Raw genomic sequence first — 57,671 nt, forward strand, 5'->3', positions numbered from 1 at the left:
TTAGCAAGATAAAGCCATTTTATGGCATAAAGCATAGCGTTTATGAGGTGGCGGATCTGAGCGTCATAGAAATTTTAACAAGACCATCTAAAGCGCTTAGCGCAAAAGATATCAGCGGTATGATAAAGCGCGGAGAACTAGTGGAGACAAGCGGCGAGGAGGCGGCGCTATCTCGCATCGAGGTAGAGAAGCCGACTATCATTCTTTACGTCACGTTTGGTATCGCTTTTATCGTTGCGATCATTTTTGGGGTGACAAAGGCTAGGGGCGCAAAGAGGGATTACGGATAAATTTAACGTAAATTTTTTAAAGCGCCTTTTTTGGGTGCTTTACTCTTTAAATTTGACCCAAAATTTAAGGAGTAAATTTGACCTATTTACTCTTTTTTGTTATTTTGAAATGAAGCTGAAATTTACAAAAAAGGAGAAAAATGATCAAATTTCAAAGGTCAAAATTTAACAATTCGGTATTTATCCCATCGCTTGTCGTCATATTTTTAATAACAGCATTTGCAGCGATATTTCCAAATTTCTCAAATGGGTTTTTTAAAGGTATGCAAAACTACATTGCGGCCAAATTTGGCTGGTTTTACACCCTGGCCGTCGCCGTCATACTTCTAAGTATCATTATCCTTGGCTTTAGCAAGCTTGGCGAGATTAAGCTCGGAGCCGATCACGTAAAGCCGGAGCACAAAAATATCTCGTGGTTTTCTATGCTTTTTGCCGCCGGCATGGGCATCGGACTTGTATTTTTTGGCGTGGCCGAGCCGCTCATGCACTATCTAAACCCGCCGCTCGGCGACGCGCAAACTATCGCAGCTCAAAAGCTTGCGATGAATATCACCTTCTTTCACTGGGGCATGGGCGCCTGGTCGGTTTATGCCATCGTGGCGCTAATTCTAGCCTTTTTCTCATACAGACACGGCTTGCCGCTCACTCTTAGATCGGCGTTTTATCCGATCATCGGCGATAAAATTTACGGCAAGATAGGCAACGCTATCGACACATTTGCCGTCGTGGCGACGCTCTTTGGCGTGGCGACCTCGCTGGGATACGGCGTACTTCAGGTAAATGCCGGCCTTACGCACGTTTTTGGCCTGCCGACCATGCATATCACGCTTCTTATCGTGCTTTGTCTGGCTGCAACCGTCTCGGCGGCAAGCGGCGTGGATAAGGGCATCAAAATCTTATCAAACGCAAACATCGCGCTAGCTATATGTTTTATGTTTTTGATACTATTTTTGGGCGATACGACGCAGCTTTTAAAGTCGTTTGTGCAAAACAGCGGCGACTACGTCTCGACGCTCATTTCAAACACCTTTAATCTCTACGCCTACGAGAGGCAAAACGAGAGCTGGCTTGGCGGTTGGACGCTGCTATACTGGGCTTGGTGGCTATCTTGGTCGCCGTTTGTGGGGCTATTTATCGCTAAAATTTCAAAGGGCAGGACGATAAGAGAATTCGTCATAGGCGTGCTTTTCGTGCCAACCGGCTTTACATTTGCTTGGATGAGCTTTTTTGGTAACTCGGCGATCGCGCTTGTTCAAGGCGGATTTAGCGAGCTTGCTACGACCGTAAATTCCGATTCGGCTTCAGCGCTCTTTATGTTTTTAGAAAAATTTAGCTTTTCAGGCGTGCTAAGCACGATCGCAGTCTTTATGATCGTCATATTTTTCGTCACTTCAGCAGACTCAGCGGCGATCGTGATGAATATGCTTTGCTCAAACGGCAAGGATGATACGCCGGTTTGGCAAAAGGTCTTTTGGGGTGCTACAGTGGGCGTCGTGGCGGCATTTTTGATGCTAGCCGGCGGTCTTGGCTCGCTTCAAGCTCTCACGATAACTACGGCATTGCCGTTTGCTATCGTGTTACTTGGCGCCATTTACGGGCTATTTAAGGCTCTGCGCGTGGATATAACCAAAAAAGAGACAAATAACTTTAACAACATGCCTCTTAGCGATCTTTCAAAGCCTTGGCAAGAGCGACTAAGCGCGATCATCACGCTACCTAGCAAAAAAGACGGCAGTAAATTTCTAAACGAAGTCGTGCTAAAAGCTTTTAACGAGCTAAAAGAGGAATTTGCCAAAAACGGCCTTGAGGCAAATGTCGCAAAGGCTGAAAATTTCGTAAATTTAAACGTCGAACTTGGCGACGAGATGGACTTTAGATACGGCGTATATCTCACCAAAAGCCAGAGCCCGGACTACACGAGAGAGCTTGAGGGCGACGATCTTTACTACAGAGCCGAGGTATATCTAAAAGAGGGCGGTCAGGACTACGACGTGCTTGGCTGGAGCGAGGCCACGCTGATAAACGACGTAATCGAGCAGTACCGCAAACATATGCAGTTCTTGCATGTAGTTAGAAAATAATAATTTGGCGTAAATTTGCATAAATTTACGCCTTTAAATTTATGCCAAGTAGCCTTTTTCTAAATAATATTTACAAATTTTAATCCGGATTTGTTTTAAATTTCAAAGATGGTTCTAAAAACTTTAAATAAAATTTTTATATAATCCCTATTTTTCACAAAGGTATACAGATGGATAGAAAATCGTGGAGTTCAAAGCTCACATATATTTTAGCCGTTGCAGGAGCTACGGTCGGTTTTGGCGCGACGTGGCGCTTCCCGTATCTGGTCGGGCAAAACGGCGGCGGCGCCTACGTACTCGTGTTTTGTATCGCGATGATCGTGATCGGCATACCGATGATTTTAGCTGAAAATGCGATCGGCAGACGCCTAAAATGCAACGCCGTGGACGCATTCGGCGGTAAAAATATAAATCCAGCGTGGAAAATCGTGGGCTGGATGGGTTTGCTTGGCGCATTTGGCATCATGGCCTACTACATGGTTATCGGCGGCTGGGTGCTAAACTACATCGCGCAGATCGCATTTGGCATGCTCGATCTCTCGCAGGTACTTAGCTTTGAGGCTACGAGCGCGTTTTATGAGCAAAATATCGTGAGCGATCCGCTGGCTATCAGCTTTGCGACGCTCGTGTTCGTACTCGTAAACTACGCGATCTTGGTGCAGGGCGCGGTCGGCGGTATAGAACGCTCGGCGAAGTACCTCATGCCGCTGCTTTTCGTGCTCATGGTCGTGATGATCGTAAAAAACTTAACCTTAGATGGCGTGGCGCAGGGGGTTAAATTTTACCTCACGCCCGATTTTTCAAAGATAAATTTAAAGCTTTTTGTCGAGGTTTTGGGGCAGGTATTTTTCGCGCTTTCGCTTGGTTTTGGCGTGATGATTACTCTTTCTAGCTTTGTTAAAAAGGACGAAGGGCTGGTTAAAATCTCGATCATCACGGGCATCCTAAACACTCTCATCGCCGTGCTTGCGGGCTTTATGATATTTCCGTCGCTTTTTAGCTACGGCGTCTCGCCCGATAGCGGCCCAAGCCTCGTGTTTAAGAGCTTGCCGATCGTTTTTTCGCATATGCCTTTTGGCGGATTTTTCGCGGTGGCTTTTTTTGCACTGCTGATGATCGCCGCGCTCACGACCTCGCTACCGATCTACGAGGTCATCATCACGACGCTTCAGGAAAAATTTAAGATAAAACGCAAAAGCGCGATCTTGCTGGTGCTTGGCACGATATTTATATTTGGAAATTTGCCGTCCTTGATGGCTACGAACCTGCTTGCGGACGTTAAAATTTTCGGTAAAAATATCTTTGACGCATACGACGCCATCAGCGCAACGATATTTTTCGTGCTGACTTCGCTGGGATGCGCGATATTTGTCGGCTGGGTGCTAAAAGACGAAGCCAAACGCGAGATAACGCAAGGCAGCGAAAAATACGCAAAACTCGTAAATATCTGGTTTTGGTATATCAAATTCGTCGTGCCGTTTATCATATTGGTGCTTTTTATCAGCTCGTTTTACGATAATTTTTTAAAGTAAATTTGATGGCAAATCTCGTAAATTTAGCTAACGGCGACCGCCTAAATTTGCGCGTAGAGGGTCAAATTTTACTCAGCGAGAGCGTCAAAAACGGCAAAACTAGGCAGACGCAAAAGGAGCTTGAAAGCATAGACGAGGCGCAAAAAGCCTGCGTGAAAAAGGAGTGGGAGAGCCTGAAAAAAGGCTACGTCCTGCAAAACATCGGCGCCAAAGCGGGAGAGGCGAACTTGCACGTCTATATCGGCGGCGGATACACAGGCGCGCTAGCATTTGCTGGCGCGGGCGGTGAGCTTTTTGTCTATAAATGCGGCGGCTACAAAGAGGGCGGCGTGCTGGACGATTTTCTCATCAGGCTGGACGCAAGCGGCGCCGTAAAGCAGCAGATCGTCCTGCCAAAGCCGCTTGCGTGGCAGGCGGAGCGCGCGGGCGAAATTTTGCTTTTGGATCTGGATCATTTTATCTTTAAATTTGATCCTGCGAGCGGCGAATTTAACGATCTCTCTCAAGGGTTAAGCTTTAAAAACAGCAAAGAATTTACTAGCTTCGTTTGCGCTGCGAAAGATACGGCGGCGTTTGCTATGTTTGGTCAAATTTTTACTTTGCGCGGCGGCGAGATTTCGCCTCTTGCCGAATACAAATCCGAAATGAAAAGCTACACGCCGATCCTTTGCGCCGCGCTCGACGCCGACGGCACGCGGCTAGCGCTTCATTGTAAGCAAAACGAGATCAAAATTTTAAGCACGCTAAATGGAGAAATTTTAAACGAGATAAGAGGCGACTTCGGCATTTTTGATAAAGTTTGCTTTTTGGCGAATAGCTCGGTGCTGGGCAAGGAGCGCTACGCAGGCAAGCTAGTTTGCCTTAATGCCGCAAGCGGCGAGCGACTTAATCCTGCGTGGCTACATGGCGAATGCGCCGAGGCGGACGAGCTTTGCGTTAGCGCGGACGGTTTGCGGCTGGCGCTAATTAGCTACGACAAGGCCCGCATCATCGATCTAAAAAACGGAAGCTTGCGGCTTAGCTTTGAGCTCTCGCACGTCGTGAAGCGCTGCGAGGCGAAATTTGAGCGTATAAACGGCGAGGAATTTTTGGCCGTGCGCACCGACTACGGCTGCTTTAGTCTTTATAAAATTTAAGGAAAAATATGTTTTATTTTTTACTCGGTATTTACTTTTTTTACGTTGCCGCAAAGGCGATTTTGGCGATATTACAGATAAATTTTATCCGCGCGGAAGCTAAAAAGCCAGCCGTCGTTCTAGAGCAGAATGAATACGAAACCGCCGCCGCTACAGCGATAACTAATCAAAAATTTGAGATAGCAAGCCTTTTTTATCACGCCGCGATATTTATGATGTGGGCGTGCTGGGGGCTTGGCGAGATGTATGAAAGCACCTATAAAACGGGAGAACTGAGAGATCATATCATCTTTGTGATGAGCTTTTTGATCATCTCTTCGCTGCTGGAGCTACCGCTAAATATCTACGAAACCTTCGTCAAAGATAAAAAGCTCGGCTTTTCAAACGTCACGCCTAAAATTTTCGCGCTTGACCTGCTTAAAACGCTCGCGCTAACGCTGGTGTTTGGCACGCTATTTGTATGGCTGGTGCTACTTTGCATTAGATTTTTGGGCGATTTTTGGTGGTTTTGGGCGTTTTTGCTTAGCTTTAGCGTCGCGCTTGTGATAAATCTCATTTATCCGACGCTCATCGCGCCTATCTTTAACAAAATGCAGCCGCTAGAAGAGGGCGAGCTAAAAAGCCGTATAGAAGGGCTTTTGGCGCAGTGCGGCTTTAAAAGTAGCGGCGTTTTTACGATAGATGCCAGCAAGCGCGACAACCGCTTAAATGCATATTTCGGCGGCCTTGGCGCGACTAAGCGCGTGGTGCTTTTCGACACGCTCGTTAAAAAACTAAGTCTTGCCGAGATAATCGCCGTTTTAGGGCATGAGCTGGGGCACTTTAAGCACAAAGATATCCTAAAAATGATCGCTCTAAGCGCGGTTATGCTTTTTGCGATGTTTTTTATATTCGGCAACATCCCTGACGCGGCGTACGACGCGCTGGGGCTCAGTCCGGCAGGCGGCGGAGTGATCGTGTTTTTGCTGCTTTTTTCGCCGATTTTCGGGTTTTTATTTTCGCCGGTGAGCTCGTATTTTAGCCGCGCGAACGAATTTGGCGCCGATAAATTCTCAGGCGACGTCTCAAACAAAGCCGACATGATAAGCGCGCTAAAAAAGCTAGGCTCCGAAAACAAGGCCTTTCCGAAGGCTCATCCGCTCTATGCGTTCGTCTATCACTCGCACCCAAGCCTTTTTGAGCGTATAAACGAGCTAGAAAATGACGGTAAATGACGCGCTAAAAGCCGCTGCTTCGCTTATCGCGCCCGCGTGCGAGATAAGCGGCGCAAATCCAGCGCGCGTAGCCAAGGCTCTTTTGATGAGCTACCTCGGCGTAAAAATCGAGTGGATATTTTTAAATTTAAACCGCGAGTTAGAGGATGCGGACGGCTATTTCGCGCTTGTAACGCGCTTTGCAAATCACGAGCCGCTTGAATATATCACCGGCGAGGCGGGCTTTTACGGGCTTACTTTTAACGTAAAAAAGGGCGTCTTGATCCCGCGCCCGGAGACTGAAATTTTAGTCGAAAGATCGCTTGAGGTTTTATCAAATTTACCCGCGCAAAATGGGCCGCCCCTAGTCGCCGAGATCGGAGTCGGAAGCGGGATAATCAGCATCTGCCTCGCGCTAAACTCAAACGCTAAAATCATAGCCTCCGATATCAGCGACGATGCGTTAAATTTAGCTCGCGAGAATGCCGAGAAATTTGGCGTAGAGGACAGGATAGAGTTCGTAAAATGCGCGTATCTGGATCAAATTTACGGACGCTTTGACCTGCTCGTTTCAAACCCGCCTTATATCGCGCAGGATTACGGGCTTGATAAATTCGTACTAAACGAGCCGCACGAGTCGCTGTTTGGTGGCGCGGTTGGCGACGAGGTCTTAAAAAACATAATCCTCGTCGCTAAAAATCGCGGCGTAAAATACCTAGCCTGCGAGATGGGCTACGATCAGCGAGAAAGCATGCAAAGCGCGCTTAAATTTAACAGGTTCGAGGCGGAGTTTTATCAGGATTTGGCCGGATTTGACCGCGGATTCGTCGCGCGAAATATATTTGCGAATTTTTAAATTCGTGTGCGGTTTGTGCTTTGGCGATAAACCAAATTTGACCGAGCTTGCGTCAAATTTATAGCTTACAAATTTCCGTCCTTCTAGCTCAAATTTAGCGGATTTTAAATGCTATAACCCTAAAATGTGTGCAGTAAAATCAAAAAAAGGAAAATCATGAAAAGCGTTTATTTTTTACTTTTGGGCGCGCTCATCGGCACGGAGCTGGCTCTGGGCGCCCTAGTCGCACCCACGATTTTTTATCCGCAGAGCATACTTGGCGGGGGAGTACTCACGCAGTTTCAAAGCGGCAAACTCATGGCTACGATATTTGTCAAATTTAACTACGCCTTGCTAGCCGTTAGCGTCATAGCCGTGCTTTACGAGCTTGCATCGTTTAGATCTAGCGTCAAATTTGCCGTCAAATTTAGCGCGAATATGCTCTGCGCGATAAATTTAGCCCTCGCGCTCTCGTTCGTATTCTACTTTACGCCTTTCATCATGGACGCGCAGGCTGCGGGCGAGGTGGCAACGCAGACGGCCGAGTTTGCGCAGATGCACGCGGCTAGCGAATGGACGATGAAACTGATGCTGTTTGCGCAGCTTGCTTTGTTTTTTATCAAATTTAAAACCGCCGAAAAATGAGCGCAAAGCCCGACATCCAAATTTTAACCGATTTTCTCTCTGACTACACGACGGCGATGGTGAGCGCCGGTACCTACACCGCGCGCGTCGAAAAGTGCGTCGACCGCGTGGCTAGGCGCTACGGATACGACGTTAGCGTGACGATTTTCGTGAAGTATTTTACCATTAGCGTCATGGACTCGGCCGACAACTCCCTGCGCCGAACTTACGTTAAAAAGATCCCGCTAGGGCAGGTGAGCTTTAACCGTATTTCCGAGCTTTCGTCGCTTAGCTGGCAGATCTTGGATGAAAATTTGAGCTTAGACGAGGCCAAAGAGCAGTTTGAGGGCGTCATGCGAATAGGGGCGAATAAATTTGCAAGCTCGCTTATTTTGATCAGCCTTGCAAATGCGGCGTTTTGCAAGCTTTTCGGCGGCGATATGGGCTCGGTAGCTTGCGTGTTTTTTGCGACTCTGGTCGGCTATAGCCTTAGATTTGCGCTTGCTAAAATGGGCGTAAATTTAAAAATCCAATACGTTTTGGTCTCGTTTGTCGTCTCTTTTATCGCTTATCTTGGCGTATTTTACGGCTTTACGCATACTAGCGACGTGGCGATCGGCTCGTCGATACTCTTTTTGATGCCGGGCGTTTTTCTCATAAACTCGGTCTTTGATATCATAAACGACAACACGCTTGTAGGCATCAGCAGGGCCGTGAGCACAGGCATCCTGATACTTTGCATCGCGGTGGGCGTCTATATCACACTCTCGCTTAGCAGCGCGGAGATTTTACATGTTTGAGCTTTTGACTGCGACTCTCATAGACGGTGCCTTTGCCGCGGTGGCGGGGCTTGGTTTTGCCTACGCTAGCTCGCCGCCTAAAAGGACTCTCGTATTTTGCGCGCTGCTTGCGGCGTTTGCGCATGCTAGTCGTTTTTGGATCATGCAGATGGGATTTTTTAACATCAGCGTCGCCACTCTCATAGTATCATTTTTAAGCGGGATTTTAGGTATGCTCTTTGCCAAGCGGCTCAAAGTGCCGGCCGAGATCATCGCGTTTCCCGCACTTTTGCCGATGGTGCCCGGAGTCTATGCGTATAAAGGCATTTTGGCGCTGTTTTCGTTTCTAAACGAGCCTGATATCGCTAAGAAAAACGAATATCTAATCATATTTTTTGATAACGCGATCACGACTACGACGGTCTCGCTAGCTCTAGGCGTGGGCGTTTCTGTGGTGCTTATTTTATTTTACGATCAGTCCTTGATGATTACTCGCGGCGCCAAGTGCGATCTGGCGACTAAAAGATTAAGTAGAAATTTAACAACAATTACTAAATAAATAGAAGGTAGAATACGATAAAGGCATCTGCAAAATATATTTAAATATTGTATACTTGTAAGAATATTTTATGAATTGAATGATAATATTAAGTATTCTTAGTAGAATAGAATTGGATAAAAATAAGATAAAAGAAAGAATTAAAACATTTAGAAATTTGTGAGATTTGTTTTTTGAAACTTTGGGTAAAAAAAGCAAGAATGGAGGTATAAAATTGGAAGACTTTTTATCTGTAGCCAAAAAAGATTACGATAGTATTTTTAGTAAAGTTGAACATTCAAATAGTATAAATGGAATAGATGTAGATTTAAGATTTAAATTTATCCAATTTGATCCAAATGGGGATCCAAAAATTAATTTACTAATAAAAAAATTGTTAAGTTATTTTACCCATTACTGTTTTTCTGCACAAAAGCGAAGAATAAACGAGTTGCCAACGGAACAAGAAAGAAATGAAATGTATCGTGAAGCTCAAAAGCTTTTTAGAAAATGGAAACAAGAAGAGAAAAATAAGCCTACATCTGGAGAAATGGGTGAAATGATATTATGGTTTTTAATGGAAGCCGTATTGGAATCGCCTCAAATGGTCGCAAAAATGGATCTGAAAACAAACAGGCGGATGGAATCTTTTGGTTCTGATGGTATTCATATGAAGATAATTGATGATATTTTAAATATATTTTTTGGAGAAGCAAAGCTCTATAAGGATGTTGGAAAAGCCATAGATAGTATTTTTGAAAGTATTGAAAAATTCCACGAAGATAAAATGTGGGAGCATGAATACAATATGGTAACTACTCATTTTAAATACCTAAAAGAAGGCGAAAAGCAAAAAGTTTTTGATTTTATAAGTGGCAAAATAAAAAGCCAAGATATAAAAATAAATCATGCCTGTTTAGTTGGTTATGATTGGAATGAATACAAAAAGCTTGATGATCAAACCAAAAGACAAGAATTTATTGATACATTTAAAACTAAATACCAAGAAGATACCATTAGGCTGGCGAGATTAATACAGTCGCGGTTTGACAAGTTTTCAAAAAAGCAATTTCATTTTGAAGTTTTCTTTTTGCCAGTTAAAAGCGTACAAGAATTAAGAGATAAATTTAATGAGGAGCTTTGAATGAATGATTTAATTGAAAAACTCATTAGGTATGATATTATAAATTATTTATCAGCTCTAAACATTAAACAGGACAATAATTTGGAGCAATTTAGTGAAGAAGAAATTTTACAGTTGTGCAAGTATGCTTCTTTGTTGGCATTATCTGATACGGATGATGATCAAATGCTTTCATATGAAATTTCTACAAAACTATTTATTAATTTTTATGAAAAATATCCGACTTTATATTCTATTGTTTTTAGTATTCTCTCGAGATTGGGTAATTTTCCCAATAGGGATTTATTAAAAAAATATAAACCTTCTGAAGAGTTTCAACCGCAAAGTCTTTTAATCGATCTAGAAAGAATGGCAAGAGAACAAGAAAATCAACTCATATTGCAAAATAATGAGCAAATTTTTTTAACAGACTTTCAAAAGCGATTTTTTGACGTATTGACTGATAGGCATTTCTTTAGTGTGTCTGCTCCAACATCTGCGGGCAAATCATTTATTTTTACTCTAGCAATAGTAAAAAGACTACTTAAAAATCCTAATGAGGTGATTGTTTTAATTGTTCCAACCAGAGCATTAATTAAAGAATTGAGTGAAAAAATAATAAAAAAATTAAAACATTATAATCTATTTGGAAAAGTTGATGTCAGAATTTTGCCTATTTTGGAAGATAAATCAAATGACAAAGGCAGGGTATATGTACTTACTCAAGAAAGGTTGAGCACTTTATTGGAAGAAAATATAAAAATTAATACATGCTTTATAGATGAAGCACAAGAAATACAGAATAATAGAGGTGTGGTACTGCAAAATACAATTGAGCTTTTAATCAAAAGAAACCATGATATAAATTTATTTTTTGCTAGCCCATTAATTAAAAACCCTGAGTATTTTAATAAATTGTTCGAGCAAAAATTTGATAATGAGTATTTTATAGAAAACATATCGCCCGTTGGACAAAATATTTTATTGTTAAGTGAAATCAAAAATAAACCAAAAAGCGTATTTATTGAAAATATAGATTTTAACTCGCAAAGAAAAAATTTAGGCGAATTTAAATTAGATTTTAAATTTAGAAAAAATGAAAAAATAATTTCTCTTGCTAAACAAATTTGTATAGAAGATGAACTTACATTGATATATTGTAATGATCCAGGTGAGGCAGAAAAAAGGGCTTTGTTGCTAACGGAAAAAATAAACAATATTGATACTGATGATGAAATCATTGGTTTAATAAATTTCATAAAAGAAGATATACATAAGGATTACTCAATAATTCAATGTCTCAAAAAAGGAATCGCCTACCATTATGGCTATATGCCATCTTCAATTAGGGCAGAGATTGAACGTCTTGCTAATATTGGGAAATTGAGGTTTGTATTTTGTACTAGTACTTTATTGCAGGGCGTTAATTTGCCTGCAAAAAATATTATAATATCCCGCCCCAATAAAGGCAAAAATCAACCTATGAATCGAGCTGATTTTCTAAACTTAATTGGAAGGGCCGGGAGGCTTTTATATGAATTTCAAGGAAATATTTGGTGTATAGAGCCAAATCAGTGGGAGTTAAAAAGCTTTGAAGGTAATAAGCTTCAAGAAATAGGAGCTTATTTTGAAACTTCCTTATTAACAAAAACTGATAAAATTATAGAAATCGCCAAAGATCAGAATAATGATAGCAATGAAGTTGCTGTTTTTGGAAAATTTTATTTAGATTTTATTATTAATGAAAAAAATATTGATCAATTTAAAGAGTATAAAAGCTATGAAAAAATTCAAAATCTATTTGATATTTCCAAACTAATTGCGCGTCAATTACCAGATAATATTATAAGAAAGCATTATTCAATCCATCCTGCAAGATTACAAAAGATGTATGTGTATTTTAAGGAAAATAGTAGTAATGATTTAAATGAATTTATTCCTAAAAAAGCCTATCAGAAACATACAAATGATAATTTAAAATTAATTTTTAAGCTTATAGATTTAATACTGTTCAATAAAGGGAATGAAAATAAACAATATGAACTTTTTAGTTTTATTGCTTCATCTTGGATACATGATAAGCCGATAAGTCAAATTATATTAGAAAGAAACAAATATACAAAAGAAAACATTAATTCTACTATAAGAGAAGTTCTTGAAATAATAGAAAAACAGATCAGGTATAAATATGTTATTGCGACACATGCATATTTAGATATATTGAAACTAGCACTTTTGGAAAGAGATAAAGATTTCAATGTTGATTTGATTCCAAATTTACCATTATATCTAGAGTGTGGCACATCAGACAAAACTATCTTGAGTCTTATTTCGCTAGGATTATCTAGACTTACTAGTATTAAATTAAAAATGTCGAAGAAATTCCGTTGTGATGAACCAACGGTTACTAATTGTTTTTATGCTCTTCAAAAAATTGATATCAAAAATCTTAATATACCAGAAGTTTGCAAACATGAAATTATGGGATTGATTTTGTGAAATAATTAAAGTAATAAAAAACAAAAACTATAATTATGGGCAAAGATATTTGTTTTAGAATTTTCGAATAGTTTAAAAAATTGTTATAAGATAGTAATATAATCAAATAACCTAATGCTTATTTATTAAAGTAAATACAGTAAGGCTAAGATAAAAATACGTAAACAATAGACATAGTTTTTATTTTAATATTAAATATATTTTATGAAAGTTGCTTTTTATTAATTTGGTATATTTAAAAGTGGATTGCAAAAAAATAATATCAAGAAATTAAAAATTCTAATTTTCTTGCTAAGTAGGATAATTTTTACAATATTGATGCAATCAGGCTAATAGACTTCAAGAAAATAACCATATTTTAAATATAGAGGAAAACATGAAAATACGAATCTACTACGAAGATACTGACGCAGGCGGCATAGTCTATCATGCAAACTATATAAAGTATTGCGAAAGGGCACGCAGCGAGATGTTTTTTGGCTTAGATGTTAAGCCTTTTAGCAAGGACGGGCATTTTGTCGTGAGCGAGATTCGGGCGAAATTTAAAAAACCGGCCGTCCTAGGCGATCTGCTCGAGGTAAAAACGAGCGTGGCAAGCCTAAAAAAAGCCTCTGCGCTCATAAATCAAAAAATTTATAAAATCGCAAATTTAAGCGGTGAATGCCAGCCCGAGCTCGTCTTTGAAGCGGACGTCGAGGTTGCGTTTGTCAGCAACCTAAGACCTGCTAAGATGAGCGAGGAAATAGTGGATTTTCTCTCCTCTTATTGCTCGTAAAAGCCGTATTCGCCGGCTTTTAAAACCTTCGTATCATAGATGATCTGCGAGTCCTCGACGCTCTCGCTAAAAAGCCTCTGCGCGCCGCGGTTTAGGTAGGTCGCGTAGATGTAGTCAAGCCCGGCACTAGCAGAGTAGCCCACCCAGTTGAAGTTTAAATTTTGCCCCAAAATTTCGTTATTTGAGTCCAGCGCGCCGTCGGTTTTGGAGATTGAGTTGGCTATGTAGAGCTTTTCTCTATCTTGCGGTTGCATGAGTTTAAAGATGCTTGGCGCGTAGTTGATCTGGGTGCTTAAAAGGGCGTTAAATTTGACGTCGTAAAGGCGCATCTGAGAGCTCACCATCGAAGCTTTTACGAGCGGAACGTTTATGAAAACGGTCGCGCCGCTTAGCCTCGAGTTGCCAGAGAGCATTGACTTTAGGTCGGTGACGCCGTTTGCGATCTCGTTTTCGTAGGCTAGCCCGCCGCTAAACTCGTCCGCGTAGCGATTTAGCGCCGCTCCTAGCGCGCTGCCGTCAGAAAACGCCGCAACTTGGCCGTTTGAGAAATTTAGCAGCTTCTCGACTTGCCCTTTGTAGTCTATACCGCCAAATATCAAATTATCCTGAGGAGAATCGACGCTAGAGATGTGCAGAGTTGGCACAAAAGCAGTCATAGATGGATCTAGAACCTCGTTTAGGTATTTTGCGCCAACTGGCGTAAACGGCGCGATGATATAGGCGATATTTTCGCTTTTAGCGCGTGCTAGGGCGCCGTCGATAGCGCTTGGAGCCTCGTTGCCGATGTTGTAAAATTTAACGTCGATGGCGGCGTTTTGCCTGACGACGTAGGCGATAACCGCGTTTGAGACGACGCCGGCGTAGCTTTTTATGCTATCCTGCGGGATGATGACGGCGATCTTAAACTCGGCGTTTGAGCTTGGCGTCAGGCTCTCGGTACCGGCGTTTACGTATGAGCCGTTTAGTGCGTTAAAAGCTTGTAAAATTTCTTGATTCGAGCTACCTTCGTAGCGAGCCAAAAAGCTGTGCAAAAGACCTTCTCTAACGAGTTCTAGCAAACATATGTCGTCGCATTTTGCCGGTTCTAAATTTATATAAACTTCGCTCGCCGGCGGTATATCGGAGGCCTTTTCGCTCCTGGCAAACAGCGCCGAACAGATCAGTAAAGCGGTTAAAATTTTTCTCATAGGTACTCTTTTATCTTTTTTAAATCGCTGAAAAACAGCTCTTTTTTGCTTGGATTTTTCGCTACGACGGTCGGCGAATAGGTCGCCAGCAGGGCCGAGTGTTTAAATTTCATTATGTTTCCCCTTATTGTCTCAAAGCTTTGCGCGCTTTGTTTTATCATTTTGTAAAAGACCTCCTCGCCTAGCGCTACGATGAGCTTCGGCGCTACTAGGCGGGCTTCCGCGCTAAAATACGGCTCGCAAAGCTCGTAAGCGCTTGCCGGAGCTTTGGCGGCGGGCTTGCATTTTAGCAGGCTCGTGACGTAAATTTCGTCCTTTTTTAGTCCGGCCAGCTCATTTAAATTTTGTAAAAATTTATCGTCGCCTGCTAAAAACTTTCCACTCGCATCCTCGGCGGCGTTTGGCGCGTCAAATACGAAAACTACTTTGGCGCTTTTATCTCCAAGGCCCGTTAGTGCGTGTTTTGCGCTCTTGCAAAGCTCGCATAGATTGCACTCTTTGATGCTTGCATTTAGCTCGGCAAGGCTACTCGGCAAGGCTGCGGACGAAGGCGAAAAATCGGCAAATTTATATCCGAATGCCCTCAGATAGTAAAGCTCTCTTAAAATTTCGTTTGCGTAACTCATCGCGCGATGATATCCAAAAGGGCGTTAAAAACAGATAAATCAAAGCGCGAGTTTGCTTAAATTTTTGCCGTCCAAGCGGTAGTTTCGCCACTGCTCGGACTGGTTTTTCGCGCCCATTTTTCGTAAAATTTGATGCCAGGCTCGTTCCAGTGCAGGCACGCCCACTCGAGGCGTTGGAGGTTTTCGTCCTTGCAAATTTGAGCTAGACGCGTAAAAAACTCTTTTCCTATGCCTTTGTTGCGATACTCTTTTTGGACGTACAAATCCTCCAAATACATCCCGCCAAGCCCCAAAAAAGTGGAAAAGGTATAAAAATATATCGCGTAAGCTATGATTTTGCCTTCTGTTTCGCAGACTAAAATGCGGGCGTAGTTTTTCTCAAAAACAGACTCGGCAAAAATTTCCGGCGTAAATTTGACATCATCGCTCATTTTTTCGTATGCGGCTAGCTCTTTAACCAGCTCGCAAACGACCGGGACGTCGGCTCTAGAGGCTTTTCTAATAACGTAAGGCAAAATTTTCTCCTAAATTTTAATGAGCGATTATATTTTTATTATTTTAAAACGAAGTTTAAAAATTTATTAAAAGGATTTTAAGCGATTTGTTGATAAAATCACCGACTTATATCAAAATCACCATAAGGAAAAATTTATGAAAAGAACATACCAACCTCATAAAACCCCTAGAAAACGCACTCACGGGTTTCGCGTCCGTATGAAAACTAAAAACGGTCGCAAAGTGCTAAACGCAAGACGCGCAAAAGGCAGAGCAAGATTGGCCGTTTAAGCAAATTTAGCTCTATAAGCAGCCAAAAGGAGTTTTCAAGCGTCTACAAAGAGGCCATTAAATGGCACTGCGAGGAGGCGATAGTCTTTTTTAAGCCTTGCAATGAAAACAAATTAGCCGTCGTAGCCAGCAAAAAGGTGGGCAAAGCCATCGTTCGCAACCGTTGTAAGAGGCTTTTGCGAGCGGTCGTCGTCGAGATTTCAAGCGAGCTTGCAGACGGCATTTACGTGATAGTCGTTAAAAACGGGCTAGAGAAAAGCTCGTTTTTAAAGCTCAAAAAAAATATCTCTTGGGCTATGAAAAAACTCGGATGTATAAAATCAGGTATATGAAAATGATAAAACAAGCTATTTTATTTTTGATAAAAGCATATCAAGATTATATCTCCAAATTTACTCCGAAGTCTTGTAGATACTATCCCTCATGCTCGGAATTTGCCGTTTGGCAGTTTAAATTTAACGGCTTTTTCTCGGCGCTTTTTGCGGTTATTTTTAGAATTTTACGCTGTAATCAACTCTTTAAAGGCGGCATCGACTACCCCGTCATCAGTAAAAATTTCGACTCTTTTTTTATATCCAATCAAAATTTAAAATCACACATCGCATTTTGGTTCGTCCCGTATAAAAAAAATAAATTCTACGTTATTAAAAATTTCGACTTTCAAAAGGAAAAATAGTGTTAGACAATATGTCAGTTCAAAAACGCGTGATATTAGCGACCGTTTTATCTTTTATCTTTTTTATCGCTTACGATTATTTTTTTATTCCTAAAAATTTGCCGTTAGATCAAAATCAAACCGTAGCTGCGCAGCAAGCTAGCCATGCAAACGCCGCTCCGAGCGCAAATACCGCATCGGCCGCTAGCGCTCCGCAAGCCGTAGCGACGCAAAGCCGCGAGATCGCCGTGATAAAGGGCGAACACTTTGAGGCGCGCATCGACGAGCTTGGCAGGATTTCTAAATTTTATCTAAATGACGAAAAATATAAAAATGCCGATGGCGAGCGCATCGAGCTGGCAGGCGCTCAGCCGCTACCGCTTGAGGTTCGCTTTAGCGACAAGGCTTTAAACGAGCAGGCCTTCAAGGTAGCTTATGCTAGCGACGTTAGTGAGATAAATTTAACTAGCGAGCCAAAAAGCATAGTTTTAACGCAAAATTTGGAAGGCTCTAGCGTAACCAAGAAAATCACGTTTTATCCAAACGGAAGCTACGACCTAGATCTTAGCGTGAGCGCAGGCGAATACTACGTGACTCCGGGCTTTCGTCCAAACGTCGCTATCGACAGCTATACCGTCCACGGTGCGCTACTTAAGCATAACGACGGCAAGCTAACTATCATCGAAGACGGCGACGTAGACGCGACCGAGAGTTTTAATAACGTAAACATAGCCGCAGCTAGCGACAGATACTATACGGCTTTGTTTTTCAAATTTGACGGACTTTTAAATCCCGTAGTTTCAAAAGACGGCGCGGGCAATGCAGTGATATTTGTAAAAGGCGAGCAAAATTTTAAAGCCAAAGGTTACATCGGTGCTAAAGATCATGCGACTTTAAGCCAGATAAACGAGGAGCTCGTGGACGTCATCGAGTACGGCTGGTTTACCTTTATCGCAAAACCGATGTTTGCGTTTTTAAATTTGCTTTACGGCTACATCGGTAACTGGGGCTGGGCGATCGTGGTACTAACGCTGGTTATCAGGATCGTACTTTTCCCTCTTACATACAAAGGTATGTTATCGATGAACAAGCTCAAAGATCTAGCGCCGAAGGTAAAAGAGCTGCAAGCCAAATACAAAGGCGATCCGCAAAAGCTAAATATGCACATGATGGAGCTATATAAGAAAAACGGCGCGAACCCTATGGGAGGCTGCTTGCCGATACTTATGCAGATACCGATTTTCTTTGCGATTTACCGCGTACTATTAAACGCGATCGAGCTAAAAGCTGCGCCGTGGATACTATGGATACACGACCTTTCGGTGATGGATCCGTATTTCGTACTGCCTATTTTGATGGGTGCGACTATGTTCCTTCAGCAAAAGCTCACGCCGACCACGTTTAGCGACCCGATGCAAGAAAAGATAATGAAATTTTTACCGCTTATCTTTACGTTTTTCTTCGTGACCTTCCCTGCGGGACTTACGCTTTACTGGTTTGTAAACAACGTCTGCTCGGTCATTCAGCAAATTTTTGTAAACAAGCTCTTTGAAAAACATAAAAAAGCGGAGGTAAAGGCCTGATGCGAATAGAAGCCGAAAATCTACAAGAGGCCTTTCAAAAGGCTGCCGAGGAGCTAAACTGCTCCGTTACCGAGCTTGATATCAAGATTTTGCAAAATCCAAGCGCGGGTTTTTTGGGATTTTTCAAAAAAACGGCGATCATCGAAGCCGTAAAAGAGGGCGCGCATAAAGAAGCCAAAAAAGCTCCTCAAGCTACTCGCGAAAACGGTCATAAAGAAAACGGCGGCGAAAAAAAGAAGGAATTTAAGAAAAAAGAGAACTCCGGCGAAGAGCAAAATCACCGAAGCGAAAAGAAAAAAAATCATAAAAATCGCCACGATCATCATAAAAATCATGCGGCAAAGCAAAGCGAAACTAACGCGGCAAACGAGTCTAAAGTAGAAGAATCGCAACCGCAAAAAGAATCTCAAGTAAAAGAAAAAGAGTCGCATAAAAAAGAACAACCCAAAAAAGAGAGCGGCAAAAGCATCCTTGATCACTCGATCATCGATACCTTTAATAAAAACGACTTTTACGAGGGTGAGGAAAAAGCGGGAAGCAGCGAAAATTTAGGCTCGCAAGCTTCCGGCGGCGAGGCAAATTTGACGCAGACTGCGCCAAATTTGGCTAAAAAAGAAAAACAAGACTCTCGTGCCGACCGCGGCTTGGCTCAAAAACCAAAAGCCGACATCGATAAAGTATTGCCCGAGATAAAGCAGGGCGTAGAAAAGCTCTTTGGCGGAAATTTCTTTACGATAGATAAGATAGGCGTGCGCAAATTTGACGACGAGACCGTAATAATCGAGCTTGACGGCGAGGATGCGGCGCTACTCATCGGCAAAGAAGGCTACCGATACAAGGCGATCTCATATCTGCTCTATAACTGGATCAGCTCAAAATACGGCCTAGCGGTGCGCCTTGAGATCGCGCAGTTTTTGCAAAATCAAGAGGCTGCGATCGATCAGTATCTAAAAGGCATAATCGAGCGAGTGGAGGAGACTGGCAAAGCCAAAACCAAGTCTTTAGACGGCGTTTTGGTTAAGATTGCTCTTGAAAAACTGCGCGAAAAATTCCCCGACAAATACGTAAGCGTAAAGTCAAATAGCGACGGGCAGTTCGTAGTCGTGAACGACTTTATCAAAAAATGAACGAGACCATAGCCGCCGTTGCCACCGCGCACGGCGTAGGCTCGATCTCCATCATCAGACTAAGCGGCGCGGACGCCCTTAGTCTAGCTCTAAAACTCACCAAAATCACCTCTCTTGTCCCGCGTTATGCGACTCTAACTAAAATTTACGCCGAAGGCGAGCTTATCGACGAAGCCTTGCTTATTTACTTTAAGGCTCCACATAGCTTTACGGGCGAGGACGTAGTGGAGTTTCAGCTCCACGGCGGACTAGTGGTGGCAAATTTAATCCTGGGCGAGCTTATAAAAAACGGCGCCAGACTCGCGCGTGCAGGCGAGTTTAGTAAGCGAGCGCTCATAAACGGCAAGATGGATTTTAGCAAGATCGAGGCTATAAACTCGCTCATAAACGCAAAAAGCGAAGATAGCGTCAAAATCATCGCTCGCACGATGAGAGGCGATCTGGCTAAATTTGCAAATGAAATCCGCTCCGAACTTGTAAAAACTCTGGCATTCGTGGAGACTAGCATCGACTACGCCGATGATGATCTGCCCGCAGATTTGCTAGAGAGCATCAGTCAAATGCTAAAACAAAACAGCGCTAAACTAGATAAAATAGTCTCCATAAGCCAGAGCAGAAAAGGGCTGCTCGAGGGCTTTAAAATCGCGATAGTAGGTAAGCCAAACGTCGGCAAAAGCTCGATCTTAAACTCGCTTTTATCCTACGAGCGAGCGATCATCAGCGACGAGGCGGGCACGACTAGAGATAGTATTGAAGAAGCCCTAAAAATCGGCACTCACCTCGTGCGCATCATTGATACCGCAGGCATCCGCAAAAATGCGGGCAAGATCGAGCAAATCGGCATTTCGTATTCTCTGCGGGCTATCGAGGAGGCCGACGTCATTCTGGCTGTTTTTGACGCGTCGCAGGAGGCGGACGAGCAGGATAACGAGATCCTAGAGCTTTTAAAAAACTCGCAAAAAAAGATTTTTTACGTTCTAAATAAATGCGACCTCGGCGTTAAATTTACAAGTCCCGAAAATCCGATACAAATTTGCGCAAAGCAAGGAACGGACGAGATAATAAATAGCCTAAAAGCCTATCTCGATGCGCAGGAGACGAGTGAGATACTACTAAATTCCACTCGTCAAATTTCAAGCTGCGAGGCGGCGAGCGAGGCGATAAAAAGAGCGTTAAATTTGCTAGCGGGGTCCGAACTTGAGCTTTTTGCTTATGAGCTAAACGCGGCCATAGAGCAGATCTCGTCAATCACGAAGCCGTTTGAGAGAAGTGAAATTTTAGACGAAATGTTTAGCAACTTTTGCCTCGGCAAATAACGAAATTTACTCTATAAAAAAGGAAAAAATAGTGAAAAAAATCTTATCTATAGCTGCTCTAGCTGCGTTGTTAGGCGGTTGCATGCCTTCACAGGATCATCTGGCAAGTAGCGTAGTATCGCCTGAACCGGACTGGATCAAATATCTAGAAAATGACGGCACTGTCGGCGATGTCGCATTTTTCTCAGAAAATTTGAGCGCAACTTACGCGCAAAAAAACGGCGATATCATCGGTATGGCGCTCATAAAAAAAGACGGTCAAAACCTGAAACTTGGCGATATGTACGCGCAAAACGGTATTTCGTTTATAGTTTTGGAGCTTAACGATAAAGAAAAATTGGGCTATCAATATATAAATATGCGCGATAAAAACGAGCTTGCGACTCTAAGAAATGCTAAAAAGGTTAAATTTTATCAGTTTGGCGGCGGCATATTAGAGAGCGTAGTTTTTAGCGCGGACTCGGGCGAGGTGTGCGAGAGTTTTGCGGCGGGTAAGGCGGTAAAAGCTCATGCCGTGACTAATTATTATGATAAAGAAAGTGCCGACAATAGCGAATTTTTCGCGACTTTGATGGATATAGGAGTGAAAAAGGGCAAAAGCGCCGAGATCAAAAATCTAGACTTTAAATTTTTCGTTAGCGACGGCAAGCTAGCCAGCACTCAGACGCGGGCTCGATCAGCGGAATTTAGGAGCAAAGTCATAGACGCCGACGCTAAAAAACAGGAGCAAATCCTATCAAACATCGTTTGCGCCGCGCCTAAAAACTGATCGTTTTTATCAAATTTAAACGCGAGCGCGAGATGAAAAGTTTATTTCTAGCGGCTGTCGCAGCCTTGGCATTTAGCGGTTGCGCGGGCGTCACTAGCAGCGTAAACAAAGCAGAGCGCGACGTCTCAAATATCGACGTTCCGGAGGATGGCTGGACGAGATATCTGGGTACTGACGGCACCGTTAGGGAGGTCGCCTTTTTGACGGCGTTTTTCTCGCGTGATTTTTGTACTCAGCCTGAAGACGGCGAGACTACGGGCTTTGCTCTTACTAAAAAAGAGGGTGACAGGCTGCCTTTTAGGCTCGGCGCCGTCTACAGAAGCGGCGATAGAGCGTTTATGCTAAAGGATGCCGATACCGAGGCGGAGTTTGATCTAAAAGACGAAGCGAGCGCGACCGAGCTTTGGGACGCTCGGCGGATCAAATTTTACGAATTTAGCTCAAATTTGACGACGGTAGCGGTTTTTGAGGCGCCGATTTCGGTTTGCGAGGCGTTTAAAAAAGGCGGCGGCGTGAGCGTGAAGTCCGTATCTAGCTACTACGACGCGCAAAATTTAGAAAAGCGGCATTTCACGGCCGTTATAACGCAGGCAAAAATTTCATCCAAAAGCGGCGCGCTACTTTTAAAATCTCAGATAAAAAATTTTACAAATTCTGACGACTTGCGAGAAGTAGACGAAAAAACGCCTAAATTTGAGGAAAAAATCCAAAACGAGTTGCGCGGGTATGGGCCGAGGCTTAGTCAAATTTGCTCTTTGGGCGAGAAGTAAAGAGGATAAAATGAAAAATAAGATGATTTTTAAGACGGTAACGGCGGCTGTCGCGGCATTAGCGTTTAGCGGTTGTGCGGGTATTACCGGCGATATGGGCGGCGAGAAAGCGTGGCGTACGTATATGGAAAACGACGCTAGCATACAAGAGATCGGGTTTATAACCGAAACCACGGTTTATGAGACTGGCGGCGGCAAAACCGTGGAAAAATTCGGCGACTACATGGGTAGAGCCGAGGTAAAGGCGCCGGGCGAGAGCGACTCGGCGAGTAGGCAACTAGGCGCGGTTTATGCGAGCGGCGACGGCGTAAAAACTCTGATAGTGATTGATCTAGATGTCGGTAAAAACGTGATTTTGAGCAATAAAGGCGATATAAAGAAGCTGCAAAACTCAAAGAAATTTAAGTTTTATGAATTTGGCGGCGGGATCCTTGAGAGCGTGGTTTATAGCGCGCAAAAATCTCCCGTTTGTAAAGCGTTTTTTAGCGGTGAACCTATAAGCGCTAGAAGCGTGACAAACTACTACGTGGGCGCGTTTGACGAGTTTTTTGCCACCGTGATCGACGCGAAGATAGTCGGAAACAAAGGCTTTGAGATAAAAAATTTGGACTTTAAATTTCACCTGCCTAGCAGCAAGCTAGCCCAGACTAAAGAGCAGGCGACCTCTGCTAAATTTAGACAAGACGTCATCGAGCAAGACCTCAAAAAGCAAGGACGCATCCTACTAAACATACTTTGCTACGATAGTATGCCGAGTAAGTAGGTATTTGCGGCGGGAATTGCTCGCCGAATTTACGTAGTGTCGGACGCTCTTGCATCAAATTTATAACACAAACGCGTTTAAAATTTTGATTTCTATAGCTGCTTTAAATGCACTTTTTTACCTAAAATTTGAGCTATCCTCCGAGACCCGCACCCCAAAAATGCTAATTTTATTTGTCTAAATTTAGAGCCGAATTTATTTTTTAATTAAGAGTTGGGCGCTTTTAAATCGTTTGGTTTTGTAACGCGGCACAAATATTATAAAAAGGCGGTAGTATAATTTTGCATGCAGCGTCAAATTTCACCCGTCAAATTTGCCTCATTTTCGTCCCTTTGGTTTATCAAGTTTTTATGCGAATTTAAGTAAAATCAACCAAAATTTTTTAAAGGCTAAAAATGGACAAAGCTACCGTAAAAGCGCACAAAATCAGCGACCAAGAGTATGAGGAGATCCTAAAGATCCTAGGTAGAGAGCCTAATTTGCTCGAGCTTGGGATATTTTCCGCGATGTGGAGCGAGCACTGCAGCTACAAGTCGAGTAAAAAGTACCTAAACGGCTTCCCGACCAAGGCACCGTGGGTGATCCAGGGTCCCGGCGAGAACGCGGGCGTCATCGACGTCGGAGGCGGCGTCGCGGCGGTGTTTAAGATGGAGAGCCACAACCACCCGAGCTTCATCGAGCCTTTTCAGGGCGCGGCGACGGGCGTGGGCGGGATACTGCGCGACGTATTTACGATGGGCGCGCGGGTCGTGGCGAATATGAACTCGCTGAGATTCGGCGAGGTGCGCGGCGAGAGCGAAAACGCGAAAAAACAGCGCTATCTGCTAAAAGGCGCGGTCGCGGGTATCGCTCATTACGGCAACTGCATGGGCATACCTACTATCGGCGGCGAGACGACGTTTGATCCTAGCTTTAACGGCAACATCCTAGTAAACGCATTTGCGCTGGGGCTTTGTAAGAGCGACGAGATATTTTACGGAAGGGCCGAAGGTATCGGCAACCCCGTGATCTACGTCGGCTCAAAGACCGGTCGCGACGGGCTCGGAGGCGCGGTGATGGCGAGCGATAGCTTTAACGACGCGAACAAATCCCTGCGCCCTACCGTACAGGTGGGCGATCCGTTTGCCGAAAAGCTGCTGATGGAGGCGTGCTTGGAGTTATTTAAAACCGATTACGTCGTAGGTATCCAGGATATGGGCGCGGCGGGGCTTACTTCGAGCAGCTTTGAGATGGCCGGACGCAGCGGCAGCGGCATGAAGATGTATCTAGACCGCGTACCTATGCGCGAGACGGGCATGACGCCGTACGAGCTAATGCTGAGCGAATCTCAGGAGCGTATGCTCATCTGCGCAAAAAAGGGCTGCGAGCAAAAGATACTTGAGATATTTAAAAAATGGGATCTAGACGCCGAGATCATCGGCGAGGTAACAAACAGCGGCGTGATGGAGCTTTATTGGCACGGCGAGCTAGCGGGCGAGATACCGATAGCGCCGCTGAGCGAAGCATCCCCGGTGCTTGACCGACCGACAGCGCGCCCAAAATACCTAGACGAAATCAAAAATTTGCAAATCCCGGGGAACGCGGATAATAAAACCGCGTTTTGGAAGTTGCTTGGCGAGCCAGAGGTGCTAAACAAGTCGCTGATCTACGATCAATACGACGCAAATATCCAAACAAACACGATCAAACAGCCAGGACTCCTCGGAGCTGCGGTTATCCGCGTGAAAGAAACGGGTAGGGCGATCGCGATGGCGGCGCAGTGCGACCCGCGGGCGAATTTCGTCGATCCTAAAAACGGCGCGGCTAGAGCGGTTGCGGCGGCTGGACGAAAGGTCGCTATGAGCGGAGCGACGCCTCTAGCCATCACCGACTGCCTAAACTACGGCAATCCGCAAAAACCCGAGGTCATGTGGCAGTTCGCACAGGGCTGCGAGGGTATCAAAGAGGCTTGCCGCGAGCTAAATACGCCCGTCGTGAGCGGCAACGTGAGCCTATATAACGACACCGAGGGCGTGAGCGTCTATCCGACGCCCGCGATCGTGACGGTGGGCGTAAACGAGGATGCAAACGCGAGCCTTCCGAGCGTCTTTACGCGCGCCGGCACGGCGATATACGTGCTTGGCGAGACGAAGGGCGAATTTGCCGCGTCGCTTTACGCTAAGGCGCTATTTGACGCGGTGGGCGGCGAGCTATCCTCGGTGGACTATAAAAAAGAGCGCGCGCTGTGGGACTTGGTCATCGAGGCAAATAAATCGGGCGCACTAGAGTTTGCAAACAGCGTAGGCGTGGGCGGCGTAGCCATAACGCTAGCAAAAATGGCGTGCCTAAGCGGACTTGGCGCGGAGTGCAAATTTGACGTTAAAAAGCCCGATTTTATCTTTGATGAGAGCTTTTCGCGCGCGATCGTCGGCGTGAAAGACGAGGCTAAATTTGAATCTCTAGCCGCAAAACACGGCGTCAAATTTGAAAAAATCGGTAGCGTGGGCGGAGATAAATTTAAACTAAACGATATCGAGGAAAAGCTAAGCGACGTGAGCGAGGTTTATTTTAATAAATTTGCCGCAATCATCCGCCAGGAGGACTAAAATTTGACGCCCAATTTTGGCGCGGCAGGTTTAGCCGGGCTAAATTTGAGCGGCGTAAATTTGACGTTTGCTAAATTTAGCTTGCCTCGGCGATATTTATCCGCGAGCTTTGGCGTCAAATTTGATCAAATTTAATTAGCTCGCGATGATGATCTGATACCTCGCCGAGCTTGCAGGCGACCGTAAAAGTAAAATTTAACACGAATTTGAAAGGAAAGTAGATGTCTTGGAAGGACTTTTTAAACAACAAAGAAGAAGAACAGCCGCAAAAGGAGGGCAGAGGAATGGATCAAAAAAGCGTAGCTAAGCCGCCGGTGCTATTTAGCGAGACTCAGCAGGTACTAAAGGCGGTCGAGGCCAAACTGGGCGGAACGCTCATCACCTACTACAACTCAAACGCGGGTAGCGTCTGCGGCAACGACGCGAGCGCGATGTATGAAATTTTAAAGGGCAAAAAGATAGAAAATGCGTTTTTGTTTATCAAAAGCGACGGCGGCAGCGGTATAGCAGCGCTTCGCATCATCAGCACTCTTAGAAACTACTGCAAAAACATCACCGCGCTTATCCCTGCTAACTGCGCGTCGGCCGCGACGATGATGGCGCTTGGCGCAAACGAGATCGTGATGGGCCCGCTAGCGTATCTAACCGCCGTCGATACCTCGCTAAAGCACGCGATGAGCCCGATAGATAACGGCAACGAGCGCGTTAGCGTGTCGATGGACGAGCTAAACCGCGTGATAAAACTGTGGAAAATGCACGAAAAAGACAACGACGAAAACCCGTATAAATCGCTATACAACTACATCCATCCGCTGGTTTTCGGCGCAGTAGACCGCGCTAGCTCGCTCTCGCTAAAGATTTGCTGCGAGCTTTTGCGCTATCACATGAACGACGAGGCAAAGATCCAAAATATCTCCGAGCGCCTAAACAGCGACTATCCGGCGCATGATTATCCGATACTTTTCCGCGAGGCTGAGGAGATCGGACTGCATGTGCAAAAGATGGACAACGAGCTAAACGAGATGCTCCAAGAGCTTACGCTTCTTTACTCCGAGATGGGGCAGCGCGCGTTTACCGACTACGACGAGAACAGCTATCACGACAACAACATCGCAAACATCATCGAGGCAAACGGCAAGCAGATTTATTATCAGATCGACAAAGACTGGTTTTATCGCCCGGACGAGCGCCGCTGGAACGTGATGAACGACGAGAGCTCGTGGCGTAAAAACGAGCTAGTGGGCGGCAAACTCAAAAATACGATTTATCATTTATGGTGATATTTTGAATTTTATTTTTTGGTTTTTGATCTTTTGCGGGATTTACTATCTGGTCTCAAATTTCAGCCAAAATCCCGCAAATTTAGGCGGCTTGCGAAAAAAGGCGATGTTTGAGGAGGCTAAATTTCTAGTTAGCTTGCTCGCCAAAGTCGCCAAAAGCGACGGCAGGGTAAATGAGCTAGAAGCTCGCCTCATCAGCGAAACGCTCGATGATATCACGCTAAGGCTCGGTAACGATGCAGCGATGAGAGCAGAGCTAAAGCAGATCTATAACCGCGAAAAAGAGACGGTGCATAACGCCTATTTTATCGCGCGGCAGTACCGAGATCGCTTCCGTCTTAGCCAAGACGCTGCGGCTGCAAAGATATCATTTTTGTTAAATTTAGCCTACATAGACGGCGAATTTAGCAAAAGCGAGCGTAATATCATCGAGCAAATCGCCTCAGGATTTGGGCTTGACGAGGGTATTTTTGAAGCGATACTGTCGAGGTTTGAGGCATTTTACGATCAAAGGCAGGCGCGGCGAAATCCTTATGAGATGCGCACGAAAAGCCCGTATGTCGTGCTCGGGCTAAAAGAGGGCGCGCCGTTTGACGAGGTAAAAAAGCGCTACCGCGAACTGGTGAAAAAATATCATCCCGATATCCTTATGGGGCGCGGCGAGAGCGAGGAGATGATAGAAAAGAGTACCCGAAAACTGCAAGAGATAAATGAGGCGTATGAGACTATAAAACAAAAAAGCTAGCCTTTTGAGCGTCTTTAAATGAGTTTGAAAATTTGGGACTGCGGCAGACTATCTGTCTAGCCTTGCCCAAATTTTCTGCACAACATTTAAATCCATCTCAAAATTCTACGCTTTTGGGTTCTTAAAATTTAATCAAATTTCGGCGCGGCATTTTGCGATGATTTTAAATGTTGCGAAGAAATTTTCGACCGAAGATAGAACGTATAGTTCATCGAGGGAGGAAATTTCTAGCTCATTTAAAGGCGTGCAAAAGACAAACCGATAAAGAAAGGAATATAAATGAGAGCATTAATCAGCGTCAGCGATAAAGAGGGGGTTGTAGAGTTCGCAAAAGGACTCGAGCGACTAGGTTTTGAGATATTAAGCACGGGCGGCACGCACAAACTGCTAAAAGAGCAGGGCGTAAAAGCGGTCGAAGTGAGCGAATATACGGGCTCGCCCGAGATGTTTGAGGGGCGCGTAAAAACCCTACACCCAAAGATTCACGGTGGGATATTGCACAAGCGAAACGACGCAAGCCACGTAAGCCAAGCCGCGCAACACGGCATCGGCGGCATCGATCTGGTCTGCGTAAATTTATATCCGTTTAAGCAAACCACCATCCGCACAGATGATTTTGACGAGATCATCGAGAACATCGACATCGGCGGCCCTGCGATGGTGCGATCGGCGGCTAAAAATTTCGCTAGCGTTTATATCGTCACGAGTCCGCTTGACTATGACGAGGTTTTGCGCGTCATAGGTGGTGCGGACGAGAGCGAGAAGGCTACTTTTAGGCGAAATTTGATGATAAAAGCCTACGAGCACACCGCGGCATACGACTCGATGATCGCAAACTACATGAACGAGCGCTTTAACGACGGCTTTGGCGAGATGAAATTTATCGCCGGTAGCAAGGTTTTTGACGCGCGTTACGGCGAAAACCCGCACCAAAAGGGCGCGCTATACGAGTTTGATTATTTTTTTAGCAACAACTTCACCGCGCTAAAAGGCGAAGCTAGCTTCAATAACATCACCGATATAAACGCCGCTTTGGCACTTGCAAGCAGCTTTGACGCCGCTCCTGCGGTCGCCATCGTCAAGCACGCTAACGCTTGCGGTTTTGCCGTAAAATCAAATCTGCTAGAAAGCTACGTCGAAGCTCTAAAATGCGATCCCGTCAGCGCATACGGCGGCGTCGTGGCGATAAACGGCACGCTAGACCGCGCTTTGGCCGAGAAAATCAACGAAATCTACGTCGAGGTCATCATCGCCGCAAATGTGGATGAGGACGCGCTTGCGGTATTTGAAGCCAAAAAGCGTATCAAAATTTTCACTCAGGGCAATAAATTTTTACAGCGCGCAAACGACAAATACGACTTCAAGCACGTTGACGGCGGATTTGTCTATCAGCAAAGCGACGAGGTGAAAGCTAGCGAGCTAGAAAATATGAAACTACAAACCGAGCGCGCAGCTAGCGAGTCTGAACTAAAAGACCTTGAGATCGCGTGGAAAGTCGCGGCGCTCACGAAAAGCAACTGCGTCGTCTACGTGAAAAACAGCGCCGTGGTCGCCATCGGTATGGGTATGACTAGCCGCGTGGACGCCGCGCGTGCGGCCGTGGCTAAGGCGCGCGATATGGGGCTTGATTTGCGCGGTTGCGCGCTTGCTAGCGAGGCATTTTTCCCGTTCCGCGATAGCATCGATATCGCAAGCGAGGCAGGCGTGAAGGCCGTGATACAACCCGGCGGCAGCATCCGCGACGACGAGGTCGTGCAGGCGGCAAACGAGCACGGCATGGCGATGTATTTTACGGGCGTGCGCCACTTTTTACACTAAAATTTGACCTTTTGACGGCGAGGCGGCGTAAATTTGACTGCGCCGTTTTGCCGCATTGAATATTTAGCCCGCATATCGGACGGTAGCTTGACTCGTATTTGCCGATCTTATGCGAACGATATTTTCTCAAATTTGACTTGTCGGCTTTAAATTTGGACTGCGATTTGCTTGCGCTTTGTAGATTAAATTTAATTGAAAGCGATATATGAAGCAAATTTTGATTTTCTTGGTATTTCTGGCGGGGCTTTATGCGGCTAATATCTACGTAAACGGCGAAAAGGTCGGCGGCAGCGATCAAAACTCGACCTATAAAGGCGAGAGCAAAAACGAAATCCTAAAACAAGAGGGCAAAAAACAGCTCTGTAAAAAAGGATACAAGCAGTACTGCTAGGCGTTTTGCCTTAAATTTTATGCCATTTAAAGACACAAAATTTGCCCTTCGGCGGTCAAATTTACGCCGCCAAATTTATCTTATCTTAAATTTTTACGCCTTCAACGCTCGGGTTTTGCCGCTCAAATTTAACTCCGCGACCGCCAAATTTAAAATTTAACCCCTTAAGCAAGGTCAAGACGCCCGCGCGCAAAATAAGAGTATAATTATCCAAATTTAAAACAAGGATAAAAAATGAGCGATTTTTTCAAAGACGCAGAGCAATTTAACGCCGATGGCGCGACGGTTCCGTTTTATAAATACAGCCAAGGCGGCGTGGATTTCGTCGGTTTTGACAGCCGTCCGTGCGTGCCGCCCGAGCCTATGGTAAATGCGCTAGTAGCGATTAAATTTGCAAACCAAAACACCAAAATCGTGATGGTAAATCACAAATTCCCCGCCGGACTGATCCCTAAAATAAAGAAACAGTTTGACGTCGAGCGCGAGGATCTGGAGGGCGGGGCGGTGAAGATGACCTTTAGCCTAAAGCAGGGCGCGGACGTCAAGAACGTAGACACAAGCCTTTGCCACTGAGATAAGCTATGCTTTTAAACACCTTTGCGCCGCCTTTTAAGCTAGTAGGCGGTTATTTTATCGCAGGCATTTGCTTTTTAATCGCGAGCATTCCCGCCTTTTTCGCGGCGGATTTTGAGACGATCGCGGGGCTTGAGACGGCGGGATTTTTACACGTGTTTTTCGTCGGCTTTGTTATGAGCATCATCATCGGCGCGCTTTATCAGCTCACTTCGGTGATTTTAGAAAAGCCGTTTTCGACGATCAAGGGCGCGGTGGCAAATTTGGCCCTTTACTGCGCTGGCACGGCCTCGATGAGCTACGGGATGATCAGCGGCAAGACGGGCTTCATACACGGCGGCGGCATGGCGCTTTTTCTGGCGCTACTATTTTTCGGCACGACCTATATCGTTAGTTTTATGGACAATGAAAAAAAGAGCTTCGCGGCGTTTATGCTCTTTGTTTCGGCGATATTTTTACTCGCGGGCATCTCGCTTGGATTTTGCCTTTTGATGATACTTTCGGGCACTTTGCCGATGGATTTTATGTTCGCGCTTAAATTTCACGTCTATTTCGTGCTCGGGTTTGTTTTTTTCATCATCGTCGGCGTGGCGACCGTGCTGCTACCGATGTTTGCCCTGGCGCACGATCTAAAATTTACGCTTAGCAAATTTGCCTTCGGGTTTTACATTTTGGCGGGCGTTTTGCTCTTTTTTGGCGAGATTTATGCGTACTTTGCCTTTGGGGCGGCGATCATTTGCTTTGTCGCGGAGGCGCTACATATCCTAAAAAAGCGCGTTCGCAAGGCTTATGACTACTGGAATGTCAATATCGCTCTTTCGCTCGCGGCCTTCGTACTTTTTTGCGTATTGATTGCGGCGGATAGATACGATATGGCGGTATTTATGCTGATTTACGGCTTTTTGTTTGCCTTTATCGCGGCTCATCTTTACAAGATCGCGCCGTTTCTCATCTGGTACCACTACGTAGCGCCCTTTGTGGGCAAGACAAAAGTGCCGCTACTAGATCAGATGATCCTTAAAAAGCCCGCATATATCGGCATCGGCTTTAACGCCATTGGACTCGCGCTCTACGAGCTTGGAGTCTGGCTGGAGATAAAATCGCTCGCGCACTGCGGCGTGGCTAGCTTGCTCGTTAGTATCGTTTTGGTCGCGATAAATATGATAAATGTTTTTAAATTTACGAAATTTGGAGTAAAGGAAGAAAAATGAAAGAAAAAATCTATAACGCGCTCTCAAACATCGTCGATCCAGAGGTTGGCTTTGATATCGTGTCTTTGGGGTTGATTTACGACGTGGTTTGCGACGAGAACGGAAAGGCGAAGGTCACGATGACGCTATCTACGCGCTCATGCCCGCTGCATGAGATGATACTAAGCTGGGTAGAGACGGCGGTGCTGAATGTCGACGGCGTAAAAGATTGCGAGATAGACCTCGTATGGGAGCCTGCGTGGAGTATCGAGATGGCGAGCGACGAGGTGAGGGCGGCGCTAGGAGCGTGATTTTGGTGCTAGACGAGATCAAATTTTGCTTAGCTAACGGCTAAATTTGATACGATTTGATCTGTTTATAAGCTTGTCCGGGGCGCGTACTGTTTTATCCGGACAAGCTCGTCTTTGCGCCTTGATATGGCTCGCCTTCGCGTCCGTTCATGTTCTGGCGGTATAGATATGTCAATGGCAAAGTCGAGTTTTTTAAATGATCTGACTGACTCGCTGGGATTTGACGCCAATCGCCTAAAGTGCGCAAAATTTACCGAGTTTTTGATCTGTTTTTAATATTTTATTCTTTTAAACTTTTCGTACTTTTCTGCCAAGCTGCTTGTTTTAATCGGATCACTCGCTTTGCTTAGCAAATAGCGTAAAGCCCCAATACCCCGATACATATTTTAAATTAATAACTACTCATTCCTGAGCGTCTCAAGCACGTTTATCTGCGCGGCTTTTTTGGCCGGATAAAACGACGAAAACGCCACGATAACGACCGCCCCGACCAAAATCATAACAAGATCGATCAAAGATAACTCCATAGGAAGCTTCGCGCTGCCGTAGACGTCGGCCGGCAAATTTACGATATCAAAGCTACCGAGCAACCACACGCCAAAGAGTCCGAGCACGAGCCCAAACACTATCCCACCTCCGCCTATCGTGGCGCCGAGAGCAAAAAAGCTCTTTTTTATCTCGGCCTTGCTAGCACCGAGTGAGAGCAGTAGCGCGATCTCTTGGCGGCGGTTCATGACGGTCATGAGTAGCGAGCTTACGATATTTAGCGAGGCAACCAGGATGATGAGCATCAAAACGATGAAAAGCGCGCGCTTTTCGAGCGCCAAAGCAGAGAAAAAGTTGCCGTTTTGTTGCCACCAGCCGATAGCTTTTTGTCCTAGGCGTAGCTCGCGCGAGATCTTTTTGATGTCGGTAAACGGATCGTCTGAAAACACGTGTATACCGTCAAATTTGCCCTCATCGTACTCAAGTATCTTGCGTAGCGCCTCGACGCTCGTGTATAGATAGCTTTTATCGTAGGCCACTAGCCCCGAGCTAAACGAGCTCACGACATCAAAGCGCTTCATTTTAGGCGTTAGCGCAAAACCGCTCGGATCGTTTTTAGTAAAAATGAGCGTGAGTTTGTCGTTTTCGTTTATCATCATCTCGTTTTTGACGCCTTGACCTACGAGCAGGCCATATCCGTCTAGTTCTCGGTCCTCAAGACCTGCCGCCACGACAGAGTTTATCTGCTTTTCGTCGGCCGAATTTACGCCAAAAAGCAGTCCGCCCTCGAAGCTATTTGCCCCCTTTATGATAACTTGACTCATGATATATGGGCTAAATTTGAGATTCGGAAACTTTTGTTTTAGTTCGCTAACATCGCTCTCGTCGATGTTGCCGCGTATGGCGGAGAGGATCGTGATCGGGTAGTTCATGGTAAAAAGTTTGCGCTCAAACTCTTTGTCAAAGCCGTTCATGATCGCCATCGCGACGATGAGCACCATGAGCCCGACGCCGACGCCCAGAAAAGCCAAAAGCGCTGAAAGCATGATAAATGGCTGGGTTTTATCAAACCGTAGATATTTAAAAAGTAGATATTTGGTTAGGCTCATTTGATTTTCCGTTGTTTAAATTTGGGCTTTGGTTTGCTCGCTACTTTTGCGTCGCTCTGTCTTGTTTAAATTTGCGCCGAGGCGAGTTTAAAATTTAAATCGTCTATCTGCGCAAATTTGACGCCAAATTTTAAAACCGCTTGCAAAATCTAGGCGCTTTAAATTTACGACTTCGCGCCGCTATAAAAAACGGCGGCTAACTTAAATACTAAATTTAGCAAGCCGCCGCCAAAACTCCAAAGCTAAATTTTATCCCAATCCTCCGCAAAAGCTCCTTTTTTAGGGCCGCTTTTGCCATGGCAGTCTTTGTATTTTTTACCGCTTCCGCACGGGCACGGGTCATTTCTGGATACTTTTTTACCAGGCTTTTCTTCGCTCTCGGGCGCACTAGCAGCCTCAGTATCTTGCGCTTCATGCGGCACAGACTCGGTAGGCTCGGAGAAGCTTAGTCGCACGGCCGTTAGCAGCTTGATGCTTTCAAATTTGATGCGGCTAACGAGCTCCATAAATAGGTTAAAGCTCTCTTTTTTATATTCGGTGAGCGGATCTTTTTGGTTGTAGCCGCGCAGTCCGATGCCGGTTTTTAGGATATCCATCTGGTATAGATGCTCGCGCCACGCGGTGTCTAGCACTTGTAGGCAAAGCACCTTTTCTAGGTATTTGCGCTGACCCTCGCCTATTACGCCCATTTTTTCTTCGTAGTCGGCTTCAAATTTGGCCGTTATCTTCTCGGCAAGCTCGGCGTAGTCGAGATCTTTTAGATCATCTGGCTGCATAAACGCACCGTTTGAGATTATCACGGAGCTTAGTTTTTCGAGATTGTATTCGCTTTTTGGCTCGCCTGCGTAAATTTCAGCCTGAGCTAGTAGGTGCTCAACAAATTCGGCGCGATTTTGTTTGATCTTTTCGCCGACTTCAAAATTCGGATCAAGTAGCTCGTTTCTAAATTTATACACCGTTTTTCTCTGCTCATTTGCGACGTCGTCGTACTCGAGGATATGTTTTCGCGCTTCAAAATGCAGGCTCTCGACCTTTTTTTGTGCGTTTTCGACAGCTCTTGTGACCATTTTTGAGTCGATGCTTTCGCCCTCTTCGATACCAAGGCGCGTCATTATCGCCTTGATGCGGTCGCTGCCGAATATTCGAAGCAAATTATCCTCGAGGCTTAGATAAAAGCGGCTCACTCCAGGATCGCCCTGACGTCCAGAGCGGCCTCGAAGCTGGTTGTCGATACGGCGGCTTTCGTGCCTTTCGGTGCCGATGATGTATAGACCGCCTAAGTTTCGCACCTCGTCGTCGATGCGGATATCTACGCCGCGTCCAGCCATATTCGTCGCGATCGTAACCGCGCCGCGAGCGCCGGCCTGAGCGATGATCTCGGCCTCTTTTTCGTGGTTTTTGGCGTTTAGCACGGAGTGCGGGATTTTCTCTTTTACAAGCAGGTTATGCAGCTTTTCGCTCTTTTCGATCGAGGCGGTACCCACAAGTACGGGCTGACCGCGGTCGTGAGCCTTTTTGATCTCGTCGATCACGGCTTTAAATTTCTCGTTTTCGGTTTTATAGATGAGATCGTTGTTGTCTTTTCTTATTACCGGCACGTTTGTCGGGATCGAAACGACATCAAGCTTGTAAATTTGCGAAAACTCGGTTGCCTCCGTCTGCGCCGTACCCGTCATGCCCGATAGTTTTTTGTAAAGCCTAAAGTAGTTTTGAAATGTAATATCTGCTAGAGTTTGGCTCTCCTCTTGGATCTTTACGCCCTCTTTAGCCTCGAGCGCTTGGTGCAAGCCCTCGCTAAATCTTCGTCCTTCGCTAAGACGCCCCGTAAATTCGTCGACGATGACGACTTGGCCTTCGCGAACGACGTAGTGCACGTCTTTTTCAAAGAGATTGTGCGCTTTTAGAGCTTGGTCTAGGTGGTGGCTCAAAATCGCGTTTTCCATATCGTAAAGATTTGCCACACCAAAGAGCTTTTCGGCCTTTGAGATGCCCTCTTCGGTGATAGCTATCGTGCGGTTTTTCTCATCGACGGTAAAGTCGCCCGTAGCCTTTTCTTGCGGAGTCGTAGGCGGTTCGCCTCGCTTCATCTGGCGAGCGACTTCGTTTGCTTTGATGTAGCCGTCTAGCGTGCGATTCGTAGGACCCGAGATGATGAGCGGAGTCCTGGCCTCGTCGATGAGGATACTATCGACCTCATCCACGATGACGAAGTTATGCTCTCTTTGCACCTTATCTTTGAAATCCATTTTCATATTGTCGCGTAGGTAGTCAAAGCCAAATTCGTTATTCGTACCGTACGTTATGTCGCTATCGTATGCGGCTTTGCGCGCTGCGTCGTCGTATTCGCCGCCTAGTATCACGCCCACGCTAAGGCCTAGAAATTTATAAATTTCGCCCATTTGCATCGCGTCACGCTTAGCGAGGTAATCGTTTACGGTCACGACGTGTACGCCTTTGCCGCTCATCGCGTTTAGCACGACGGGTAGGCTTGCTACGAGGGTTTTGCCTTCGCCCGTTTTCATCTCGGCGATCTTACCGTCGTTTAGCACCATGCCGCCGATTAGTTGAACGTCGAAATGGCGCATATTTAGCGTCCTTTTACCTACCTCGCGCACGATGGCAAACACATCGTCTAGCAGATCGTCCTGGCTCTTTTCGCCGTTTTGCACCTGCGCTTTAAATTCGTTAAATTTAGCCTTCAGCTCATCGTCGCTCATCGCTTGATATTTGCTTTCAAGCGAGTTTATGTAGGCAACGCGTTTGAAATATTTTTTTACTTCCCTGTCGTTTTTCGTGCCGAATATCTTTTGCATAAACGCCGTTATCATTTCTAGCCTTTAAATTTTATTAAAGTTTGGATTTTAACATTTTATTATTTAAACTTAGCTAGAATTTTGCCCGGTAAAGGAAAATATATGAAGAAAATTTTAGCATTTTTACTATTTTGCGCCTCGGCTTTTGCGGCTACGTTAAATTTCGTCACGCTTCAAAGCGACTTCGTGCAAACCATCACGAGCGAGAGCGAAACGGTCGATTACTACGGTAAATTTTACGCAAAAAGCAACAACCGCGCCTACTGGATATACGAGCGCCCGACGCCTAAAAAAATCTACTTTGATAAAAACCGCGTCGTCGTGATCGAGGATGCGCTCGAGCAAGCTATAGTCTCTAAATTTGAAAAGGCGCCGAATTTAATCGACGTCGTTAGAAACGCGGTTAAGATCACCGATACGCTTTATAAGGCCAAATACGACGGCGTAGAGTATCTAATCACCGTCAAAAACTACATCCCCACAAGGATCGACTACGAGGATAAGCTCGGCAACAAGATCAAAATCACGCTGAGCAATACTAAGAAGGATTTTAAGATAAGCGATGATTTGCTGACGCCGGTGATACCGTCGTATTATGACGTCATAAACCAATAAATTTCTAGATTTGCGGCTTGTCTTTTGAGCGTCTTTGAATGAGTTTGCAAAAATATCGCTGCGACAACCTACGTGGTTAGCCTTGCTCATTTTTGCTTCACAACATTCAAATCCATCTCAAAATACGGCGCCTTATCGTCTTGCGTTCAAGTTTTAAAAACTCAAATTTAATCAAATTTGCAAATTTAACTTCAAATTTAAATGCAAAACGATAAGGCGAACTGTTTTTCGTCAGACGAGGCAGCCGCGATCGAGGCGAGGGATCGGACTAGCCGTCCGTGACCCAAGCCGACTGAACCGGTAACGAAGTATGGCGGAAAAAGACAAGCCGTTATTAAATTTACCGTTCCCCGAAGTCTTTGCCAAAATCATCTATCTGATTTAAATCCATCGGTTTTAGCTGATTTTTATTTCCTCTTAGTATATCCTCGACTTGCTCTTTTTGCGATCTTTTAGAGCCCGTGGTTTTGACGTTTTTTAGCGCTTCAAGTAGCTCTTCGATATTTGGTTCGCGCACAGTTTTTAGCGAGATGATTAGCACCTCGTCGATATCTATGGAGTGCTTTTTGGCGGTGTATTTCACCAGCGTATCTTTAAATTTTTCCTTGCCCAGCGAGGTTAGCAGATCCTCGACGTAAAAGCTACCTATAACGACGTTTAGCGCGTCAAGCACGTACGCTTCGTTATCTGCGACGTCTCGCCCCTCTAGACGCAGGCTCACGCTTACTTTTTTGATCGAGTTTTTGGCGTCTCTGGAGTATAGATCGGTTTCAAAATTATCGATATTTAGCGTCTCGGCAAAGGCCATAACCGCGGCAAAGGCTAGCGCAAAAATCTTTTTCATACGTCTTCCTTAATGTTTTCAAATTTGTTTTCAAGATAGAATTTCTCGACCTCTTCGTCTATTTTAACGACGCTTTGCAAATACTCTCTAAACGGCCGAGCTTTGCCGTAAAATATCCTCAATTTTTTCGGATCGATCGCCCGCGATAGCGCGACGTAGAGCTGCCCGTTGGCAAAGATGTGATTTAGGTCGCAAACTAAATTTTCGATACTCATGCCTTGGGATTTATGGATCGTGATCGCGTAGGCTAGCTTTAGCGGAAACTGCGTCAAAGACGCCCTCGCGCGCTCCTGCAAATGCTCGCCCTCCATCACAAACTCGCTCATATCAAATCTCGCTCGCTCCACCTCGACGATCTCGCCGTCAGCTTTTTGTACGATGACGCTTTTTATCTCGCCGCCTTCTTTTAAAATTTGCATTATCTGCCCACGCTCGCCGTTATAATACTCGCCCCATTTATTTACGGTAAATATAACTTTCGCGCCGATTTTTATGTTTAAGATTTCAGGCGCGTAGAGGTTTGCGATCCAACGATCCAGCGCGTCTTCGTTTAAATTTTTATCGTAAATTTCTACTAGCGCCTCGGCTCTTTCAAGCTGCGCGGGTAGTTTGGAAAGCATCTTGTTATTTAGCTCGTCCGCTTCGTAGTTTCGCCCAAAAAGCACGCTCGTATCGTCATCTACCTGCACGCTTGGCACGCGTAAATTTTCGATATAGGCAAACACCTCGGGGCTCAGCCGCCCGACGCGAAGCATGGATAAGATATCGTAAAATTTCTTATCCTTCGTGCGTTTTGAGACGACTAGCTCGATATTTTTAAATTCAAATTCATGCCACGAGCTAGAGTTAAAAGCGTAAAGAAATTTAAACAGCGAGTTGCCGTCATCGCCGTTTTTTCGCACGGGCGGCAGCTGATAAAAGTCGCCCACGAGCATCACGCGCCCGACGAAGCGCGAGCTCATCAAGCGGTAATAAATCATATCCATCAGCCCCGCGCTGATCATCGAGATCTCGTCTATCACGATGAGATCGCAGACGTCTAGTATCTTTTTTAGTTCGCCGAGCTTACCGCGCTGTTTACGGTCGTAGCCGCGCAGCTCCTCAAGGTTTGAGCAAATGCCGAATTTAAAAAAACTATGCACGCTCACTCCGCCGACGTTTACCGCTGCGATGCCGGTACTGCCCAGCACCACGACGTTTTTTAGCTCGCTTTTATAGTGCTTGATGACCGATTGCGTGAGGTGGCTTTTGCCAACGCCGCCGCGCCCGGTGAGAAAAACGTTTGATTTTTCTAATATTTCTAAGAGCTGATTTAGCACAAATTTCCCTAATTTTTTGTAAAATTATAGCTTATTTTTAAGGAGTGAGATTGAAATTTTACAAATTTATATTTTCCGTAGCGACGGCGTTAGCGATGCTAGGCGGTTGCGCGTCGTCAAAAGATACTCCGGGCGCGGTAAATTTACCTGATCAAGGCGCTAATGCGGCGTCAGCATACGACATGCCCGAGGAGAGCTCGGACGAAAATTTAGGCCACATCAGTTATCTAAAATTTGACGTCGATCAAAATGCAAATGCGCTACCGATACTGCCTTTTGAAGCGCAAAGTAGCGGCGAAGCCCTACTGCAAAAACGCTTTAGCGCGCTTGATCTAAAAGCGCCCTCAACCACTGCAAAAGACGCTTTTTGGGCGCTAGATTACTATAAAAACACGTCAAAAAGGCAGTATTATTTCTCAAATATGCGCAAAATCCCAAACGAATGGTTTGAAAAAGTGCGCAAAAACGCAAGCGTAGAGAGCTTCGGCAAGGTTTCGCTACCTGCGATAACGACGGCAAACGCGAGATTGCGAAACATACCTACCGATGAAGCCGTACTTTATAATCCTGTGCGCGCAGGCGAGGGACTACCATTTGACTACGCTCAGCTATCTTTCATCTCGATCGGTTATCCGCTGTACGTTTCGCACTTTTCGGCCGACGGCGCGTGGGCGTTCGTCGGTAGCGATAACGTCTGGGCCTGGATAAAATCGACTGAAATCAAAATTTTAAGCGCAGACGCCGTGCAGGAGCTAAAAAACTCTAAATTTTTAAGCATCGTCAAAGACGAAGAGCCCGTCTACGACAAAAACGGCAATTTTTTATTTTACGGACGCATAGGCGCGATTTTGCCGTTTCAAAGCGAGGATCAGTTTAAATTTTACGGTAAAATCCAAACCCAAAGCGGGCTAAAAAACTACGAGATCTCAAAACAAAGCGCAAGCCGCTTTCCGCTTAAATTTAGCGACGAAAACGTAAGAGCGCTGGCGTCATCGTTACTCGGGCAAAGCTACGGCTGGGGCGGATTCGGCGGCAAGCGCGACTGCTCGCTGTTTTTGCAGGATTTCCTAGGCAGCTTTGGTGTGTGGCTACCGCGAAACTCAAAGGCGCAAGGACAAATCGGCAAGGTCGTGAGCCTAGCAAATTTAAGCGCGGAAGAAAAACTGCACGTCATCAAAACGCAAGCCGTGCCATATAGAACGCTATTTCACATGAACGGGCACATCATGCTCTACGCTGGCCTGCGCGGCGATGAGCCGCTCGCCGTGCACGACGTCTGGGGCATCCGCACGAAAGATAATGGCAGAGCCATGATCGGCGGAGTGGCGATCACGACGCTAAAAATCGGCTCGGACGTAGCAGACATCGATCCAAAACGCTTGTTGGTTTCGCGGATAAATTCGATGAATACCTTTGAAGTGTCTGGCGGCGAAGAGGCTGTGCGCGCTAAAAAATCGGCGATCGAAAAAGCCTACGGCGTGAAAATCGTCGGCAACGAGGTGATTTTTGCAGACGGCGCTAAGATCAAATTTGACGACGGCGAGGCAAAGGACACGGCGCATCTGCTAAATCTAGCCGACGTCGAGGATACTTTTGCGCAGCCTTATCTGCTCTTTAAGCCTTTGGCTCTACCTAGCAATGACGCGGGCAGATACCGAAACTACGAGCTTTTAGATAAAATTTACGGCGCGAGCGAGGCGGAAGTGAAGGCAAATTTAACCGACGTCGTTTGGCTAAAAAATCACGGCGGCAAAACGTTTAAATTTAACTCTAAAAACGGCGCGGCAGCGGCTCTGCAAGCCGTCTCAAACGAGCTTGACGCGCTAGCCCTGCAAAAGCCCGAGCTGCTAAAATTTCTTGACAATCCGTCGGGTACGTTTAACTGGCGCGTGATCGAGGGCACCAAGCGCAAGAGCACGCACTCCTACGGCATCGCGATCGACATAAATACCGACAAGAGCGACTACTGGCGCTGGAGTAAGGACGGTAGCTACCGCAATCAAATCCCTGAGGAGATCGTGCGCGTTTTTGAAAAACACGGCTTCATCTGGGGCGGGCGCTGGGTTAGCTTTGATACGATGCACTTCGAGTATAGACCGGAATTTGGGCATCTAAGATAAATTTGACAGCGGTTTTAACGATAAATTTGGGCAAATTGGGCCCCAATTTATCGTTATGTTTTGGCTAGCAGTTAGGCGTCACTGTTTTTGTCGTCCGTTAAAATTTGGGTTCTAGCTGGCAATAGGCGGTTTGTAAATTTTAAATTTAATGCTAGCCTTACAGTAGCTCGCGTGTCAATTTTTTAGTTTAAGCAAATTTGACGAATTTGAGATTTTTTAAATTTCAAGCGGCAAAATTTCCAAAATCGCGCTAGAAATTTGATATGCCCAAATTTATGACGGTGTTTACGCCGCTCGCCATCAACCTGATTCTAGCTACTTAATTTTACCGCCTTATATTACCGCGATCTCGATGCTTTTACTTATAAACGCCCTTTGCAGCTTGCTTTCAAACATCCGCTTGATCCCGCTTCCAAATACGCAGTTACCCTTTTGCCAGGGGCGGCAGATCACGTTTCCTTCTTCGCCAGGGCTTAGGCAGACGCAGTTAAAATAACTCTTATCCGAAGCATTGTCCGAGACAAGGTAAACAAGCCCTCCATCAGGGATAAAATTTCCCTCCTCCAGCCCGCGCGGCGTGGACATTATCTTTATCGCCGCTCCGGCGTAAAATTTCGCGCCGTCCTTTATATCTTTAACGTTTATCCATTTGGCCATTTTGCGCTTCTTTTTCTAAATTTAGCTCCGCAAGCGCGCTCTCGCCGACGATGCGAACGCCTAGATTTTTTAGCGCCGCTGCGGTTAATCCGTCGCCGCTAACGAGCCGTCCCGTAAAGCTTCCGTCATATATCCCGCCGCTTCCGCAGCTTGGACTTCGCTCTTTTAAAATAGCGATTTTACAGCCGTTTTTGCTAGCGATATCGGCGCAAATTCGCGCACCTAAAAGAAACTCTCGAGTCACGTCGCGGCCGCTAAATTTGGTTAAAACCCGCCCGTTTGAGCAAATTTCGGCAGGTTCGCGCGGGGTCGTTAGTCCGCCCAGATACTCCGGGCAAACGGCGATTAGCTCGTAAATTTGCCTAAGTTTGGCAAGCTTGCCCACGCAAATCGCGTCTGCGTTATTGCCGCCGTTATATTTACAGTTTTCGCCGAGCAAACAGGCGCTGATTAAAATTTTGGGTTTATTTTTCATCGTTGGTTCCAAATTTAATAGTCCGGCAAGCGTTATTTCTGCTTAAATTTATTAACGCTTCGGACGACAAATTTAAATGCATTCGTCAAATTTAGCCGAATTTGAGCCGACCCGCACAAATGCAAAGCCGGCCCGAAACGTCAAATTTTAGCCTAAAGCCCGGCCTCTTTTTTAATCTTATCTATATACATTTGCCTTAGCATCGGCACGTATTTGCCGACTTTGCCGCAGTTTATCGGCTTGCCGTCGGCCTTGACGACGGGCAGTAGCGGTAGCGTCGCAGCTGAGATAAACACCTCGTCAGCTTCGTAAACGTCCTGCATCGTAAACGGTCGCTGTCTGATCTCTAGCCCCGCCTTCTGGGCAAAACCTAAGATCACTTTGCGGCGGATACCAGGCAAAATCTCGTTTGAGAGCGGTTTGGTTATCAGGACGTTATCTTTTATGATAAATGCCGACGAGCTAGTAGCCTCGGTCACAAAGCCGTTTTCGACCATAAAACCCTCGTAGGCGCCGGATTTTACGGCTTGTTCTTTAGCGTAGCACTGCGCCAAAAGCGAGATCGACTTGATGTCGCGGCGCTTCCAGCGGATATCCTCGACGCTAACGACCTCGATGCCGGTCGCGGCGTCAGGGTTTGCGACGATATCTTTTTCGTAGCAAAACACGAAACAAGTCGGCTTTAAGCCTTTTATAAATTTAAAATCCCTATCGGCGACGCCGCGGGTGATCTGCATATAAACGCCGCCTTCTTTTAGGTTGTTTCGCCAGACTACTTCCTCTAAAACTCCCTGAAAATCGCTCTTTGAAAGCGGCAAGCTTAGCTCGATCGCAGCCAAACTCCTCTCAAATCTCTCCCAAAAATCATCCCTATCCACGAGCCGTCCGTTTAGCACCGGTACGACCTCGTATATACCGTCGCCAAAGATAAATCCGCGGTCAAATGCGCTAACTTTAGCCGCCGCAGCGTCTATAAATTCGCCGTTTAGATATACTATTCCGTTCATTTTTTCTCCTTAAAATTTAAGTAATTTTAGCTCAAATACTCTTAAAAAAGCGTTGCCTTAAGTCCAAATTTTAGCTTGGATTACGAAGTTTTTGATATAATTGGGGCTAAATTTAAGGATAATCAGAAAAATGAAAAATAACGCACTAAAAAATTTAATCCTAGAAAATATCTTCGTTATCTCGAAGCAACCCGTGCTATTTCGCGATCTGCTCGAAGCAAACTGCCTTTTTAACGAAGGCATGCTAGTAGATCCTGCTAAGCTAAATTTTAAATTTCGCTACGCAAGAACTTACCTAGTTTACGGGCTTTTGTGCTTTGTCGTGTTTTTTATTTTACTGCTTTTGACACATCATATTTTTACTAAGCTTGACTTTCACCTCTCGATCGTTAGCGCAGTGGTGGGCACTTCGGCGGTTTTTATCGGCTTTGATATGTTTAAAATTTGGGCGAGAAAAGCCGTAAGCAAGGAGCTCATAAAAAAGGCTTGGAGCGTGCATTTTCCGTATTTTAGCTACGAAAAATACTCCACGAAAGTCGAGATGATCTACAACGAAGCGGTAAAAAACGAAATCCCGCGCAAGGACTTGGAGCAGTACGTCCTAGAGCGCTTAGTCGCGCAGTCGGAGGCTGGGATTTAGCTATTGCAGGATGAGCGGGTCTAAAATTTGATTTTTGTATTTCATTCTTTCAAGCTTTAGGCGAAGCTCTCTATTTTCTTCTAACAAGACGTCGCGTTTGCCGCTTAGATCGCCGATTTCGCGACTGATGTAATAAATTTGATTCGTGATGTAAATTTTAGGCAAAAACAAAGCAAGCGCGATAAAAAGCCCGAGATACGCCGTCGCTAGCGTTTTGTAGTCTAAATTTCGTTCCTTTTTTTGCTCGCCGCCGCTAAACTCTAAAACCTCGTTTTTATCTTGCATTTTTACCTCTTGAAATTTTAAAAATCCTCATTTTCGCGCAGCTTGAGCGCGGATTTGCCTTGATCTCGGCAGCGCTTGGCGTTACCGCTTTTTTGCTAACGGTTTTACCCAGCGCGTTATTCCCTCCGCACGTGCATTTTAGAGCTTGCGGCGGACAAATGCAGCTTTGCGCCCACTGCCTAAATTTATTTTTTACGATGCGATCTTCTAGCGAGTGAAAGCTGATTATCGCCACGACGCACTCGTCGATCTGCGAATCCTCGATGCTTTGGAGCAAATTTTGCAGCTCTCCAAGCTCGTTGTTTACCTCTATCCTTATCGCCTGAAAAGCTAACGTCGCCGCGCTAACGCTGCGTCCGTTTATGCCCTTTAGCCCGATTATTTGCGCGAGGCGTTCGGCGCTTTTTATCTCGCCGTTTTGCCTGGCTTCTATGATTTTAGCTGCAAATTTGGCTGGGTTTGGTAGCTCTCCGTAGTCCTCAAATATACGCTCCAGCTCGCGCGCGCTGTAAGAATTTACTACGTCGTAAGCCGAAAATCTAGCCTGCGAGTCCATGCGCATATCTAAATTTTCGCTTTTTAAGCCAAACCCTCGCTCGTTTTTATCCAGCTGTAACGACGAAACGCCGATGTCGGCTAGTATACCGCGAATTTGACCTTGCTCTACTTTGCCCAAAATTTCTGAAAATTTACTCTTAAAAATTTGCGCTCTTTGACCGAATTTTTTCAGTCTTTCGGAGCTAAATTTGATCGCTTCTTCATCTTGATCGCAGGCTATCAAATTTACGTTTTGATTTTGCTCTAAAATCGCGCCGGAATGCCCGCCGTATCCAAGCGTACAATCGACAATCGCGCCGCTTTTTATATCCGCAAAAGCTTGCAAAACTTCATCAAGTAGCACGGGAACGTGTGGGGAGTTCAAATTTAGCCTTTATTTTTTGTGTATAATAACAAAAAAAGTTTATAAAAGGTTAAAATGGACTTAAAATACTGCGCAAGCGAGATCAGTAACATCGCTCTTTCGATGTTTAGAAAAAACTTTTTCGGCGTCTTTCACGGCTCTATTTCGGCTAGAATTCAGCACGACTCTTTTTTGATAAATAAAAGAACGACGATTTTCGATAATCTCAAAGAAGAAGATCTCATAATGCTAAACTCAAAAAGGGATTACCGCTGGAACGATGCTAGCATAGACGCGGACATCCACCTAAATATATACAAAAATATAAATGAAGCCAAATATATCTGCTACGCCATGCCGCCATACCTAACGGCTTATACTTTGGGACATTCTTTTATTCGCCCGAGGGATTATTTCGGCTACATCAAACATCACGAGATCCCGATTTATGATCCAAAACAGTTTGATGACTGGTATGAACGCGCAGATACGGAAATTTATCGTTATATGTTAGAGAATAAAACTAACATAATGGTCATCAAAGGATACGGCGTATACGTGCATAGCAGGACCTCGTATCAGCTGGCAAAAGACGTCGCAATCCTTGAAAATACGTGCAAATTGCTAAGCGTAGCGCACCTTTACGAGTCGGAGCGCAACTAACGTTTTTAAGAATGTTAGTAAATTTTTTGAAATTTTATCGATAAAAAGCACGTTTTTAAGGTGATATTTACGAAATTTCAGTAAAATAATGCATAAAATTTTTATAAATTTGAAGGAACTAGATGATAACTTGGATGCAAAAGCATAGAAAATACCTCGTCGTGACGATCTGGGTGAGCACGATAGCCTTCGTCGGAGCGGGCTTCGTCGGATGGGGAGCATACGATCTAAACGCGAGCAGAGCTAGCTCGGTAGCTAAGGTCGGACATAGAAATATAAGTATCCAAGAGTTTCAAAACAGATACGGTCAGCTTCACGCATACTACAGCCAGCTTTTTGACGGACAGCTAAGCGACGAAAAAGCAAGCGAGCTAGGCATAGAAAATTTAGCATTAGAAGCGTTAGTAAACGACGCTATGCTTTTAAATTTTGCCGATGATTTAGGGCTTGGCGTAAACGACGAAGATATAGTAAAATACATCATCGCCGATCAAAACTTTCACTCAAACGGCAAATTTGACAAAGAGCTTTATAAAAATACCCTAAAAAGAGCTAGAATCACTGAAAGCGAATATGAAGAGGGTTTAAAAAACGTGATACTTTTAGACAAACTAAGACACGCTTTAAATTTGCCTGCAAATGCTCAAGATATAGATATGCTAACGGCTAGTTTTTTGATGCAGGATAAAATCTCGATGCAAGTCATAGAGGCTGGCTCTGACGAAATAAAAATAGATGAAGATGCGTTAAAAAAACTCTGGGAAGAGCACAAGAATGAATATAAAACTATGACCGAATTTAAGCTTGATACCAAATTTATCCCAGCTATATCAAGTGATGCAAATGCTAACGAGCTAACAGAATTTTACAACGAAAACAAAAACGAGTACAAAGGTAGCGACGACAAGATAAAAGAATTTGAAGCCGTCAAAGACGAAGTCCTAAAAGACTACAACCTAAAGCAAACTAAAAAAGTCGCTCTTGAAGAGTATCTAAAAATCAAAAAAGACGAAAAGCAAGCAGACGTTTTGATATCTACATTTGAAGATAATGCAAGCTTGCCGATGGATGAGCTAAAGCTAGCCAAAAAGGGCGACACGCTAAAGCCGTTTGAATACGAAGACGGCTATATGATAGTAAAAGTAAAAGAGATTGTGGCTCCAAGAGTAATGAGTTTTGACGAGGCGAGGGATCAAATTTTAGAACTTTACAAAGAGCAAAAAACCAAAGAAATCGTAGAAGCAAAGGCAAAAGAGTTGCTTGAAAAAGGATTTCAAGGTACCGATATAGGGTTTGTTAGTAGAGATACCGTAAAAGCTGAAGGCGGACTAAGCGAGGGCGAGTTTAATATCTTCGTCAATCGCCTGTTTGAAAAGGGCGGCAAAAAGGGCTATGTATTGCTTGGCGATAAGGCTGTAGTTTACGAGATAGCGGAACAAAAACTAACAAACAGCGAAAAAGAGAAAGAATATAAAGAAATAATAACGCAAAATGTAGGTTTCTTAAAAAATAACGAGCTTATTAGGGATTTGAGCGGTGCGCTTTCTAAGCGTTATAAAGTAGAATATTACGTTAGTAAAAAGTAAAATATTTTAAAAAGGTATTGAATTGGGTACTAAAATTTTAGGCATCGACGTAGGTTCCGTTCAAATTTGTGCAGTCATAGGGCAGCACGATGAGACAGGGCTTAAAATAATCGGAATAGGAACCGCAAAAACTCAGGGTATAAAAAAGGGCGTCATAACGAACATCGAACTAGCTTCAAAATCAATAAAAAGCGCTTTAATAGATGCTCAAAGGATAGCCGGCACCCGCTATGAAAAAGTAGTGGTGTCGATCTCGGGAGCTTACACGAAAAGCGTCGAAAGTAACGGCGTAGTAAACGTACCGACATACGAAATCGGCATAAAAGAGATCCACCGCTCAATGTCAGAGTCTGAGCGAAGGGCGCAAATCCATAGCGATTACGAGAAACTACACATACTTCCTTATAATTTCAAAGTAGACGACCAGGAGCATATAGAAGATCCTTTGGGTATGAACGGAAGCAGACTCGAGGTACAAACTCATATCATAATGGCGCAAAAATCATCTCTGAGCAACCTCAGGAAAGCGTTAAATTTGGCTGGGGTCGAGCCTGATAATATCGTGCTTTCGAGCTACGCTTCGGCTATCGCGACGCTAAATCAAGATGAAAAGGATTTGGGCGTAGCATTTATAGATATGGGCGGCGCCACATGCAATATGCTGGTTCATTCCGGAAATTCGATAAGATATAACGAATTTTTAGGTATCGGCTCGGCAAATATCACAAACGACCTTTCTGCTGCACTTCATACGCCTATTTTAAAGGCTGAGGAGATAAAGCTAAGCTACGGCTCTCTTATAAATAAAGCAAATGAGTTAGTAGAAATCCCTCCGATAAACGACGACGGAAAGACACAAGAAGTATCTCTTGACGTTATCTCAAACGTAATTTATGCAAGGGCCGAAGAGACCCTAATGATACTAGCCAAGATGCTCGAAGATAGCGGATATAAGGCCTCGATAGCGGTGGGCGTAGTGCTCACGGGCGGCATGACTAAGCTTGAGGGCATCAGGGAGCTTGCTTCGGTTATATTTGACAATATGCCGGTCCGTATAGCAAGACCAAAAGAGATGGAAGGGCTTTACGAGATTTTGCGAGATCCGGCAAATTCTTGCGCGATCGGACTTTGTATGTACGGCGCAGGCTACTTTACGCCTTACGAGATCGACTCCGAAAAGAAAATGCGCTTTAAAGACGAAGCTATCTTGAGAAATAAAAATTTAAAAAATATAGTGGACGATTCCAAATCCAAGAACAAAGACGACAGCAAAAAGCCCGACGAAAATGGAGAGAAAATTTTCAACGGAACGGTTTTAGACGACAACTATATAGATGATTTAAGAATAGACGATGAAAGAACTTTGCAAGACGAACTGAACGAAGATGAGAGCAAAAAAGAGAAAAAACCAAACGTATTTTCTCAAATTTGGAACAAACTAACACAACTATTTTAAAAGGAGACTGAGTTAAGATGGGTAACTTTATGGTAGAAGAGAAAAAACCTTCATACGGCGCTAAGATCAAAGTAGTAGGCGTAGGCGGCGGCGGCGGCAATATGATAAATCATATCATAAGAGAAAAAGGCGGCGAGATGGACATCGAGCTAATAGTCGCAAACACTGACGTAAAGGCTCTTGATAGCTCTTTGGCCTTTACAAAGCTTCAGCTCGGAGAAAAGATCACGAAAGGTCTTGGCGCAGGTATGAATCCTGACATAGGAAGCAAAGCTGCCCAGGAGAGCTACGAGGAGATCAAAACCGCTCTTGAGTATTCAGATATCGTATTTGTAGCATCCGGTCTTGGCGGCGGTACAGGTACGGGCGCAGCCCCTATCGTAGCGCAAGCTGCAAAAGAGATAGGCGCTCTAACGATAGCAGTCGTAACTATGCCGTTTGATTTCGAGGGTAAAAAGCGCTACAACCTAGCTCTAAAAGGCCTTGACGAGCTCAAAAAAGAGTCTGACTCTATAGTCGTAATACCAAACCAAAGACTAAAAGCGCTTATAGACAAAAAAGCGGGCATCAAAGAAAGTTTTAAAATAGTTGATAATGTTTTAGCTCGTGCCGTTAGCGGCATGTGTACCATCGTACTTGACTCAGGAAATAGCGATATAAACTCCGACTTTGCGGACGTCAAAAAGGTAATGGAGCACCGCGGTATGGCGCTACTTGGCATAGGCGAATCAGAGGGCGAAGGCGCAGCGCAAGAAGCCATCAAAAACGCCATCCAGTCTCCGCTTCTAAGCGACATCACTATAAACGGCGCCGTGGGCGTTCTAGTTCACTTTAAGTACCACCCGGATTCTCCTTTCAGCGACATCGAAGAGGCAATGTGCTTGATACAAAATTCAGTCGACGACGATGCCGATATCATATGGGGCACAACAAGCGACGAAAGCTTTGAGAACAACAGAGTTCAGGTTACCATCATCGCAACCGGCTTTCAGGGTAGAGAAGATGAAAATCCTACCGTAGCTACTCCTGCTCCTGCTACGATAAATTCTAAAAACTCGTTTCTAGATCAAAGAATAAGCAGACTAAAGGTCAGCGGCGGATACAACAGCGAAGAAGCATCGATAGTCCTTGAAACGCCATCTTACATCAGAAACCAAATGGATTAATAAAAAGGATTGGGTCTCCAATCCTTTTTAAATTTGACTGTATTGGTTTTTTAATATCTACAAGACTGTAGAAATTTACCAAGATTACTACTAAAATTTTTAACAATTAAAATTCAAATAGATATAAATCAAGATATATCAAAGAAATCATCATACCAAAGTTTAACATTTGCATTTAACTATGAAACTGCTTGATACCGATAGGCTGTAAAAACAATAAATTTCAGAAGGTGCTTTAGTAGGATTTTTATGCTCAAACTGTATAGCGTAGGTATCGCATAGTTTTTCGACGCGCCCTACGCGGCGCATCTGGCGAAGCACCATCCGACCTGGCGGCTTGAGGGCAGTGGGGTAGGGTATAAGCTCGGCGGGATTTTGTACGTATTTTGGTGCGAGCGGACGCGGACGAGCGGGTTTTCATGCAGTGTACGTGAGTGAAATTTTGGAAAGGCACAGTGAAAATTTGCTAAATGTATTGCTGTTAGAAAATGGTCGCAAAAACGATAAAAGAGATATTTGGCTAGCAAATTTCTAGCGAGATTGCTTGCCGGCAGGGTTAAATTTGCCGAGCCGGTCTTAAATTAAATATACTCTTTGGTGCGCTTTAGGTCGGTGATTAGCGGAGGATTGTCCTTGTGCATCATCTCTATGAGCCGTTCTACGCGCTGCGTAGTCGGGTCCTCGCGTAGCCAGTCTAGCTCGCGCTACGTGAGGACCCACCATCTGGAGGAGCTCGACTCTGCCGTTTGGTGTATCTATGCCGCCAAGTACCGGATCGGGCGCGAAGGCGACGCCTACGAGTTTCGTGTCCGTATTAAGGCGCAGGGGAGAATTGGTCGGTATGAAGTGGTAAGCCTCGAACCATTTTTTGCTTTTATAGACGTATTTGGCGAGATTTTGCATGAGGGATATCGTCCAAAAAGGCTCGTTTGGGACTACCTTGCTGCCAAAGGACTCTGAGTTAGGATCGTCCGCAAACGGCGCAACACACATTCTAAACTCAAAGCCCCAACCGCTAAATTCTTCCTGCGTGCTTTGCGGATCATAATAAAGCTCACTCATACCAAAGCTCACGACGTGGCGGTGCGGCTTGCCCTCGACGAAATCAAATATACTAACGCCTTCTACATAATCCTCACCGCCCAGGCTCGCATGTAGCCGCGACGGGTAGTGGCATTCGTTTGCGGGATCGTAGATATTTTCTAGCGCGCGTGCTATCGGAGTCCCAGCCGGGCGCGTCGTCCTCGCTAAATTTAGCCTCGTACTCTTGCGTCGTCATTTTTATGCCTTTTAGCGAGTTGCGTTAAGCGCGGGTACTATATATAAAATTTGCAAATTTAAGGAAATGGGGATAAATTAAAAAAAGCTAAAATTTACGCCTATAAGATTTAGGCGTAAATTTCATCCACGATAGTATCTACGAAATCGTGCGGGTCAAATTTGACTAGATCGTTCATCGTCTCGCCGGTGCCGATGTAGAGTATCGGCAGCTCCAGCTCGCGTGCAACGCCGAAAAGCGCTCCGCCCTTTGGCGTGCCGTCAAGTTTGGTGATGATGACGCCATCAAGCTTCACGATGTCGTTAAAGGCCTTTGCCTGCGCTAGGCCGGCGTTGCCCTGCGTGCCGTCGAGAATGAGGATCTTGCGGTGCGGCGCGCCTGCGTAGGCTCTGTCTGCGATGCGCACGATCTTGCTTAACTCGTTAGCTAAATTCGTCTGATTTTGCAGGCGGCCGGCGGTATCTAGGATGACGTTGTCTAGGTTTTTAGCCACGGCCGAGCTTATCGCGTCAAAGGCGACCGCGGATGGATCGTGGCCCTGCTGCGTAGCGACGATAGGCACGCCCGTTCGCTGCGCCCACTGACGTAGCTGCTCGATGGCTCCTGCTCTAAACGTATCGCAAGCGCCCAAAATCACGCTTTTGCCTTCATTTTTATATAAATTCGCAAGCTTTGCGATCGTGGTCGTCTTGCCTGCGCCGTTTACGCCCAAAATGAGCTCCACGAAAGGCTTTGCGCTTTTTACTTCGCGCTCGTTTTCGTATATAAAATAGGTATTTAAAAGCCGCTTTAGATCGTCTTTTTTGACCTCGTTTTGCGGCGGCAGATAGTAGAGGACTTCTTCGACGATCTCGTAGGTGATGTCGGCTTCTAGCAAGATCTCTTCTAAAATTTCCTTTGAGATTTTTTTATCGGCGGGCTTTGACGAGCGTATCGCCGTTAGCGTCTTATCAAGCCCTTTTTTTAAAAAACCAAACATCAGTCGATCACCTTATTTATATCGCTTTCTAGCATCTCTTCCGGCACGAGCCCGACGTAGTGCGTGGCGTATTCGCCGTTTGGCTTATAAAGCACCATGTATGGGATGCCTACGACGCCGCCTAGAGCTTTTGCGAAGAGGAAGTTATTTTCGCCGTAGCTAACGCCGAAATTTACTTTAAATTTCTTCATAAAAGCGTCTATTTCGTCTTTTGACTTATCTTCCATAAGTACGCTTACGATTTTTAGCTTGCCTTTAAATTTATCGCTTAGGTTGTTTAGGTGCGGGATTTCCGCCTTGCACGGCGGACACCAAGTGGCAAAAAAGTTAAACAAAATCGCCTCGTCGTTACCCTCGACCTTAAAGCCTTTGTCAAATTTTTGTAGCGTCATCTTGCTCTCGTCCATTAGCGTTAGCTCAAACGGCGCTTCCAGGCTTGCGCTTTGGTTTTGGCTCGGCGCGGAAGTAGTAGTTGGCGCGGCGTCGCTCGTCTTGGTCTGACTTGCGTCGTTTTTGTTTTCATCGCCGCAGCCGCTCAAAAGTAGCGCCAAAAATGGTATAATCAAAAGGTTTATTTTCATTGAATAATTCCTGTCTAAGATTGGTTTTAGGCTTGAATTATACATAAATTTTATGAAACGAGCGTTAAATTTGATAAAAGAAGAGTTTAGGCGTGACGCAAAACGGATTTTGAAAAAAGAGGTTCAAATTTCGGCGCGAGCGAAACACTACAAGATGTTTAAGCCGCTTTTAAATTTGCTAACCGAGCTTAAAGCGAAACGGATTTTGATATTTAATCCACTTTCTTATGAGCCAAATTGCTACATTTTGAGGCGCGAGCTAGCCAAAAAGTATGAAATTTTCGTTCCGTTTATGCTTGGTATTAGTTTAGAAATGGTAAAATCCAGGCTACCGCTTGTATCTCGGACGAAATTTGGCGTAAAAGAGCCGCTAAGTACCAAGATATTTAAAAAGCGTATAGACGTAGCTATAGTTCCGACTCTCGGGGTGGATGGAAATATGGCGCGAATAGGGCACGGTAAAGGTTTTTACGATAGATTTTTTGCAAATTTGCCTTACCGACCTACCTTGATATTCGTTGAAATTTTAGACAATTTTACAAATGAAATCATATCCGAAGATCACGATGTTACTTGTGATTTTTACCTGACCCCGAGCAAAATTTACGTAAAAAGAGGAATCTATGATAGAGATTTTAATCGGCTTAGGAACAGGTGCGGTGGGCGCTGGCGCAGGCTATCTCATTGCTAAAAAAATCAACGACGCGAACTACAATATATTTTTAGAGCAGGCTAAAGCAAAGGCTAAAGCGATAGAATTTGAGGCCGAGCGCACGCTAAAAGACGCTAAAATCCAAGTCCAAGAGGCCGAATTTGAAGCCAAGAAAAAATACGACGACAAAACCGTAAAACTACAAAAAGAGTACACGCTAAAATTTGAAGAGATAGGTAAAAAAGAGCAAACTCTGCTAAACGAGCAAGAAATTTTAAATGAAAGCAGGGCTGAGCTAGAAAAATCCCGAAATGAAGCAAAAAGCGTCTACGAGGAGGGGCTTGGGCTAAAAGCAAGCTATCAAGCCAAACTACAAGAGGCGCTAAAGGTGCTTGAGCACGCCGCCGGCCTAACGCAAGAAGAGGCACGCGAAGAGGTGCTAAAAAAAGTAGAGGAAAAAAGCCGTGCCGAGATCGCTCACATCGTACGAAAACACGAAGAAGAGGCTAAACGCGAGGCTAAAAAGCGCGTGAATTATATTTTGGCGCAGGCCACGTCGCGATTTGCGGGGGAATTTGCCGCTGAGCGCCTGATAAACGTCGTGGATATCAAAAACGATGAGCTAAAAGGCCGCATAATCGGCAAAGAGGGACGCAATATCAAGACCCTGGAAATGGTGCTTGGCGTAGATATTATCATCGACGATATGCCTCACGCCATAACGTTAAGCAGCTTTAATCTTTACCGAAGAGCGATCGCGACGCGCGTGATAGAGCTTTTGGTGCAAGACGGCCGCATACAGCCGGCAAGGATAGAAGATCTGCATAAAAAAGTATGCGAAGAATTTGAGACCTCGATCCTAGAGGAGGGCGAAAATATCGTCATCGATCTAGGTCTTAGCAAAATCCATCCAGAGATAATGAAACTAATCGGCAAGCTAAAATTTAGAGCCAGCTACGGACAAAACGCCCTTGCGCACAGCCTCGAGGTAGCCCATCTTGCCGGTATAATCGCAGCCGAAACCGGCGGAGACGAAAAGTTAGCCAAAAGAGCGGGCTTGCTGCACGATATCGGCAAGGCCTTGACGCATGAATTTGAGGGTAGCCACGTCGATCTGGGCGCTGAAATTTGCAAACGTTACAAAGAACACCCCGTCGTCATAAACGCCATCTACGCCCACCACGGACACGAGGAGGCAACTAGCGTAGAAAGCGCCGCCGTTTGCGCTGCGGACGCTCTAAGCGCGGCTCGCCCCGGAGCGCGTAGAGAGGTGCTTGAAAGCTTCCTAAAACGCGTCGAAGAGATAGAAAACATCGCAAAAAGCAAAGAGGGTATCAAACAGGCATACGCGATAAACGCCGGTCGCGAGATCCGCGTCATCGCAAACGCCAAGCTCATAAACGACGATGAAGCGGTGCTCGTTGCTAAAGAGATCGCTGCAGAGATCGAGAGCAAGGTGCAGTATCCGGGCGAGATCAAAGTAAACGTGATACGCGAAACTAGAGCCATAGAAATGGCGAAATAGGTCAAATTTAGGTAGAAAATGAGAAAAATTTTACTAGCGATTTTTTGCGTTTTAGTACTCGGCGCCAACGACGAACTCGTGCTAAACGCGTCAAATTCTTTTACGACGACGATGCGCAAGAACGCGGACGCGCCGGTTAAGGCCTTGCTTCAAAACGCAAAAGCGGTCGTCGTTTTTCCAAGCATTACTAAAGTCGGTTTCGTGCTGGGTGGTATGCACGGCAAAGGCGTGATGCTCGTGGGAAACCCGTACGCGCCCAGCGAAATGATAGTCGTGGATATCAGCGGCGGCAGTATCGGACTACAGGTGGGTTACGAAAATAGCTCGCTCGTGCTTTTTATCCTAAAAGATAGCCTAGTAGCCGACATAAAAGACGCCAAAATCACGATAAACGCCGACGCATCGTTTGCATTTGCCGATACGGGTAAATTTTATGGAAAAGTGAGCGATTTTAGCTTCACCAGCGATATTTATGCGTATACGGACAATGACGGGTTTTTCGCAGGGGCGAGCTTTGGCGGAGCGGTGCTGGCTAAAACTAGCGACGCGCCTCTAAGAATGGATAGCTACGGATACAACGCGCTAATGGGCGCTATCTCAAAATACTAAAGGCCGAATTTGCAAGAGATGCTAACCTCGCTATCGACCTACGGGTACGTGATAGTGTTTTTATATTCGCTTGGAGGTGGTATGGTCGCTATCATCGCGGCCGGCGTGCTTGCTCATCTGGGCAAGATGGACATAACCGTGAGTATCGTGCTGGCGGCGGCCGCCAATGCTATCGGCGATACTTTGCTTTTTTACGTCAGCAGGTATAACCGCGCGGCCGTGATGCCGTATCTGGCTAGGCATAAACGCAAGCTTGCCTTCTCTCAAATTTTATTTAAGCAGCACGGAAATAAAATAATATTTTTCAAAAAATTTATCTACGGACTAAAGACTCTCATCCCGCTTGCTATCGGACTTACGAAGTATTCGTTTGCTAAATTTAGCGTCATAAACGTTGTTAGCGCGGTAGCTTGGGCGATTTTGCTCGGACTAGGTAGCTTTTGGGCGGGTGAGGCGTTTGAGCGGGCGTGGGATTTTATGGGCGAAAACGGCTGGCTGATGCCGGTTGCGATGTTTTCGCTACTGGCGCTCATCTGGGTATATCTACAACAAGCGACTAAAAAGAAAGGAAGGTCGGAATGAAAAAGTTACTCATTGTATTGGTGATTATAGCCGGCGTGGTTTTTGGCGGGCTAAAATTTAATGCAAACAAGGTAGAGGAAAAGTATAACGAGGCTTTGAGCTTAATCAAAGCAAACGGTATGGAGGTCAAAAACAGCGTATTTGAGGGCGGTCTGCTAAAATCGCACGCAAACTACGACGTGGTTTTGTCTAAAAGCTACATAAACGAGCTCGTCTCTCTTGGCGAAGAGTACGGCGCGCCCGAGGATCTAGCGATAAAAATCGACATGAATATCTCGCATGGGTTTGATAGCCTGTTAGGTAAATTTGAGCTTGCGGGCGATGCCGAGTTTTTAAACGACCCGTATAAAAATTTCATCAAAGAGATATTTGATACGACGAGACCTATCAAATTTCACGCGGACGGCGCTTCGGGCGGAGATAAAAAATTCGTCTTTGAGCTAGTCGGAGTACAAAAAGAACAAGACGGCAATAAACTAAATCTCGCCAAATCGTTTTTAAATTTTGATATAAACGGCGAAAAGAAAATAACTGGAGTCTCTTTCGTAAACGATTTTATCGACTTTGCTAGCAAACAAGGCGTTGCTATAAAAATCAAAAATATCGACTACGACGTGAAGTACGAAACGCCGATCGAGCCTAATATGATCTCAAAAGCTCTCGTAAATAGCGCTTATAAATTTGAACTTGGCGGCATAGACGTGATTTCTGGCACCGAGGCTCTGCAAATCGGAAAGATAACGAGCGACTCCAAGCTAACCGTGCTAAGCGATACTCTAACGCAGGACGATACGAGCACGATAGAGAAGATAAAATATGCAAAATATGAATTTAAAGACTTTTTGATCAAAACGAAATTTACAAATTTAGATAAAGCCGCGTTTGAAGATATTATTAACGCCAAGGGAGAGCCTGAAGCTCAGCTTGCGGCTATAATGCAAGCACTTGATAAATTTATAAAAAGAGCGCCGAAGCTTACCTTTGAAAATTTAAATTTTAAAAATGCGGCCGGCAAGAGTTATGCCTCAAATTTTGAGTTTTCTATCGACCCGGACGGGGTAGATAGTCAAAATTTTCTTGACAATATCCCGACTGCTATAAATTTTAGCGGCAAAATTGAGCTTGATACGACGCCGGGAGAGTTTATATTCGGCAGCGGCGAGGAAAAAGAGGGAATAAATGCAATGCTCGTAAACGGCGGACTATTTAAAGAAAACGGCGGCAAATACGTAACTATTTTTAAATACAATAAAAGAACGCAAGATTTAATCTTTAACGAAAATTTATCTCTAAAATCTCTTTTTCAATAAAATTTAGCATGCTTAGACAAATTTTTATGTTTGTTTAAGCATGTTTTCTATATACTTCACTTTCCGCTTCACAGAAAGCGAGTTTTTTAAATTAACACTGTTAAACTAATTAGTCAATCTTTGAAATCTAAA

Annotated in this window: 57 protein-coding genes and 1 pseudogene; 42 read left to right on the top strand and 16 right to left on the bottom strand. The window is 45.0% G+C overall.

The genetic code is table 11. The annotated features are described in order from the left end of the window. The 12 genes and pseudogenes from RWM02_RS06220 to RWM02_RS06275 form a co-directional block, all read left to right on the top strand. Positions 1 to 290: pseudogene (locus RWM02_RS06220) on the top strand (DKNYY domain-containing protein); the annotation flags it as partial. Positions 291 to 430: 140 nt separating this feature from the next. Next, positions 431 to 2,371 carry a BCCT family transporter gene (locus RWM02_RS06225; RefSeq protein WP_314070175.1) on the top strand — a complete coding sequence of 647 codons (1,941 nt, stop codon included), beginning with the start codon at positions 431 to 433 and terminating at the stop codon, positions 2,369 to 2,371. 170 nt (positions 2,372 to 2,541) lie between these two features. Next, positions 2,542 to 3,903, top strand: a complete 1,362-nt coding sequence (locus tag RWM02_RS06230; protein ID WP_314070178.1) for a sodium-dependent transporter — start codon at positions 2,542 to 2,544, stop codon at positions 3,901 to 3,903. A gap of 5 nt (positions 3,904 to 3,908) precedes the next feature. After that, positions 3,909 to 5,039, top strand: coding sequence for a WD40 repeat domain-containing protein (locus RWM02_RS06235; protein ID WP_314070181.1), 1,131 nt, complete (start codon positions 3,909 to 3,911; stop codon positions 5,037 to 5,039). Positions 5,040 to 5,047: 8 nt separating this feature from the next. Beyond that, the gene (locus RWM02_RS06240) at positions 5,048 to 6,253 is read left to right on the top strand and encodes a M48 family metallopeptidase (RefSeq protein WP_314070184.1); all 1,206 of its coding nucleotides are present in this window, start codon (positions 5,048 to 5,050) and stop codon (positions 6,251 to 6,253) included. Further along, positions 6,240 to 7,088 (top strand): peptide chain release factor N(5)-glutamine methyltransferase, encoded by an 849-nt coding sequence (gene prmC / locus RWM02_RS06245; RefSeq protein WP_314070186.1) that lies wholly within the window; start codon positions 6,240 to 6,242, stop codon positions 7,086 to 7,088. The genes RWM02_RS06240 and prmC overlap by 14 nt, the downstream gene beginning before the upstream one ends. Positions 7,089 to 7,244: 156 nt before the next feature. Further along, complete coding sequence (locus RWM02_RS06250) at positions 7,245 to 7,712, top strand: DUF4149 domain-containing protein (RefSeq protein ID WP_314070189.1); 468 nt, start codon at positions 7,245 to 7,247, stop codon at positions 7,710 to 7,712. After that, entirely contained in the window at positions 7,709 to 8,491 is a 783-nt protein-coding gene (locus RWM02_RS06255) for a threonine/serine exporter family protein (RefSeq protein ID WP_314070191.1), read from the top strand. The genes RWM02_RS06250 and RWM02_RS06255 overlap by 4 nt, the downstream gene beginning before the upstream one ends. Further along, on the top strand, positions 8,484 to 9,029 hold the full coding sequence (locus tag RWM02_RS06260) for a threonine/serine exporter family protein (RefSeq protein WP_314070194.1): 546 nt from the start codon (positions 8,484 to 8,486) through the stop codon (positions 9,027 to 9,029). Before RWM02_RS06255 ends, RWM02_RS06260 begins: the two co-directional genes overlap by 8 nt. A 214-nt stretch (positions 9,030 to 9,243) precedes the next feature. Then, positions 9,244 to 10,152 carry a HamA C-terminal domain-containing protein gene (locus RWM02_RS06265; protein WP_314070197.1) on the top strand — a complete coding sequence of 303 codons (909 nt, stop codon included), beginning with the start codon at positions 9,244 to 9,246 and terminating at the stop codon, positions 10,150 to 10,152. Further along, entirely contained in the window at positions 10,153 to 12,630 is a 2,478-nt protein-coding gene (locus RWM02_RS06270; RefSeq protein ID WP_314070200.1) for a DEAD/DEAH box helicase, read from the top strand. 376 nt (positions 12,631 to 13,006) lie between these two features. Beyond that, positions 13,007 to 13,405 carry a YbgC/FadM family acyl-CoA thioesterase gene (locus RWM02_RS06275; protein ID WP_314070203.1) on the top strand — a complete coding sequence of 133 codons (399 nt, stop codon included), beginning with the start codon at positions 13,007 to 13,009 and terminating at the stop codon, positions 13,403 to 13,405. Here the strand turns inward: RWM02_RS06275 and RWM02_RS06280 are convergent. Genes RWM02_RS06280 through RWM02_RS06290 form a run of 3 tightly spaced genes read right to left on the bottom strand, consistent with a single transcriptional unit; the run spans position 13,393 to position 15,733 of the window. Beyond that, positions 13,393 to 14,592, bottom strand: coding sequence for a hypothetical protein (locus tag RWM02_RS06280; protein ID WP_314070206.1), 1,200 nt, complete (start codon positions 14,590 to 14,592; stop codon positions 13,393 to 13,395). The genes RWM02_RS06275 and RWM02_RS06280 overlap by 13 nt on opposite strands. After that, positions 14,589 to 15,218, bottom strand: a complete 630-nt coding sequence (locus RWM02_RS06285) for a uracil-DNA glycosylase (protein ID WP_314070207.1) — start codon at positions 15,216 to 15,218, stop codon at positions 14,589 to 14,591. Before RWM02_RS06285 ends, RWM02_RS06280 begins: the two co-directional genes overlap by 4 nt. A 56-nt stretch (positions 15,219 to 15,274) precedes the next feature. Then, positions 15,275 to 15,733 (bottom strand): GNAT family N-acetyltransferase, encoded by a 459-nt coding sequence (locus RWM02_RS06290; protein WP_390887740.1) that lies wholly within the window; start codon positions 15,731 to 15,733, stop codon positions 15,275 to 15,277. A gap of 136 nt (positions 15,734 to 15,869) precedes the next feature. Between RWM02_RS06290 and rpmH the strand changes: the two genes are divergently transcribed. From rpmH to RWM02_RS06380, 18 genes are all read left to right on the top strand, one after another. Then, complete coding sequence (gene rpmH / locus RWM02_RS06295; RefSeq protein WP_002946826.1) at positions 15,870 to 16,004, top strand: 50S ribosomal protein L34; 135 nt, start codon at positions 15,870 to 15,872, stop codon at positions 16,002 to 16,004. After that, positions 15,992 to 16,336, top strand: coding sequence for a ribonuclease P protein component (rnpA, locus tag RWM02_RS06300; RefSeq protein ID WP_314070297.1), 345 nt, complete (start codon positions 15,992 to 15,994; stop codon positions 16,334 to 16,336). Before rpmH ends, rnpA begins: the two co-directional genes overlap by 13 nt. A gap of 2 nt (positions 16,337 to 16,338) precedes the next feature. Beyond that, the gene (gene yidD, locus RWM02_RS06305) at positions 16,339 to 16,680 is read left to right on the top strand and encodes a membrane protein insertion efficiency factor YidD (RefSeq protein WP_314070209.1); all 342 of its coding nucleotides are present in this window, start codon (positions 16,339 to 16,341) and stop codon (positions 16,678 to 16,680) included. Between the two features lie 11 nt (positions 16,681 to 16,691). Further along, the gene (yidC, locus tag RWM02_RS06310; protein ID WP_232037890.1) at positions 16,692 to 18,242 is read left to right on the top strand and encodes a membrane protein insertase YidC; all 1,551 of its coding nucleotides are present in this window, start codon (positions 16,692 to 16,694) and stop codon (positions 18,240 to 18,242) included. Continuing rightward, positions 18,242 to 19,369 (top strand): Jag N-terminal domain-containing protein, encoded by a 1,128-nt coding sequence (locus tag RWM02_RS06315; protein WP_314070212.1) that lies wholly within the window; start codon positions 18,242 to 18,244, stop codon positions 19,367 to 19,369. The genes yidC and RWM02_RS06315 overlap by 1 nt, the downstream gene beginning before the upstream one ends. Further along, positions 19,366 to 20,685 (top strand): tRNA uridine-5-carboxymethylaminomethyl(34) synthesis GTPase MnmE, encoded by a 1,320-nt coding sequence (gene mnmE / locus RWM02_RS06320; RefSeq protein WP_314070215.1) that lies wholly within the window; start codon positions 19,366 to 19,368, stop codon positions 20,683 to 20,685. The genes RWM02_RS06315 and mnmE overlap by 4 nt, the downstream gene beginning before the upstream one ends. A 31-nt stretch (positions 20,686 to 20,716) precedes the next feature. Next, on the top strand, positions 20,717 to 21,454 hold the full coding sequence (locus tag RWM02_RS06325) for a hypothetical protein (protein WP_314070218.1): 738 nt from the start codon (positions 20,717 to 20,719) through the stop codon (positions 21,452 to 21,454). A gap of 32 nt (positions 21,455 to 21,486) precedes the next feature. Beyond that, entirely contained in the window at positions 21,487 to 22,224 is a 738-nt protein-coding gene (locus RWM02_RS06330; protein WP_314070220.1) for a hypothetical protein, read from the top strand. A 10-nt stretch (positions 22,225 to 22,234) separates the two neighbouring features. After that, positions 22,235 to 22,987 (top strand): hypothetical protein, encoded by a 753-nt coding sequence (locus RWM02_RS06335; RefSeq protein ID WP_314070222.1) that lies wholly within the window; start codon positions 22,235 to 22,237, stop codon positions 22,985 to 22,987. Positions 22,988 to 23,382: 395 nt separating this feature from the next. Continuing rightward, positions 23,383 to 25,572, top strand: a complete 2,190-nt coding sequence (gene purL / locus RWM02_RS06340) for a phosphoribosylformylglycinamidine synthase subunit PurL (protein WP_314070225.1) — start codon at positions 23,383 to 23,385, stop codon at positions 25,570 to 25,572. A gap of 3 nt (positions 25,573 to 25,575) precedes the next feature. After that, the gene (locus tag RWM02_RS06345; RefSeq protein ID WP_314070227.1) at positions 25,576 to 25,707 is read left to right on the top strand and encodes a hypothetical protein; all 132 of its coding nucleotides are present in this window, start codon (positions 25,576 to 25,578) and stop codon (positions 25,705 to 25,707) included. An 86-nt stretch (positions 25,708 to 25,793) separates the two neighbouring features. Beyond that, positions 25,794 to 26,852: an SDH family Clp fold serine proteinase gene (locus RWM02_RS06350; protein WP_004320299.1), complete on the top strand. Its 1,059-nt coding sequence runs from the start codon at positions 25,794 to 25,796 to the stop codon at positions 26,850 to 26,852. Positions 26,853 to 26,856: 4 nt separating this feature from the next. Next, positions 26,857 to 27,597: a TerB family tellurite resistance protein gene (locus RWM02_RS06355; protein WP_314070233.1), complete on the top strand. Its 741-nt coding sequence runs from the start codon at positions 26,857 to 26,859 to the stop codon at positions 27,595 to 27,597. A 279-nt stretch (positions 27,598 to 27,876) separates the two neighbouring features. Beyond that, positions 27,877 to 29,415 (top strand): bifunctional phosphoribosylaminoimidazolecarboxamide formyltransferase/IMP cyclohydrolase, encoded by a 1,539-nt coding sequence (purH, locus tag RWM02_RS06360; protein ID WP_314070235.1) that lies wholly within the window; start codon positions 27,877 to 27,879, stop codon positions 29,413 to 29,415. A gap of 205 nt (positions 29,416 to 29,620) precedes the next feature. Beyond that, entirely contained in the window at positions 29,621 to 29,806 is a 186-nt protein-coding gene (locus tag RWM02_RS06365; RefSeq protein WP_314070237.1) for a hypothetical protein, read from the top strand. A gap of 234 nt (positions 29,807 to 30,040) precedes the next feature. Then, positions 30,041 to 30,379 (top strand): hypothetical protein, encoded by a 339-nt coding sequence (locus RWM02_RS06370; protein WP_314070241.1) that lies wholly within the window; start codon positions 30,041 to 30,043, stop codon positions 30,377 to 30,379. Positions 30,380 to 30,387: 8 nt separating this feature from the next. Beyond that, positions 30,388 to 31,590, top strand: coding sequence for a peptidase M50 (locus tag RWM02_RS06375; RefSeq protein ID WP_314070244.1), 1,203 nt, complete (start codon positions 30,388 to 30,390; stop codon positions 31,588 to 31,590). Further along, the gene (locus RWM02_RS06380) at positions 31,587 to 31,880 is read left to right on the top strand and encodes a metal-sulfur cluster assembly factor (RefSeq protein ID WP_314070246.1); all 294 of its coding nucleotides are present in this window, start codon (positions 31,587 to 31,589) and stop codon (positions 31,878 to 31,880) included. The genes RWM02_RS06375 and RWM02_RS06380 overlap by 4 nt, the downstream gene beginning before the upstream one ends. Positions 31,881 to 32,278: 398 nt before the next feature. Here RWM02_RS06380 and RWM02_RS06385 read toward each other — a convergent pair whose 3' ends face one another. Both RWM02_RS06385 and secA read right to left on the bottom strand, forming a co-directional pair. Continuing rightward, positions 32,279 to 33,475, bottom strand: a complete 1,197-nt coding sequence (locus RWM02_RS06385; protein WP_122863606.1) for an ABC transporter permease — start codon at positions 33,473 to 33,475, stop codon at positions 32,279 to 32,281. A 242-nt stretch (positions 33,476 to 33,717) separates the two neighbouring features. After that, a complete protein-coding gene (secA, locus tag RWM02_RS06390) occupies positions 33,718 to 36,303 on the bottom strand; it encodes a preprotein translocase subunit SecA (protein ID WP_314070250.1) in 2,586 nt (861 codons plus the stop codon). 87 nt (positions 36,304 to 36,390) lie between these two features. Between secA and lolA the strand changes: the two genes are divergently transcribed. Then, the gene (lolA, locus tag RWM02_RS06395; RefSeq protein WP_295142355.1) at positions 36,391 to 36,903 is read left to right on the top strand and encodes a LolA-like outer membrane lipoprotein chaperone; all 513 of its coding nucleotides are present in this window, start codon (positions 36,391 to 36,393) and stop codon (positions 36,901 to 36,903) included. A gap of 340 nt (positions 36,904 to 37,243) precedes the next feature. On the opposite strand, the gene RWM02_RS06400 is transcribed toward lolA, so the two are convergent. After that, the gene (locus RWM02_RS06400) at positions 37,244 to 37,747 is read right to left on the bottom strand and encodes a hypothetical protein (protein WP_314070254.1); all 504 of its coding nucleotides are present in this window, start codon (positions 37,745 to 37,747) and stop codon (positions 37,244 to 37,246) included. After that, positions 37,744 to 39,066 carry an ATP-dependent DNA helicase gene (locus RWM02_RS06405; RefSeq protein ID WP_314070257.1) on the bottom strand — a complete coding sequence of 441 codons (1,323 nt, stop codon included), beginning with the start codon at positions 39,064 to 39,066 and terminating at the stop codon, positions 37,744 to 37,746. Before RWM02_RS06405 ends, RWM02_RS06400 begins: the two co-directional genes overlap by 4 nt. Positions 39,067 to 39,110: 44 nt before the next feature. Here RWM02_RS06405 and RWM02_RS06410 point away from each other — a divergent pair, with 44 nt between their 5' ends. After that, the gene (locus RWM02_RS06410; RefSeq protein ID WP_314070260.1) at positions 39,111 to 41,186 is read left to right on the top strand and encodes a M15 family metallopeptidase; all 2,076 of its coding nucleotides are present in this window, start codon (positions 39,111 to 39,113) and stop codon (positions 41,184 to 41,186) included. Between the two features lie 333 nt (positions 41,187 to 41,519). Here the strand turns inward: RWM02_RS06410 and RWM02_RS06415 are convergent, their stop codons facing one another. From RWM02_RS06415 to RWM02_RS06425, 3 genes are all read right to left on the bottom strand, one after another. Then, on the bottom strand, positions 41,520 to 41,843 hold the full coding sequence (locus RWM02_RS06415) for a hypothetical protein (RefSeq protein WP_122863611.1): 324 nt from the start codon (positions 41,841 to 41,843) through the stop codon (positions 41,520 to 41,522). Beyond that, entirely contained in the window at positions 41,821 to 42,318 is a 498-nt protein-coding gene (locus tag RWM02_RS06420; protein WP_122863612.1) for a 2-thiouracil desulfurase family protein, read from the bottom strand. The genes RWM02_RS06415 and RWM02_RS06420 overlap by 23 nt, the downstream gene beginning before the upstream one ends. 152 nt (positions 42,319 to 42,470) lie before the next feature. After that, on the bottom strand, positions 42,471 to 43,325 hold the full coding sequence (locus tag RWM02_RS06425; RefSeq protein WP_122863613.1) for a D-amino-acid transaminase: 855 nt from the start codon (positions 43,323 to 43,325) through the stop codon (positions 42,471 to 42,473). 130 nt (positions 43,326 to 43,455) lie between these two features. Here RWM02_RS06425 and RWM02_RS06430 point away from each other — a divergent pair, with 130 nt between their 5' ends. Further along, positions 43,456 to 43,965 (top strand): hypothetical protein, encoded by a 510-nt coding sequence (locus RWM02_RS06430; protein WP_122863614.1) that lies wholly within the window; start codon positions 43,456 to 43,458, stop codon positions 43,963 to 43,965. Here RWM02_RS06430 and RWM02_RS06435 read toward each other — a convergent pair whose 3' ends face one another. Together RWM02_RS06435 and rsmH are read right to left on the bottom strand one after the other, a co-directional pair. Further along, positions 43,966 to 44,250 carry a hypothetical protein gene (locus RWM02_RS06435; protein WP_122863615.1) on the bottom strand — a complete coding sequence of 95 codons (285 nt, stop codon included), beginning with the start codon at positions 44,248 to 44,250 and terminating at the stop codon, positions 43,966 to 43,968. Next, complete coding sequence (gene rsmH / locus RWM02_RS06440) at positions 44,240 to 45,172, bottom strand: 16S rRNA (cytosine(1402)-N(4))-methyltransferase RsmH (RefSeq protein ID WP_314070266.1); 933 nt, start codon at positions 45,170 to 45,172, stop codon at positions 44,240 to 44,242. Before rsmH ends, RWM02_RS06435 begins: the two co-directional genes overlap by 11 nt. A 54-nt stretch (positions 45,173 to 45,226) precedes the next feature. Here rsmH and RWM02_RS06445 point away from each other — a divergent pair, with 54 nt between their 5' ends. From RWM02_RS06445 to ftsZ, 4 genes are all read left to right on the top strand, one after another. Beyond that, positions 45,227 to 45,814 (top strand): class II aldolase and adducin N-terminal domain-containing protein, encoded by a 588-nt coding sequence (locus tag RWM02_RS06445; RefSeq protein WP_185898690.1) that lies wholly within the window; start codon positions 45,227 to 45,229, stop codon positions 45,812 to 45,814. A 122-nt stretch (positions 45,815 to 45,936) separates the two neighbouring features. After that, a complete protein-coding gene (locus tag RWM02_RS06450; RefSeq protein WP_314070269.1) occupies positions 45,937 to 47,400 on the top strand; it encodes a peptidylprolyl isomerase in 1,464 nt (487 codons plus the stop codon). Positions 47,401 to 47,422: 22 nt separating this feature from the next. Further along, positions 47,423 to 48,856, top strand: a complete 1,434-nt coding sequence (ftsA, locus tag RWM02_RS06455; protein WP_314070271.1) for a cell division protein FtsA — start codon at positions 47,423 to 47,425, stop codon at positions 48,854 to 48,856. A gap of 17 nt (positions 48,857 to 48,873) precedes the next feature. Next, a complete protein-coding gene (gene ftsZ, locus RWM02_RS06460) occupies positions 48,874 to 50,022 on the top strand; it encodes a cell division protein FtsZ (RefSeq protein WP_314070274.1) in 1,149 nt (382 codons plus the stop codon). 576 nt (positions 50,023 to 50,598) lie between these two features. Here ftsZ and RWM02_RS06465 read toward each other — a convergent pair. From RWM02_RS06465 to RWM02_RS06480, 4 genes are all read right to left on the bottom strand, one after another. Continuing rightward, on the bottom strand, positions 50,599 to 51,219 hold the full coding sequence (locus tag RWM02_RS06465; protein WP_314070301.1) for a suppressor of fused domain protein: 621 nt from the start codon (positions 51,217 to 51,219) through the stop codon (positions 50,599 to 50,601). Next, on the bottom strand, positions 51,158 to 51,301 hold the full coding sequence (locus tag RWM02_RS06470) for a hypothetical protein (RefSeq protein ID WP_314070277.1): 144 nt from the start codon (positions 51,299 to 51,301) through the stop codon (positions 51,158 to 51,160). Before RWM02_RS06470 ends, RWM02_RS06465 begins: the two co-directional genes overlap by 62 nt. A gap of 109 nt (positions 51,302 to 51,410) precedes the next feature. Next, entirely contained in the window at positions 51,411 to 52,280 is an 870-nt protein-coding gene (ftsY, locus tag RWM02_RS06475; RefSeq protein ID WP_314070280.1) for a signal recognition particle-docking protein FtsY, read from the bottom strand. Next, positions 52,280 to 52,861 (bottom strand): TlpA family protein disulfide reductase, encoded by a 582-nt coding sequence (locus RWM02_RS06480; protein ID WP_314070283.1) that lies wholly within the window; start codon positions 52,859 to 52,861, stop codon positions 52,280 to 52,282. Before RWM02_RS06480 ends, ftsY begins: the two co-directional genes overlap by 1 nt. 52 nt (positions 52,862 to 52,913) lie before the next feature. Between RWM02_RS06480 and RWM02_RS06485 the strand changes: the two genes are divergently transcribed. Genes RWM02_RS06485 through RWM02_RS06505 form a run of 5 tightly spaced genes read left to right on the top strand, consistent with a single transcriptional unit; the run spans position 52,914 to position 57,539 of the window. Continuing rightward, positions 52,914 to 53,552: a 5-formyltetrahydrofolate cyclo-ligase gene (locus RWM02_RS06485; protein ID WP_314070285.1), complete on the top strand. Its 639-nt coding sequence runs from the start codon at positions 52,914 to 52,916 to the stop codon at positions 53,550 to 53,552. Then, positions 53,485 to 55,038, top strand: coding sequence for a ribonuclease Y (gene rny, locus RWM02_RS06490; RefSeq protein ID WP_314070288.1), 1,554 nt, complete (start codon positions 53,485 to 53,487; stop codon positions 55,036 to 55,038). The genes RWM02_RS06485 and rny overlap by 68 nt, the downstream gene beginning before the upstream one ends. Positions 55,039 to 55,056: 18 nt before the next feature. Next, on the top strand, positions 55,057 to 55,647 hold the full coding sequence (locus RWM02_RS06495) for a lipid-binding SYLF domain-containing protein (RefSeq protein WP_314070291.1): 591 nt from the start codon (positions 55,057 to 55,059) through the stop codon (positions 55,645 to 55,647). Between the two features lie 9 nt (positions 55,648 to 55,656). After that, a complete protein-coding gene (locus RWM02_RS06500; protein ID WP_297939991.1) occupies positions 55,657 to 56,229 on the top strand; it encodes a DedA family protein in 573 nt (190 codons plus the stop codon). Further along, entirely contained in the window at positions 56,226 to 57,539 is a 1,314-nt protein-coding gene (locus RWM02_RS06505; RefSeq protein ID WP_314070294.1) for a DUF945 family protein, read from the top strand. The genes RWM02_RS06500 and RWM02_RS06505 overlap by 4 nt, the downstream gene beginning before the upstream one ends. Positions 57,540 to 57,671: the final 132 nt, after the last annotated feature.

The organism is Campylobacter showae, assembly GCF_963515975.1.
Lineage (GTDB): Bacteria > Campylobacterota > Campylobacteria > Campylobacterales > Campylobacteraceae > Campylobacter_A > Campylobacter_A showae_F.

Coding starts and splice junctions, on each gene's coding strand:
- RWM02_RS06225 (WP_314070175.1), top strand. CDS start 431: ATGATCAAATTTCAAAGGTCAAAATTTAACAATTCGGTATTTATCCCA.
- RWM02_RS06230 (WP_314070178.1), top strand. CDS start 2,542: ATGGATAGAAAATCGTGGAGTTCAAAGCTCACATATATTTTAGCCGTT.
- RWM02_RS06235 (WP_314070181.1), top strand. CDS start 3,909: ATGGCAAATCTCGTAAATTTAGCTAACGGCGACCGCCTAAATTTGCGC.
- RWM02_RS06240 (WP_314070184.1), top strand. CDS start 5,048: ATGTTTTATTTTTTACTCGGTATTTACTTTTTTTACGTTGCCGCAAAG.
- prmC (WP_314070186.1), top strand. CDS start 6,240: ATGACGGTAAATGACGCGCTAAAAGCCGCTGCTTCGCTTATCGCGCCC.
- RWM02_RS06250 (WP_314070189.1), top strand. CDS start 7,245: ATGAAAAGCGTTTATTTTTTACTTTTGGGCGCGCTCATCGGCACGGAG.
- RWM02_RS06255 (WP_314070191.1), top strand. CDS start 7,709: ATGAGCGCAAAGCCCGACATCCAAATTTTAACCGATTTTCTCTCTGAC.
- RWM02_RS06260 (WP_314070194.1), top strand. CDS start 8,484: ATGTTTGAGCTTTTGACTGCGACTCTCATAGACGGTGCCTTTGCCGCG.
- RWM02_RS06270 (WP_314070200.1), top strand. CDS start 10,153: ATGAATGATTTAATTGAAAAACTCATTAGGTATGATATTATAAATTAT.
- RWM02_RS06275 (WP_314070203.1), top strand. CDS start 13,007: ATGAAAATACGAATCTACTACGAAGATACTGACGCAGGCGGCATAGTC.
- RWM02_RS06280 (WP_314070206.1), bottom strand. CDS start 14,592: ATGAGAAAAATTTTAACCGCTTTACTGATCTGTTCGGCGCTGTTTGCC.
- RWM02_RS06285 (WP_314070207.1), bottom strand. CDS start 15,218: ATGAGTTACGCAAACGAAATTTTAAGAGAGCTTTACTATCTGAGGGCA.
- rpmH (WP_002946826.1), top strand. CDS start 15,870: ATGAAAAGAACATACCAACCTCATAAAACCCCTAGAAAACGCACTCAC.
- yidD (WP_314070209.1), top strand. CDS start 16,339: ATGATAAAACAAGCTATTTTATTTTTGATAAAAGCATATCAAGATTAT.
- yidC (WP_232037890.1), top strand. CDS start 16,692: ATGTCAGTTCAAAAACGCGTGATATTAGCGACCGTTTTATCTTTTATC.
- RWM02_RS06315 (WP_314070212.1), top strand. CDS start 18,242: ATGCGAATAGAAGCCGAAAATCTACAAGAGGCCTTTCAAAAGGCTGCC.
- mnmE (WP_314070215.1), top strand. CDS start 19,366: ATGAACGAGACCATAGCCGCCGTTGCCACCGCGCACGGCGTAGGCTCG.
- RWM02_RS06330 (WP_314070220.1), top strand. CDS start 21,487: ATGAAAAGTTTATTTCTAGCGGCTGTCGCAGCCTTGGCATTTAGCGGT.
- RWM02_RS06335 (WP_314070222.1), top strand. CDS start 22,235: ATGAAAAATAAGATGATTTTTAAGACGGTAACGGCGGCTGTCGCGGCA.
- purL (WP_314070225.1), top strand. CDS start 23,383: ATGGACAAAGCTACCGTAAAAGCGCACAAAATCAGCGACCAAGAGTAT.
- RWM02_RS06350 (WP_004320299.1), top strand. CDS start 25,794: ATGTCTTGGAAGGACTTTTTAAACAACAAAGAAGAAGAACAGCCGCAA.
- purH (WP_314070235.1), top strand. CDS start 27,877: ATGAGAGCATTAATCAGCGTCAGCGATAAAGAGGGGGTTGTAGAGTTC.
- RWM02_RS06365 (WP_314070237.1), top strand. CDS start 29,621: ATGAAGCAAATTTTGATTTTCTTGGTATTTCTGGCGGGGCTTTATGCG.
- RWM02_RS06370 (WP_314070241.1), top strand. CDS start 30,041: ATGAGCGATTTTTTCAAAGACGCAGAGCAATTTAACGCCGATGGCGCG.
- RWM02_RS06375 (WP_314070244.1), top strand. CDS start 30,388: ATGCTTTTAAACACCTTTGCGCCGCCTTTTAAGCTAGTAGGCGGTTAT.
- RWM02_RS06380 (WP_314070246.1), top strand. CDS start 31,587: ATGAAAGAAAAAATCTATAACGCGCTCTCAAACATCGTCGATCCAGAG.
- RWM02_RS06385 (WP_122863606.1), bottom strand. CDS start 33,475: ATGAGCCTAACCAAATATCTACTTTTTAAATATCTACGGTTTGATAAA.
- secA (WP_314070250.1), bottom strand. CDS start 36,303: ATGATAACGGCGTTTATGCAAAAGATATTCGGCACGAAAAACGACAGG.
- lolA (WP_295142355.1), top strand. CDS start 36,391: ATGAAGAAAATTTTAGCATTTTTACTATTTTGCGCCTCGGCTTTTGCG.
- RWM02_RS06400 (WP_314070254.1), bottom strand. CDS start 37,747: ATGAAAAAGATTTTTGCGCTAGCCTTTGCCGCGGTTATGGCCTTTGCC.
- RWM02_RS06415 (WP_122863611.1), bottom strand. CDS start 41,843: ATGGCCAAATGGATAAACGTTAAAGATATAAAGGACGGCGCGAAATTT.
- RWM02_RS06420 (WP_122863612.1), bottom strand. CDS start 42,318: ATGAAAAATAAACCCAAAATTTTAATCAGCGCCTGTTTGCTCGGCGAA.
- RWM02_RS06425 (WP_122863613.1), bottom strand. CDS start 43,325: ATGAACGGAATAGTATATCTAAACGGCGAATTTATAGACGCTGCGGCG.
- RWM02_RS06430 (WP_122863614.1), top strand. CDS start 43,456: ATGAAAAATAACGCACTAAAAAATTTAATCCTAGAAAATATCTTCGTT.
- RWM02_RS06435 (WP_122863615.1), bottom strand. CDS start 44,250: ATGCAAGATAAAAACGAGGTTTTAGAGTTTAGCGGCGGCGAGCAAAAA.
- RWM02_RS06445 (WP_185898690.1), top strand. CDS start 45,227: ATGGACTTAAAATACTGCGCAAGCGAGATCAGTAACATCGCTCTTTCG.
- RWM02_RS06450 (WP_314070269.1), top strand. CDS start 45,937: ATGATAACTTGGATGCAAAAGCATAGAAAATACCTCGTCGTGACGATC.
- ftsZ (WP_314070274.1), top strand. CDS start 48,874: ATGGGTAACTTTATGGTAGAAGAGAAAAAACCTTCATACGGCGCTAAG.
- RWM02_RS06470 (WP_314070277.1), bottom strand. CDS start 51,301: ATGACGACGCAAGAGTACGAGGCTAAATTTAGCGAGGACGACGCGCCC.
- ftsY (WP_314070280.1), bottom strand. CDS start 52,280: ATGTTTGGTTTTTTAAAAAAAGGGCTTGATAAGACGCTAACGGCGATA.
- RWM02_RS06480 (WP_314070283.1), bottom strand. CDS start 52,861: ATGAAAATAAACCTTTTGATTATACCATTTTTGGCGCTACTTTTGAGC.
- RWM02_RS06485 (WP_314070285.1), top strand. CDS start 52,914: ATGAAACGAGCGTTAAATTTGATAAAAGAAGAGTTTAGGCGTGACGCA.
- rny (WP_314070288.1), top strand. CDS start 53,485: ATGATAGAGATTTTAATCGGCTTAGGAACAGGTGCGGTGGGCGCTGGC.
- RWM02_RS06495 (WP_314070291.1), top strand. CDS start 55,057: ATGAGAAAAATTTTACTAGCGATTTTTTGCGTTTTAGTACTCGGCGCC.
- RWM02_RS06505 (WP_314070294.1), top strand. CDS start 56,226: ATGAAAAAGTTACTCATTGTATTGGTGATTATAGCCGGCGTGGTTTTT.